General features: G+C 47.6%; 47 protein-coding genes, 1 other RNA gene, 1 pseudogene and 1 riboswitch (1 of these 50 running past the window's edge). Of the genes and pseudogenes, 10 read left to right on the top strand and 39 right to left on the bottom strand.

Annotation, left to right across the window (positions count from 1 at the left end; all coding sequences use genetic code 11):
* The 4 genes from rsmH to rnpB all read right to left on the bottom strand — a co-directional run.
* On the bottom strand, positions 1 to 713 hold the 5' portion of the coding sequence (gene rsmH / locus ACO0KV_RS12825) for a 16S rRNA (cytosine(1402)-N(4))-methyltransferase RsmH (RefSeq protein ID WP_423042922.1). 247 nt of this gene lie to the left of the window's left edge; 713 of the gene's 960 nt are visible here — the first part of the coding sequence; its start codon is at positions 711 to 713; the stop codon falls past the left edge of the window.
* A 9-nt stretch (positions 714 to 722) separates the two neighbouring features.
* Positions 723 to 1,151 (bottom strand): division/cell wall cluster transcriptional repressor MraZ, encoded by a 429-nt coding sequence (mraZ, locus tag ACO0KV_RS12820; protein WP_423042935.1) that lies wholly within the window; start codon positions 1,149 to 1,151, stop codon positions 723 to 725.
* A gap of 464 nt (positions 1,152 to 1,615) precedes the next feature.
* Positions 1,616 to 4,810, bottom strand: a complete 3,195-nt coding sequence (locus ACO0KV_RS12815; RefSeq protein ID WP_423042921.1) for an EAL domain-containing protein — start codon at positions 4,808 to 4,810, stop codon at positions 1,616 to 1,618.
* A 526-nt stretch (positions 4,811 to 5,336) separates the two neighbouring features.
* Positions 5,337 to 5,718: RNase P RNA component class A (rnpB, locus tag ACO0KV_RS12810), an RNA gene on the bottom strand.
* 168 nt (positions 5,719 to 5,886) lie between these two features.
* Here rnpB and ACO0KV_RS12805 point away from each other — a divergent pair.
* Positions 5,887 to 7,584, top strand: coding sequence for a thiamine pyrophosphate-binding protein (locus ACO0KV_RS12805; protein ID WP_423042920.1), 1,698 nt, complete (start codon positions 5,887 to 5,889; stop codon positions 7,582 to 7,584).
* A gap of 921 nt (positions 7,585 to 8,505) precedes the next feature.
* Here the strand turns inward: ACO0KV_RS12805 and ACO0KV_RS12800 are convergent.
* From ACO0KV_RS12800 to ACO0KV_RS12775, 6 genes are all read right to left on the bottom strand, one after another.
* On the bottom strand, positions 8,506 to 9,285 hold the full coding sequence (locus ACO0KV_RS12800) for an enoyl-CoA hydratase (protein ID WP_423042919.1): 780 nt from the start codon (positions 9,283 to 9,285) through the stop codon (positions 8,506 to 8,508).
* Positions 9,286 to 9,440: 155 nt separating this feature from the next.
* The gene (locus ACO0KV_RS12795) at positions 9,441 to 10,637 is read right to left on the bottom strand and encodes an acetyl-CoA C-acyltransferase (RefSeq protein ID WP_423042918.1); all 1,197 of its coding nucleotides are present in this window, start codon (positions 10,635 to 10,637) and stop codon (positions 9,441 to 9,443) included.
* Between the two features lie 14 nt (positions 10,638 to 10,651).
* On the bottom strand, positions 10,652 to 13,066 hold the full coding sequence (locus ACO0KV_RS12790; protein WP_423042917.1) for a 3-hydroxyacyl-CoA dehydrogenase/enoyl-CoA hydratase family protein: 2,415 nt from the start codon (positions 13,064 to 13,066) through the stop codon (positions 10,652 to 10,654).
* Positions 13,067 to 13,165: 99 nt separating this feature from the next.
* Positions 13,166 to 14,956: an acyl-CoA dehydrogenase C-terminal domain-containing protein gene (locus tag ACO0KV_RS12785; protein ID WP_423042916.1), complete on the bottom strand. Its 1,791-nt coding sequence runs from the start codon at positions 14,954 to 14,956 to the stop codon at positions 13,166 to 13,168.
* 79 nt (positions 14,957 to 15,035) lie between these two features.
* On the bottom strand, positions 15,036 to 15,635 hold the full coding sequence (locus ACO0KV_RS12780) for a TetR/AcrR family transcriptional regulator (protein ID WP_423042934.1): 600 nt from the start codon (positions 15,633 to 15,635) through the stop codon (positions 15,036 to 15,038).
* 431 nt (positions 15,636 to 16,066) lie between these two features.
* Positions 16,067 to 16,453, bottom strand: a complete 387-nt coding sequence (locus tag ACO0KV_RS12775; RefSeq protein WP_423042915.1) for an RNA-binding S4 domain-containing protein — start codon at positions 16,451 to 16,453, stop codon at positions 16,067 to 16,069.
* Between the two features lie 553 nt (positions 16,454 to 17,006).
* On the opposite strand from ACO0KV_RS12775, the gene ACO0KV_RS12770 reads away from it, so the two are divergent.
* The gene (locus ACO0KV_RS12770; RefSeq protein WP_423042914.1) at positions 17,007 to 18,746 is read left to right on the top strand and encodes a PAS domain S-box protein; all 1,740 of its coding nucleotides are present in this window, start codon (positions 17,007 to 17,009) and stop codon (positions 18,744 to 18,746) included.
* 54 nt (positions 18,747 to 18,800) lie between these two features.
* Here ACO0KV_RS12770 and ACO0KV_RS12765 read toward each other — a convergent pair whose 3' ends face one another.
* From ACO0KV_RS12765 to ACO0KV_RS12700, 14 genes are all read right to left on the bottom strand, one after another.
* Complete coding sequence (locus ACO0KV_RS12765) at positions 18,801 to 19,964, bottom strand: phospholipase D-like domain-containing protein (protein WP_423042913.1); 1,164 nt, start codon at positions 19,962 to 19,964, stop codon at positions 18,801 to 18,803.
* A 3-nt stretch (positions 19,965 to 19,967) separates the two neighbouring features.
* Positions 19,968 to 20,777 carry an endonuclease/exonuclease/phosphatase family protein gene (locus ACO0KV_RS12760; RefSeq protein WP_423042912.1) on the bottom strand — a complete coding sequence of 270 codons (810 nt, stop codon included), beginning with the start codon at positions 20,775 to 20,777 and terminating at the stop codon, positions 19,968 to 19,970.
* Between the two features lie 26 nt (positions 20,778 to 20,803).
* Positions 20,804 to 21,247 (bottom strand): dihydroneopterin triphosphate diphosphatase, encoded by a 444-nt coding sequence (nudB, locus tag ACO0KV_RS12755; protein ID WP_423042911.1) that lies wholly within the window; start codon positions 21,245 to 21,247, stop codon positions 20,804 to 20,806.
* A gap of 201 nt (positions 21,248 to 21,448) precedes the next feature.
* A complete protein-coding gene (locus ACO0KV_RS12750) occupies positions 21,449 to 21,931 on the bottom strand; it encodes a cache domain-containing protein (protein WP_423042910.1) in 483 nt (160 codons plus the stop codon).
* A gap of 285 nt (positions 21,932 to 22,216) precedes the next feature.
* Positions 22,217 to 24,022 (bottom strand): aspartate--tRNA ligase, encoded by a 1,806-nt coding sequence (gene aspS, locus ACO0KV_RS12745; RefSeq protein ID WP_423042909.1) that lies wholly within the window; start codon positions 24,020 to 24,022, stop codon positions 22,217 to 22,219.
* A gap of 70 nt (positions 24,023 to 24,092) precedes the next feature.
* On the bottom strand, positions 24,093 to 24,695 hold the full coding sequence (locus ACO0KV_RS12740; protein ID WP_423042908.1) for a DUF502 domain-containing protein: 603 nt from the start codon (positions 24,693 to 24,695) through the stop codon (positions 24,093 to 24,095).
* 47 nt (positions 24,696 to 24,742) lie between these two features.
* Positions 24,743 to 25,063: an FmdB family zinc ribbon protein gene (locus ACO0KV_RS12735; RefSeq protein WP_423042907.1), complete on the bottom strand. Its 321-nt coding sequence runs from the start codon at positions 25,061 to 25,063 to the stop codon at positions 24,743 to 24,745.
* 81 nt (positions 25,064 to 25,144) lie between these two features.
* Positions 25,145 to 26,569, bottom strand: coding sequence for a sodium:solute symporter family protein (locus ACO0KV_RS12730; protein WP_423042906.1), 1,425 nt, complete (start codon positions 26,567 to 26,569; stop codon positions 25,145 to 25,147).
* Positions 26,570 to 26,942: 373 nt separating this feature from the next.
* Entirely contained in the window at positions 26,943 to 27,248 is a 306-nt protein-coding gene (locus ACO0KV_RS12725; RefSeq protein WP_423042905.1) for a hypothetical protein, read from the bottom strand.
* A gap of 646 nt (positions 27,249 to 27,894) precedes the next feature.
* Entirely contained in the window at positions 27,895 to 28,413 is a 519-nt protein-coding gene (locus ACO0KV_RS12720) for a hypothetical protein (RefSeq protein ID WP_423042904.1), read from the bottom strand.
* 228 nt (positions 28,414 to 28,641) lie between these two features.
* Positions 28,642 to 29,427 (bottom strand): slipin family protein, encoded by a 786-nt coding sequence (locus ACO0KV_RS12715; protein ID WP_423042903.1) that lies wholly within the window; start codon positions 29,425 to 29,427, stop codon positions 28,642 to 28,644.
* Between the two features lie 164 nt (positions 29,428 to 29,591).
* On the bottom strand, positions 29,592 to 30,239 hold the full coding sequence (gene pcp / locus ACO0KV_RS12710) for a pyroglutamyl-peptidase I (RefSeq protein ID WP_423042902.1): 648 nt from the start codon (positions 30,237 to 30,239) through the stop codon (positions 29,592 to 29,594).
* 15 nt (positions 30,240 to 30,254) lie between these two features.
* Positions 30,255 to 31,244, bottom strand: coding sequence for a DUF979 domain-containing protein (locus ACO0KV_RS12705; RefSeq protein ID WP_423042901.1), 990 nt, complete (start codon positions 31,242 to 31,244; stop codon positions 30,255 to 30,257).
* Positions 31,244 to 31,969 (bottom strand): DUF969 domain-containing protein, encoded by a 726-nt coding sequence (locus ACO0KV_RS12700; RefSeq protein WP_423042900.1) that lies wholly within the window; start codon positions 31,967 to 31,969, stop codon positions 31,244 to 31,246. The genes ACO0KV_RS12705 and ACO0KV_RS12700 overlap by 1 nt, the downstream gene beginning before the upstream one ends.
* A 327-nt stretch (positions 31,970 to 32,296) precedes the next feature.
* Here ACO0KV_RS12700 and apbC point away from each other — a divergent pair, with 327 nt between their 5' ends.
* The gene (gene apbC / locus ACO0KV_RS12695) at positions 32,297 to 33,385 is read left to right on the top strand and encodes an iron-sulfur cluster carrier protein ApbC (protein ID WP_423042899.1); all 1,089 of its coding nucleotides are present in this window, start codon (positions 32,297 to 32,299) and stop codon (positions 33,383 to 33,385) included.
* Positions 33,385 to 34,518, top strand: a complete 1,134-nt coding sequence (ribD, locus tag ACO0KV_RS12690; RefSeq protein WP_423042898.1) for a bifunctional diaminohydroxyphosphoribosylaminopyrimidine deaminase/5-amino-6-(5-phosphoribosylamino)uracil reductase RibD — start codon at positions 33,385 to 33,387, stop codon at positions 34,516 to 34,518. Before apbC ends, ribD begins: the two co-directional genes overlap by 1 nt.
* 48 nt (positions 34,519 to 34,566) lie before the next feature.
* Here ribD and ACO0KV_RS12685 read toward each other — a convergent pair whose 3' ends face one another.
* From ACO0KV_RS12685 to pxpB, 3 genes are read right to left on the bottom strand one after another with little or no spacing between them, the layout of a single operon-like run.
* Positions 34,567 to 35,310 (bottom strand): 5-oxoprolinase subunit PxpA, encoded by a 744-nt coding sequence (locus ACO0KV_RS12685; protein WP_423042933.1) that lies wholly within the window; start codon positions 35,308 to 35,310, stop codon positions 34,567 to 34,569.
* 19 nt (positions 35,311 to 35,329) lie between these two features.
* Positions 35,330 to 36,256, bottom strand: a complete 927-nt coding sequence (locus ACO0KV_RS12680; RefSeq protein ID WP_423042897.1) for a biotin-dependent carboxyltransferase family protein — start codon at positions 36,254 to 36,256, stop codon at positions 35,330 to 35,332.
* Positions 36,249 to 36,941 carry a 5-oxoprolinase subunit PxpB gene (pxpB, locus tag ACO0KV_RS12675; protein ID WP_423042896.1) on the bottom strand — a complete coding sequence of 231 codons (693 nt, stop codon included), beginning with the start codon at positions 36,939 to 36,941 and terminating at the stop codon, positions 36,249 to 36,251. Before pxpB ends, ACO0KV_RS12680 begins: the two co-directional genes overlap by 8 nt.
* Positions 36,942 to 37,332: 391 nt before the next feature.
* Here pxpB and ACO0KV_RS12670 point away from each other — a divergent pair, with 391 nt between their 5' ends.
* The 3 genes from ACO0KV_RS12670 to ACO0KV_RS12660 all read left to right on the top strand — a co-directional run bounded on the left by ACO0KV_RS12670 (position 37,333) and on the right by ACO0KV_RS12660 (position 42,871).
* Entirely contained in the window at positions 37,333 to 38,583 is a 1,251-nt protein-coding gene (locus ACO0KV_RS12670) for an exonuclease SbcCD subunit D C-terminal domain-containing protein (protein WP_423042895.1), read from the top strand.
* On the top strand, positions 38,580 to 42,485 hold the full coding sequence (locus tag ACO0KV_RS12665) for an AAA family ATPase (RefSeq protein WP_423042894.1): 3,906 nt from the start codon (positions 38,580 to 38,582) through the stop codon (positions 42,483 to 42,485). Before ACO0KV_RS12670 ends, ACO0KV_RS12665 begins: the two co-directional genes overlap by 4 nt.
* 74 nt (positions 42,486 to 42,559) lie before the next feature.
* Positions 42,560 to 42,871: a DUF2322 family protein gene (locus ACO0KV_RS12660; RefSeq protein WP_423042893.1), complete on the top strand. Its 312-nt coding sequence runs from the start codon at positions 42,560 to 42,562 to the stop codon at positions 42,869 to 42,871.
* An 81-nt stretch (positions 42,872 to 42,952) separates the two neighbouring features.
* On the opposite strand, the gene ACO0KV_RS12655 is transcribed toward ACO0KV_RS12660, so the two are convergent.
* Positions 42,953 to 44,167: a hypothetical protein gene (locus ACO0KV_RS12655; protein ID WP_423042892.1), complete on the bottom strand. Its 1,215-nt coding sequence runs from the start codon at positions 44,165 to 44,167 to the stop codon at positions 42,953 to 42,955.
* Positions 44,168 to 44,351: 184 nt separating this feature from the next.
* Between ACO0KV_RS12655 and ACO0KV_RS12650 the strand changes: the two genes are divergently transcribed.
* On the top strand, positions 44,352 to 44,672 hold the full coding sequence (locus ACO0KV_RS12650; RefSeq protein WP_423042891.1) for a single-stranded DNA-binding protein: 321 nt from the start codon (positions 44,352 to 44,354) through the stop codon (positions 44,670 to 44,672).
* A gap of 46 nt (positions 44,673 to 44,718) precedes the next feature.
* On the opposite strand, the gene ACO0KV_RS12645 is transcribed toward ACO0KV_RS12650, so the two are convergent.
* The 4 genes and pseudogenes from ACO0KV_RS12645 to ACO0KV_RS12630 all read right to left on the bottom strand — a co-directional run bounded on the left by ACO0KV_RS12645 (position 44,719) and on the right by ACO0KV_RS12630 (position 48,113).
* Complete coding sequence (locus ACO0KV_RS12645; RefSeq protein ID WP_423042890.1) at positions 44,719 to 45,366, bottom strand: LysE family translocator; 648 nt, start codon at positions 45,364 to 45,366, stop codon at positions 44,719 to 44,721.
* A gap of 115 nt (positions 45,367 to 45,481) precedes the next feature.
* Positions 45,482 to 46,106 (bottom strand): annotated as a pseudogene (locus tag ACO0KV_RS12640) (glutathione S-transferase family protein).
* A 68-nt stretch (positions 46,107 to 46,174) separates the two neighbouring features.
* The gene (bluB, locus tag ACO0KV_RS12635) at positions 46,175 to 47,032 is read right to left on the bottom strand and encodes a 5,6-dimethylbenzimidazole synthase (RefSeq protein WP_423042889.1); all 858 of its coding nucleotides are present in this window, start codon (positions 47,030 to 47,032) and stop codon (positions 46,175 to 46,177) included.
* Positions 46,991 to 47,182: riboswitch (cobalamin riboswitch) on the bottom strand. It overlaps the preceding gene by 42 nt.
* Positions 47,183 to 47,294: 112 nt before the next feature.
* Complete coding sequence (locus tag ACO0KV_RS12630) at positions 47,295 to 48,113, bottom strand: methionyl-tRNA formyltransferase (protein ID WP_423042888.1); 819 nt, start codon at positions 48,111 to 48,113, stop codon at positions 47,295 to 47,297.
* Positions 48,114 to 48,607: 494 nt separating this feature from the next.
* Between ACO0KV_RS12630 and ACO0KV_RS12625 the strand changes: the two genes are divergently transcribed.
* A complete protein-coding gene (locus tag ACO0KV_RS12625) occupies positions 48,608 to 49,441 on the top strand; it encodes a substrate-binding periplasmic protein (protein ID WP_423042887.1) in 834 nt (277 codons plus the stop codon).
* A gap of 7 nt (positions 49,442 to 49,448) precedes the next feature.
* On the opposite strand, the gene pssA is transcribed toward ACO0KV_RS12625, so the two are convergent.
* The 7 genes from pssA to ACO0KV_RS12590 form a co-directional block, all read right to left on the bottom strand.
* A complete protein-coding gene (pssA, locus tag ACO0KV_RS12620) occupies positions 49,449 to 50,807 on the bottom strand; it encodes a CDP-diacylglycerol--serine O-phosphatidyltransferase (protein WP_423042886.1) in 1,359 nt (452 codons plus the stop codon).
* Between the two features lie 112 nt (positions 50,808 to 50,919).
* Positions 50,920 to 51,528: a methyltransferase domain-containing protein gene (locus ACO0KV_RS12615; protein WP_423042885.1), complete on the bottom strand. Its 609-nt coding sequence runs from the start codon at positions 51,526 to 51,528 to the stop codon at positions 50,920 to 50,922.
* 9 nt (positions 51,529 to 51,537) lie between these two features.
* A complete protein-coding gene (gene ubiB, locus ACO0KV_RS12610; RefSeq protein WP_423042884.1) occupies positions 51,538 to 53,103 on the bottom strand; it encodes a ubiquinone biosynthesis regulatory protein kinase UbiB in 1,566 nt (521 codons plus the stop codon).
* Positions 53,100 to 53,672 carry a ubiquinone biosynthesis accessory factor UbiJ gene (locus ACO0KV_RS12605; protein WP_423042883.1) on the bottom strand — a complete coding sequence of 191 codons (573 nt, stop codon included), beginning with the start codon at positions 53,670 to 53,672 and terminating at the stop codon, positions 53,100 to 53,102. The genes ubiB and ACO0KV_RS12605 overlap by 4 nt, the downstream gene beginning before the upstream one ends.
* 313 nt (positions 53,673 to 53,985) lie before the next feature.
* Positions 53,986 to 54,918 carry a Tim44 domain-containing protein gene (locus ACO0KV_RS12600; protein WP_423042882.1) on the bottom strand — a complete coding sequence of 311 codons (933 nt, stop codon included), beginning with the start codon at positions 54,916 to 54,918 and terminating at the stop codon, positions 53,986 to 53,988.
* Between the two features lie 73 nt (positions 54,919 to 54,991).
* A complete protein-coding gene (gene ubiE, locus ACO0KV_RS12595; protein ID WP_423042881.1) occupies positions 54,992 to 55,726 on the bottom strand; it encodes a bifunctional demethylmenaquinone methyltransferase/2-methoxy-6-polyprenyl-1,4-benzoquinol methylase UbiE in 735 nt (244 codons plus the stop codon).
* 182 nt (positions 55,727 to 55,908) lie between these two features.
* Positions 55,909 to 56,409, bottom strand: a complete 501-nt coding sequence (locus tag ACO0KV_RS12590; protein ID WP_423042880.1) for a hypothetical protein — start codon at positions 56,407 to 56,409, stop codon at positions 55,909 to 55,911.
* Positions 56,410 to 56,959: 550 nt separating this feature from the next.
* On the opposite strand from ACO0KV_RS12590, the gene ACO0KV_RS12585 reads away from it, so the two are divergent.
* Positions 56,960 to 57,671: type VI secretion system Vgr family protein (locus tag ACO0KV_RS12585; protein ID WP_423042879.1), on the top strand; the 712-nt coding region annotated here is incomplete at its 3' end.

Below are 57,671 nucleotides of genomic sequence, written 5' to 3'. Positions count from 1 at the left end.
GGTGCTAATGCCGAGAAAGCTGATTCCAGACCTATCTCGAGATCTTCAAGCTCTTTATTGACGAAAATCCGTATAGCCTGAAAGGTGCGAGTTGCCGGGTCCTTGCCCTTCTCGCGAGTTTTGACGGCGTGTGCGACGAGTTCTGCAAGCTGTCGGGTTCCAGTAATGGCATCCGTCTGCCGGCGAGCAACAATCGCCTTTGCAATCTGAAAAGCAAACCGTTCTTCCCCATAATTTTTAATAACCTCCCTAATTTTTTCTTCATCTTCTTTCGCCAACCATTCGGCTGCCGAGATGCCGCGTGTCGTATCCATGCGCATGTCCAAGGGACCGTCAGCACGAAAACTAAAACCGCGACTCGCATCGTCGACTTGTGGCGATGAAATACCCAGATCCATCAAAATGCCGTCCACATGCGTGACACCGAGTTCTTGCAGCGCATCCGACATCGTGGCAAAGCTATCGTGAACAATATGAAAGCGTGGATCGTTAATCTGTGATGCACTGGCAATTGCCTGTGTATCTTTATCAAACGCAATCAGGCGTCCTTGCGGCCCCAATTGCTGCAAAATCAGGCGACTGTGGCCGCCGCGCCCAAAGGTACCGTCAATGTAGATGCCGTTGGCACGTTCACCTTGAACATCCAGGGCGTCCACAGCCTCGTGCAAAAGCACTGTCTTGTGCGTGAATTCTGTCGCTGCTTGGTTCGTCATTTCTCGCGATCAGAAAGAAAAGTTATTTAATACGTCAGGCGCGCCCGCAGCTTTGGCATTCGCTTCGTTCTCGGCGAGACGCGCGGCATCCCATATTTCAAAGTGACTTCCCATCCCCAGCATCATGATGTCGCGTTCGATACCGACGGCGTTACGCAGTTCAGGTGCCAATAAAATGCGACCTGCGCTATCGAGGTCCACATCAAATGCATTGCCAAGAAAGATACGTTTCCAGTCACGTGCCTGAATCGGCCAGGCAGCGATTTGTTCACGATGTGCTTCCCAGGTCGGACGAGGAAATAGCAAAAGACACCCATCAGGGTGACGAGTCAACGTAACGCGCCCCTGATATTGTTCGCTCAGGGCATCACGATAACGGGCAGGAATAGACATTCTGCCTTTCGCATCGAGATTGAGTGCGGATGGACCCTGAAACACGCTTGTACCTTTGACCTGGACTTTGATTGATATGAGAAGTCTGGTGAAGAGAATCATTTTTTGGGGAATTTCTCCCACAAAAATACACTTTTTCACACTGTTTCCCACTTTAGAGGATGACTTGAGCGTGGTCAAGTAAAATTACATGGCAGTTTTTGAATTTCTTTAATGAAGTCAATGACTTAGCGTAATTACTTCGAAACCAGTTTTTTGAAATAGTCCAATAAATGAATAACTTACGAAATATTTTGAAAGTAGCTTGTCACATACAAGTCTGTACGTGAACAAAAATATCTGCAAAGAAAAATGAGAAATAAAAGAAATTAGACGATCATAGAAACATGATGCCGACACTTGCGTCCTACAGAAAGTCACTCATCGAAGAATATCAGCGCGATCGCTAAATGAGTAAGGCAACGGCAAGTGAGTACCAACTAGATAGCGGCCAAGTTTTCAGCCCTCATTTAGTTACCGTTCTCTGTGTTGACCTGTTTTTGCAGCAAATACTGGAAGTCCTTCGCTGAAATCGCTTTGCTGTAATAAAAGCCTTGGTACTCGTCGCACTTAAAGTCACGCAAGGTATTCAATTGGGTTTCAGCGTCCACGCCTTCAGCGATCACTTTCAGCCCAAGCGTATGAGCCATGGCGACAATCGCCAGAACGATTGCAGTATCGTTGGGGTCAGTTGGAATGTCTTTAATGAATGAACGATCAACTTTCACACTATCGACCGGAAAACGTTTCAGGTACGCAAGAGAAGAATATCCCGTGCCGAAATCGTCAATAGATAAGCTGAAACCGGCCTCCTTGAAGCCATCCATCAAAATAATAGCCTGCTCTCGATTATGCATCACCATGCTTTCGGTAATTTCAAACTCGATGGCGTTAGCAGGCACACGCCAGAACTCAACCACGCTCTTCACTTCATCAAGCAACTGGCGATCATTAAACTGCGATCCTGACAAATTAATCGCAATCCGCCCAAAGCGATGATCCAGTTGGCGGAAACTCAGCACATCGCGACAGGCGACATCTAAGACGAGCATACCGAGGCGCGGAATCAAACCAGCTTCCTCTGCCAGCATAATAAAGTCGTTCGGGTACAAGATACCGCGCTCCGGATGATTCCAGCGCACCAACGCCTCAGCACCGACAATCAGCCCAGTCGAGACAGATACTTTGGGTTGATAATAGACGACGAACTCGCGTCGCTCCAATGCCTTTCGCAGACGCGCCTCAAAAGCTAGGCGCTCGACGGTATGGGTATTCATTTCAGAAGCATAAAACTGGAAATTATCCTTCCCTTTGTTTTTTGCTCGGTACATCGCAATATCCGCATTCTTCAACAACGTCTGCGCATCCCTACCATCAGTCGGGAAAGTGGCAATACCTATACTAGCGCTCAGTTGGCATTCCTGACCATATATTTCAAAAGGCTGCGAGGCTTCAAAGAGTAATTTATCAGCAATATCGCCGAGGTCACGAGGCTCATTAAACTGATCAATCAGCAAGATAAATTCATCCCCACCAACCCGCGCCACAATATCGGATTCCCGCAAGGTCTGGCGGAATCGCTGCGAAACGCTACGCAATACCTTATCACCCTCATCGTGCCCAAAGGTATCGTTGATATTTTTAAAGCGGTCGAGATCCAGGAACAAAACCGCGAGTCGGGTACGGTTACGCTCTGCGAGAGACAAGGCTTTAGCGAGATGCTGGTTATACAAAAAGCGATTCGGCAGTCCAGTCAATTCATCGTAATGCGCGAGTTGTAGAATTTTCTTCTCTGAACGACGTCCTTCAATCGCAATCGTTGCTATCTCGATCATAATGCCAATGAGTCCCATGTCCTCTTCAGTCATACAAGGGACATCAGGGAATAATAACGTGAAGCTACCAAGGACTTGGCCGTGTTTGTCCATTAATGGCCAAGCCATGCTTGATACAAACTCGGAGAGTTCTTCCAGTCCATTAACGAATTGCATGCAAGGTGACTGCTGCAAGCGATCAATCTGTACCGGACACGCAATTAAAACAGCATCACTCCAGATCCCGTTGCCATGAGTAACGGGCATGTTTTCCAGTTGCGTGAGTAAAATCCGAGGAAACTGCCGACCCACACCTTGCGTAAATGTACGTTGGTCGTCAGCCAGAAGCTGTAAGCCAACACACCAGGAAGGGCGCATATCGTGAACAAAGTCACAGACCGCATTGAGAATGTACACCGGCTCTTCATTGGCGCCAATGAGTTGCAATAAACGGTTTTGCCCCTCGAGCAGGCGTTCGGTATATTTGCGGGCATTGATATCGCGTTCGACACACAACAGCAATACCTCGCCATCTATCTCAACAGGGCTTAATGATACTTCGATATAAAACGACAACCCTTTTTTTTCTAATTGCCATTCAAAACATTGCGGTTTTCCGCCAAATGCCAGATCGATCAAAGAAAAAATCAGCGTTTCTTTGTTCGTTTCTTGGAAGCCTTCTACTGACTGATTCAGCGAAGAGAACACGCCCACTTTCTTCCCGATAATCTCCGCTTCCGAACTGACCTCTAACAGCGCTATAGCCGCATGATTACAATCGACATACAGATATGCCCGGTTGATAATCATCATCGCGTCATGCGCACCAGTAAAGAGAATTCGATATCGGTCTTCACTGGCAATAAACTTAGCTCTGGAAATCTGAAGACGTTTCAATTGCCACATCAGGATAGCAGCCAGCATCAAAATGAATGCAACCGTCAATGAGGTGAGCATCATCCGCTGTTGTAGACGCTTATTCCAGTCGAGTAGGATATTTTCCATATTCCGCTCGTAGACGAGCGTGAGCGGCGCACCCGAAATTTTCCGATAAGTGTAGAGATACTCACCGCCGGCATTCATTAACGATCCACCAACCAATGAGCCCTCGCTCGACGCATTGGCAAAAGCAGAAAGCAGTTCAGCCTGGATCACAGGTCGCTCGAGAAAAATAGGATCAAATGGTGCTCTGGCGAGAATATTGCCGTACTGATCATGGACAGAAATTCCAGCGGCACTGCCGCGCGCAACGATTTCGTAAAAATCCTGAAAATAACTCAACCGAATATCAACTTCTAAAATACCTATTGTCTGTCCTTGTTGATCGAAAATATGCCGCGCAATTGGTAAAATCCATTGATCTGATTCGGTTATTTTGCGAGAAGTCCCAATCACCAAATCAGCATAGGCGGGACGTTTTAGCATTCCCTCGATGTGGCTTAACGGTTTAAGTCCATTCGCTATATTCTGAAAAGGTCGGCTTGAGAAGCGCTGGACTCCACTATTGTCGAAAAATGACAGTGAATAAATAAACTGAGATTCTTGATATCGGCTGGCAAAAATCTTCTGCACATCAGCGTCATAGGTTGGGGTTTCGGTAGGGAGTGCACGGATATCATTGCCAGTCACATCCAGTGACCTTATCGCTTCGCTAAACGCACGGCTGGCATGCTCTTCCAGAATGCGGACCGTGAAATAGCTATGTTGTTGCGCACCAGCAAGGGTGAGACTTTTATCTTCTCGGATCGACCACCAGCTCTGCGCCACAATTGCTGTGACGATCAGGCAAACGCAAATGACAAATGCCGTTAAGGTCACATCACGTTGTTTTTTTATGCCTTGAGTCTCCATGCGCCTGCAATATGATGTGTATATGGTGTAAAGGCTCCCAACGATATCCAAACATGTCAGGAAACGTACTGCAAAATAAACTACAACGATACCAATATAAGTTTAACACCAGATTTTTTTAAATATGTTCACGATCTACATACAAGAAAGAAAATGTTTTAAACAAAATGGCATCGCACTACGATCGCTTCGCGGTGAGCAGCCTTTATTGTCTTTCTTTGCGTAGATAATTTTTTATTTTTCACGCGGCTTACTTCTATTTATCTACAGTAACATGAAGACGACAAGCTGGCGAGAAACAAGAGATGAAATTAGTTATTTTGCAATTATGCAAAACAACTGCAAAGACAAACCATCAATGTAAAAAGAGTGAAGAGATGAAGATGTGACGAGGCAACGAAGGCAATTGGGATGCCTGACACCGTCAGATTGTTGCAGACTTGTTGCATCCATGTTTATTGCAATAGGGGAATAGCAAAAAAGATGCAAATAAAAAAGATACGCACGAGCCAGCGAAGGAATAATAAATTGAAGCAGGCCGATAGGCCGGATTTTGTTACGGCATCAGGTATTGCTACCCTCTGCTATGACAATCATTCCTCTAGGCGACGGATTACTCCGCCGCTCAAGCTTTCTACCCGCACGCTCCGCGAGCCGCCTCAACGCGTGCCTATTTGAAATTGCTCCGGGTGGAGGTTACCGCGTTTCACCCTTTGTGGTTTAGCATGAGCTTGCGCCCTACTACGTCCCCAAAGACTCGTCTCTGTGGCCCTATTCCTCGCCTTATACCTCAGCTTTCGCCTTGGCTTTCAACGTACGGCCGTTAGCCGTCACCCTGCTCTATGGAGTCCGGACCTTCCTCCCGTCACCATGTAAACATGGCAACCAGCGATTGTCTGGCCTGCTTCAGGTACTATTCTACCTCAGAATGAGCAGCTCCAGTGACAGTCAGCACCCACTGACATTGACGTAAAACGTTGTGACATAGTCAGAATTGCTTGTTTTCCATCAGAACCACTGCAAATTTTGTAAGCTTTCTGGTAGCTTACTGCTTTTCCTTGCTCCTTATTACTATCATGTCGAATTCTCGTTCAGGTGGTCAGCTTATTGTCGATGCATTACAAATCCATGGTGTCGATACTATTTTTGGTGTTCCCGGAGAAAGCTATCTCCCTGTACTAGATGCGCTGCATGACAGTCCGATTCGTTTCATCATCAATCGTCAGGAGGGTGGTGCTGCGTTTATGGCGGATGCCTACGGAAAGATGACGGGTAAGCCAGGCATTTGCTTTGTCACACGAGGTCCTGGGGCAACCAATGCTTCCATCGGCGTTCACACCGCCTATCAGGATTCAACCCCAATGATTTTATTCATTGGTCAGGTGGGGAATGATTTTGTCGAACGTGAAGCGTTTCAGGAAATAGACTATCGCCGTATGTTCGGACAGATGGCAAAATGGGTTGCACAAATTGATCGAGCTGATCGTGTTCCGGAGTATATTGCGCGCGCGTTCCAGGTTGCTACCAGTGGGCGCCCTGGGCCAGTGGTCCTGGCGTTGCCAGAAGACATGCTGGCACAAGTGGTTGATGTAGTAGACACCCGCCATTACACACCAGTACAAGCGTCGGCATCACCGCAGCAATTGGCACAGTTCAGCGCAATGCTAGCAGCAGCGCAGCGTCCGCTATTGCTGATCGGAGGCAGTGGCTGGGACCAAACTGCGACAGACAATATCCGCGACTTTGCGACCCGCAATCACTTGCCATTAGCTTGCGCGTTCCGCTTCCAGGATTTGATCGATAATGCGCATCCCAACTACATTGGCGACGTTGGGATTGGCATTAATCCAAAACTCGCACAAAGAATCAAAGACGCCGATGTAGTTATCGCCATGGGCCCACGCTTAGGTGAGATGACAACGGGCGGTTACACGGTCCTTGAAGCACCCGTACCAAAACAAAAGCTGATTCACATTCACAGCGATGCCTTGGAATTAGGACGTGTATATCAAGCAGATCTGATGATCAATAGTGGCATGAAAGAATTTGCTGAAGCACTCGTCGGTATGAAAGCGATAGATACGACTCATCCTTGGCAGCATACCGTCGCTGAAGCGAAAGCAGATTTATTAGCATGGCAAACCGAGCCCGCTATATTTGCAAAAGAAAAGGCACCACTCAATTTATGGCAAGTCGTGCAGGACATCATGCACCTGACACCGGCTGACACCATCATTACGAACGGTGCAGGTAACTATGCCACGTGGGCACATCGCTATTTCCGTTACGGCGGTTTTCGCACGCAATTAGCGCCTACCTCCGGCGCCATGGGTTATAGCGTCCCTTCCGGTGTAGCCGCAAAAATTATTGATCCACAACGTACCGTTATTACCTTTGCCGGCGATGGTGAGTACATGATGAACGGACAGGAGTTAGCCACAGCTGTCCAATACCACGCCGGCGTTGTCATTATCGTTTTTAACAATGGCATGTACGGTACCATTCGCATGCATCAGGAACGCGAATTTCCGGCACGTGTATCAGGTACAGAATTACACAATCCTGATTTCGCTGCCTTAGCGCGTGCGTATGGTGCGAATGGTGAAACTGTTCTGACGACGGCTGAATTTGCTCCGGCGCTTGAACGCGCGTTGCAGTTCAGCCGCGAACAGCAACTTCCGGCATTGATTGAATTGCGTTACGACGGCAACCTGATCACACCGGGGGCGAGCCTGGAAACGATCCGTGAACAAGCCAAAACTGCTGGGAAATAAATCACGTTCCAATAATGAACAAAAAAAGCGCCACTCAGGCGCTTTTTTTATGATCAAATTATTCACACAAAGGCAATCAATAAACCACCTGACTTAGCGGTACGTGCGCAGAAAATACAGGATGCAACTGCGTATCTTCAGGGAACTCCACAATACCATTCCCGAGCAAAAAGGACGCGTCAGTAGCAAATGACATACCATGACATTCAATCGATCAGCGGAGCTGATCTTGATTTGAATACTACTTATGTGAATAAAGCCTTATATATCATCATCGCGATAGCTCAATGGATCCCGAAATCCATTTTTGCGCAGACTCTGGCGCGCTTTTCTGCGTTCTGCACGTTGCGGATGCAAAGCTTCATGCGCACCTGCATTCCGCATCCTCGCAGCCAACGCGAGCGGGTTGCGAGGTTTTGTCGTTGGAAGCACTATTTTAATTTTTCTTTTCATCTCGTATTGGCTCTGGCAGCGGTGATTAGCTTAAGGTTGACCTCTATTTTTTGCAGGAACTTTTCAACACGGGTCCAGAAGTCGACTTTATTTTTATACGCGCCAACCGTGACCTTCGTCAGAATACGTCACCCATTTCACGTCTGACTGCGTAGCAGATGATACGATAAGCGATAAAAAATACTTACCCCGAAGAGTGAATCGATACCGAGAACGACAAAATCAGATGTGATCCTCGTTATCTGACGTTTTTTTAAATGGGATTAGTTTATAGTGGAGCAACTAAGAAGCCAAGAATCAGTACCTATAAACCATTGACGCTCTTAATTCTATCAATACATGAATAAAAAATAGGTATTTTTAAGGCTTCAAAACAAAAAAGGCCGACGCATCGTCGACCTTTTTGTTGGTAATTTCCCTGTCCAGAAATAAAAAAACGTTAGTTTTCTCCTTTTCCTGAGCTCGTTATCAATTAAATTGACTGAAATCCGGCTTCCGCTTCTGGAAGAATGCCATAAATGCTTCTTTCGCTTCTGGCGCATTGAGCATCGCTGCAAAATACTGATTTTCTTCGGCCATTTTAGTCACGATCGCTTGTGGTTGCGCGCCTTTCATGAGACGTTTTGTCGTGCGGATGGATGCCGCAGGCAATGCGACGATTTTAGCGGCAACTTGCTGCGCGTACGGTAACAATTCTTCTAATGGCAACACTTTATTCACAAAGCCCATGTCAAATGCTTCTTGTGCACTGAACGCTTCACCCAGCATCAGTTTTTCTGCTGCACGTTGATAACCGACGATTTGTTGAAATACCAAGCTGGAGGCAAACTCAGGGCATAAGCCTAACTGAGTAAATGGCATCGACAATTTCGCATTATCAGCCAAATAAATCAGATCACAATGCATCAACAAGGTTGTACCGATACCGACTGCAGCACCGGATACCGCAGCGATGACTGGCTTACCGGAATCATTCAGCGCTTGCATGAATTGGTAGACGGGAGGAACGCTGTCAATTTTGGCTAAGCTGCCTGCGTTTTTCATGAAATCGTCGAGATCATTTCCTGCAGTGAAGATTTCTGGTTTGCCAGTAATCAAAATCGCTCGTACAGACGCATCGTTCTCGGCATCGCGCAATGCATCGGCCATGGTCTGATACATCGCGGCAGTAATGGCGTTTTTCTTTTCAGGACGATTAAAGCTGATCGTCAGAACACCGTTTTCTTTGTGGGTCAGGATATCTGTCATGGTTGTCTCTTTTCTTATAGTAAACACTAGTTCTTAAAACACGCCCTATTGTAGCGCGTCACAGAGCAACGTACGCTGGGGCTGATTTGTAAAAAAACCGCACAAAGATCTTGTGCGGTTTTTAATGGATAGAACGCTTTACATTCCCAAACGAATTACATACGTTCGAAAATACCTGCTGCACCCATACCAGTACCAACGCACATCGTCACCATACCGTATTTCAGGTTGTTGCGATGTAACGCGTGGATTGTCGTTGCGGAACGAATTGCACCTGTTGCGCCGAGTGGGTGACCCAGCGCAATCGCGCCACCCATTGGGTTGACTTTGGCTGGATCCAGACCCAGATCTTGTACCACTGCCAGTGACTGAGCAGCAAACGCTTCGTTCAGCTCAAACCAGTCGATCTGGTCTTGCGTGATACCTGCTGCACGGCATGCCGCTGGGATCGCTTCTTTAGGACCGATGCCCATGATTTCTGGTGGAACGCCACGAACAGCAAAAGAAGCAAAACGTGCCAACGGTGTCAGATTGAATTGCTTCAGAATTTTTTCACTAACCAGTATCAATGCACCAGCGCCGTCAGAGGTTTGTGAACTGTTACCCGCTGTCACGCTACCTTTGGCAGCAAACACGGCTTTGAGCTTCGCTAGGCCCTCTAAAGACGTATCTGGACGTGCGCCTTCATCGCGGCTCACTGTGCGTGTTTTGAGTTCGATTTCACCAGTGAGCAAATTCGGAACGCGATCAATGATATCGACAGACGTTGTCTCCGCATCGAAATAGCCAGCATTTTGTGCTGCGATAGCACGTTGGTGCGACTGCAGAGCAAACGCATCTTGTGCTTCACGGGATACTTTCCATTGTTGCGCGACTTTTTCAGCAGTCAAACCCATGCCGTAAGCCATACCAACATTTTCATCTTGGAGGATGGCCATGTTCATCGATGGGTTACTACCCATCATTGGTACCATGGACATGGACTCAACGCCACCGGCGATCATCACGTCAGCCTGACCAACACGGATACGATCAGCAGCCATCGCCACAGCAGTGATACCGGATGCGCAATAACGATTGATTGTCACGCCGCCGATAGTATTTGGCAGACCAGCGAGCAGTATGCCCATGCGTGCCAGATTCAGACCTTGTGCACCTTCTGGGAAAGAACAACCAATGATCGCGTCTTCAACCAGCTTAGGATCGAGATTAGGCACTTGTGCCAGCGCTGATTGCATGACACGTACCAGCAAATCATCTGGGCGTGTGTTGCGGAACATACCGCGACCAGATTTACCGATCGGTGTACGAGTAGCAGAGACGATATACGCGTCTTGAAGTTGTTTAGTCATGTTATGTACTCCGATTAGTTACGTACTGGCTTGCCAGTTTGCATCATGCCCATAATGCGCTCTTGTGTTTTTGGATGATTCAGCAATTCCATAAACGCTTTACGCTCCATGTCGAGCAACCATTGTTCGCTGACCAGACTACCGTTGTCGATGTCGCCACCGCAAACAACTTCTGCAATCATCTTGCCGAGTTTATAGTCATGTGCAGAGATAAAGCCACCGTCACGCATGTTGATTAACTGCGCAGAAATCGTCGCGATACCATGACGACCAGTCACAGGCACGAGTTTCTTCATTGGTGCACGATAACCAGCGTCAAACATCGCGCGCGCTTCTACTTTCGCTACATGTAACAGTTCGTATGGATTAAATACAATCACATCGTTCTCAGACAAGTAACCCATTTTTTTCGCTTCAAGCGCAGACTTGGATACGGCTGCCGTTGCTGCGTTGGTGAAGTAGTTTTTCAGGAATTGCAACAAGTCAGTACCTTTGGCATCGGCTGCCGCACGAACTGCTGCTTCCTTCAAGCCACCACCGCCAGGAACCAGACCAACACCCACTTCGACCAGACCAATGTAGGATTCGATCGATGCGACGCGTTTTGCTGCGTGCATCAACAATTCGCAACCGCCGCCCAAGGCCAGACCAGAAACAGCTGCCACTACTGGGATATTTGCATATTTCAATCCCTGATGCGCGTTTTGCAGACGGGCGATGGCTGGTTCAATTGCTTTTACACCACCGGACATAAACAATGGCAACATCGCTTGTAAGTCAGCGCCAGCAGAGAATGCGCCACCATCCGCTGCATCTGCACTCCAGATGACCAGACCTTTGTAATTTTTCTCGGCTTCGGCAATCGCTTTTTCCATGCCTTCGATCACGCCAGGGCCAATTACGTGCATCTTCGTTTTCAGGGACAGAATCAGCACGTCATCACGTTGTGTTTCAGTACCTTGATGCCAGATACGGACGGACTCATCTTCAAAGAACGTTGTACCAGCATTGGCGCCAGTTGCTTCGCCTGTACCCAGTACTGGCGCACGGAATGCCTGACGGTCATACACTGCCAGTGTGGAGCGTGGCACAAATGTCGATTGACTTGCTGACCAAGAACCAGCTGATGTATGTACGCCAGCATGTTGCGCTACTGGGCCTTCAAATACCCAGCTTGGCAACGGTGTGCTGCACAATGCTTTACCAGCGTCGATATCTTCTTTGACCCAGTTAGCGACTTCTGCCCAGCCAGATGCCTGCCATGTTTCGAACGGGCCAACATTCCAGCCAAAGCCCCAACGCATTGCGAAGTCGATGTCACGTGCGTTATCAGCAATCGTTGCAGCGTGAACTGCGATGTAATGGAACGCATCACGGAAAATCGCCCACAAGAATTGCGCTTGTACGTGAGTCGATTCACGCAAGGTTTTCATTTTCTTGATTGGGTCTTTTTCTTTCAGCATACGTGCAACGACGTCGTCAGCTTTTGCGCCGCCAGTGACGTATTGTGCTGTCGCGAAGTCCAGACGCTGAATATCTTTACCTACTTTTTTGTAAAAGCCAGCACCAGTCTTAGAACCGAGCGCACCAGCAGCAACCAGTTTTGCCAACACTTCTGGTGTTTTGTAGACTGCGAAGAATGGATCGTCCGCCAGATTGTCTTGCATGGTTTTGATCACATGACCCATGGTATCGAGACCAACAACGTCTGCGGTACGGAAGGTACCAGAGGATGCACGGCCCAGTTTTTTACCTGTCAGATCATCAACAACGTCCACCGTGAGGCCGAATTTTTCAGCTTCGTAGATTGTTGCCAGCATACCAAAAATACCAACGCGGTTCGCGATGAAGTTTGGAGTGTCTTTGGCGCGGACAACGCCTTTACCCAACGAAGTCGTCAGGAACCCTTCGAGTTGATCGATGATTTCTGGACGTGTTGCCACAGTTGGGATCAACTCAACCAAGTGCATGTAGCGTGGTGGGTTGAAGAAGTGGACGCCACAAAAGCGTGCTTTTAATTCTGCATCAAAACCTTCAGACAAGGCAGTGATAGATAAACCGGAGGTGTTCGACGCAAAAATCGCGTTTGGAGCGATGTGCGGAGCCACTTTTTTGTACAGATCATGTTTCCAGTCCATGCGTTCTGCAATGGCTTCAATGATCAGATCGCAACCAGCGAGCACGTCGAGGTTGTCTTCGTAATTGGCAACTTCAATCAGCGCCGCGTCTTCTTTGTTACCGAGCGGTGCTGGATTGAGTTTTTTCAGATTTTCAATTGCGCGCAAAACGATACCGTTTTTTGGGCCTTCTTTTGCTGGCAGATCAAACAAGACAACAGGTACTTTGGCGTTAATGCAATGCGCTGCAATTTGCGCACCCATCACACCGGCGCCGAGCACGGCGACTTTTTTAACGATGAAATTGGTCATGGCTTTTCCTTGTTTTAGTCTCTCACTTCAGGGGGCGCCACGCGCCGCCCTGCCAGTCCGAGAGTGAAGGTGTGCAAGCACACCCTCCGGTTACTTACATCAGAACAAATCAGCTTCGAGAGACAGCAAATTGGCGGAGCCAGAACGTGCCTGACGAATCAACATCGCTGTTTCTGGGTACAAACGGGCAAAGTAGAAACGTGTTGTTGCTAATTTTGCCTTGTAGAAGGTGTCGCCAGAAGATTCTTTTTCAAGTGCCAGTTTTGCCATTTGAGCAAAGAAGTAGCTATAAACCAGATGACCAACAACGCGCAGGTAAGGAACAGCAGCCGCACCCACTTCGTCTGGATTCTGGAATGCTTTCATGCCAATTTCCATCGTCAGCTTAGTGACTTTATCGCCCAGTTCGGCCAATGGTGTCACGAATTCAGACATCGCTTCGTTGGTACCGTTCGCTTCAACGAAAGCTTGTACTTTCGCACCGAATTTACGCAGTTTTGCACCGTTGTCCATCAGGACCTTACGACCCAACAGATCTAAGGACTGGATCGTGTTAGTACCTTCGTAGATCATGTTGATACGCGCGTCACGTACGTATTGCTCCATGCCCCATTCAGCGATAAAGCCGTGGCCGCCGTAGACTTGCAGACATTCAGATGTCGCTGTCCATGCATTATCAGTGATGAAGGCTTTGATGACTGGTGTCAGCAACGCGACTTCATCGGCGCACTCTTTACGTACTTGTTCGTCAGGATGATTCAGTTCTTTATCGAGTTGCAGAGCAACGTAGGAACAGAAAGCACGAGCACCTTCAGCGTACGCTTTCGCCGTCAACAACATGCGACGCACGTCAGCGTGAACGATAATCGGATCAGCTGCTTTTTCTGGCGCTTTAGGACCAGACAGGCTGCGCATCTGGATACGGTCTTTTGCATAGACCAGCGCGTTTTGGTAAGCCACTTCAGTCAAACCCAGACCTTGCATACCAACGCCCAGACGTGCCGCGTTCATGAACACGAACATCGCGTTCAAGCCTTTATGTGGGCCACCAATCAACCAGCCGGTTGCGCCGTCCAGATTCATCTGGCAAGTAGAATTGCCATGGATACCCATTTTTTCTTCGATCGCACCGCAGAAAATCGGGTTACGTGCACCGTTCGTTCCATCTGCATTTGGCAGGAACTTAGGAACGATGAACAGAGAAATACCTTTCGAGCCCTCTGGCGCGCCTGGCAAACGAGCCAGCACCAGATGGACGATATTGTGGGACATATCATGCTCACCCGCGGAGATGAAAATCTTCGCGCCGTTGATTTTGTACGAACCGTCTTCTTGTGGTTCGGCTTTCGAACGCAGCAAGCCAAGATCAGTACCACAATGTGGCTCAGTCAGACACATTGTGCCTGTCCATTCACCGGAGATCAGTTTTGGCAAGTACAACGCTTTTTGTTCGTCAGTACCATGTTCATGGATACATTCGTAAGCACCGTGGGACAAGCCTGGGTACATGGTCCATGCCTGGTTGGCAGAGTTCATCATTTCATAGAATGAATTATTCACGACCAATGGCAAGCCTTGTCCACCAAAATCCGGATCGCAAGACAATGCAGGCCAGCCAGCTTCAACGTATTGTTTGTAGGCTTCTTTAAAGCCTTTTGGGGTCGTAACAGTATGGTTACTTTTGTCGTGGTGGCAGCCTTCGCGGTCACCAGAGTGATTCAATGGGAATAAGACTTCGGAAGTGAATTTGCCGCCTTCTTCCAGAATTTGGTTGATGATGTCAGCATCGGTGTCAGCATGCTTAGGCAATTGCTTAAGTTCCGATTCAACATTTAATAATTCATGCAACACGAACTGCATATCACGCAATGGAGCGATATATTGACCCATGATTTTCTCCTGACGGCAAAGTTAAACTAGATGTGGAAACAGATGTTTCAAAAAATTCATAACTGACGACGGAATTACCTTACCTGGCAACGACCGGCGCGTAACATTCGATCATTCGTTCAAAACCGACCTGCGCCCGGTCCACGCTACCTGGTTTGCGCAAGAAGCGCGCATCATGGTGTAGTGCCAGTATCAAGCCATACATTTCATAGACAATCTGGTCTGGGTCCACACCTTGGCGCAAATGGCCAAGCTGTATTGCCTGACTTGCTGCGCGTTGCAATGCCCCTTGCCAGGCTTTTACCATACCGACAAGTTCATCGCGGATAGGACCTGGTCTGTCGTCATATTCGGCAGCACCGCTGATATAAATACAGCCAGAGGCGATTTCTACCGTGACGCGCTTGATCCACAGCGCAAACATCGATTGCAGACGTGGTAAGCCACGTTCTTCTTTCATACTTGGATAAAACACCTCTTGCTCAAAGTGATGGTGATACAACTTCAACACTTCAATCTGCAAGTCTTCACGCGAACCAAAATGGGCAAACACGCCGGACTTGCTCATGTTCATCTTGTCCGCCAACAATCCTATAGTGAGTCCTTCGATGCCGTCACGACTGGCAGTGTCGAGTGCTACATCCAGGATGGCTGCGCGGGTCAATTCCCCTTTACGCATAAATTTCGATGTCATATTCATATTACAGTATCTATATTGAAATGCTTCACGTTCACATTAACGTCATGCAAACCAGTGAATTAATCGAACGCTCGTACTATTAGCTACGGCGCATTAAAAGTCAAACCAGATTCGCCCATTAGAGGAGAGTATCTATTTGCTTTGAAAATTTCTCATTGGGGAAAACCATGTCAATTGCTTTCCTAATGGCAAAAAAAATTGTCATCAACTGCGATCGGTTCTTTCTTTTTTCAGAGCAGACCAGTGTTCGTTTTTTTAAGTCCGGCTCATACATCTTTGTTTTACAGCTACCCATTTCGTATTCACAATACCTAGCCAGATACAGGGTCAGATTACAACAGCAGCATGGACGGACAAAACAAGTCCAGCGATCACCGTAAATCTGCAACTAAAAAGTAAAGTAGAAGCGTTTAGTCGCGTGTAGCATCCAACTGTCGCCTATCTCGCTTAGTTGGTCGCCCCTGAATATGAGCAGTTGGCTCGCGAAAATATTTTCTATCTTCAGCAGCTTTCTGACGACGCGCAGTGCTCACTGTTGTTTCTTCATACATCGTTTGGGCGACAGTGGCGGAGCCACGGACATCCAGTATGCGCATGACCTGCACTTCCCAGATCTGTTCGCCGTGATGGATTTCTAGCATATCGCCGGGTTTGACATCGTGTGCAGGTTTAACACGTTGTTCATTTTGCAAAACTCTTCCCAAATCAACTGCATGCGTTGCCATGCTCCGGGTTTTAAAAAATCTGGCGGCCCACAGCCATTTATCAATACGGGCGGTCTTAATGATGTTGCTCATTTTGCTCACATTACTCGCTAACTTATTCAGTCGATTTTCAGACCGCTAATCACTCGGTCCTGTCTCTGAAAAATCAAGGCAGAGAATTTCTGCACGTTCATTCTATTTTGAAGCAATGTATTGCAGTCAAGAGCCAATTACAAGGCAATTATGCAGTTAGCGCAGATTAGTTACAGACTATTCATTTTGCAACGCAACATTGAATTTCACATTATGAAAGAACATAGTTAAAATAATTTTTTCGATCATCTCGAAGGGATAACTCATCTAAACAACCAAAAAAACTGTAACAATGTGTAAAATTCACAACAAAATATTTCTTTACAATCAACGCTTTATCTCCTTTTATACAAGTACGCTTGGTACGATTCAGATTTACTTTGCATTTAGTCTTAAAATGACTCTTTTGATAACAAATTACATATCTTAAGCAAGATAAATGAATGGTCAGTTATAAATTCATTACCATATTGATTATCAATAGATCAAAAACGCGATTCTCCTGGTAGAACTAACACGCTACTTAGCTCCGCCATTCATGCCTGGGGTCAACATGCAAGACAACGCCGCACGGATTAGGTCGCTCAGCACCTCACTGATGTGCTTCGATGAAGTCATGCAACTGTCCCCTCTTGGCATGGCTGTGATCAATTTCGACGGTACGTATGAGGCAGTGAATAACGCGTATTGCAAGATCTATGGGTATACGCAAGAGAATATGCAGGGCAAATCCTTCACGATGATTTTTAGCCCAGAAGTACGGACTGAGATTCTGGAGCTACATCAACGTTTTTTGCGGTCAGAAACTACCCTGGGTGGCGAATGGCAGGTAGTCAGGCGTGATGGTACGATCGTACATGTTATCAGCGAGTCTGCCATGGTCACGGGCAGTGATAACAAACAACGCCGATTGGTCTACGTTACCGATATTACGATGAGAAAAAATATGGAGCGCGAACTTGAAAGCTCGCACCTATTTCTCCATTCGATTCTGGCTGGTCTGAATGCACAAATCTGCGTACTCGATGAAAACGGTATCGTCGTATTGGCGAACAACTCATGGATGAGTTTCCTCATTGCGAATGGTGGTGATCCAGAACGAGTCATCAAGCAGATGAATTATCTCGATCTATGTCGTCCCAATACAAAAGAACCGCTGGCGAAAAATCCGCAAGCGGGTCTTTTTTATGTGCAATTAATCGAGGTGCTGGCAGGTACCCGTGATTATTTTGAAGTTGAATACCCTTACCATTCCAAAGATGAGCATCGATGGTTTATTGCTCGTGTGGCGCGAATAAAGGAAATGCATCCAACCCGCATCATCGTCTCTCATGACAACGTGACGGCGCTCAAAGTCATGCAAGAAGAGTTACATGACTCGCTGACCTTTACTCGTAAGCTGATTAATTCAATGCAAGATGGTTTTACCGTCTTGGATCAGTCTGGCAAAGCCCTTGAAGTGAATCCCGCACTGTGCAATATGACTGGGTTTAGCAGCACAGAATTGCTAGCTCGGGAGGCAGGACTTCCGTATTGGTGTGAAGAAAAAAATGAGACGATCGCTGTGCTACTTGACCGTCTTAAACATGGGACAGAAGGTGAAATTGAAATCACTTTGGTACGCAAAAATGGTAGCTACTTTCCGGCAAACATGACGCTATCTTGCATCAATGACGAAAGCGGCACACCCAACTATTACATCGCAACCATCAAAGACATTACCGAACGCAAGCGAATGGAAAACGATGTTTACCGTCTCGCTTTCTATGACCCTCTGACTAATTTACCAAACCGCCGCTTATTACATGATCGCATTGAGCAAAGTATTGCGGCAGGAAAACGTAGTGGTAATCATGCGGCGCTACTCATGATTGACCTCGATAATTTCAAGCCATTAAATGATAATTTCGGTCATGATGTCGGGGATCTGCTATTAATCGAAGTAGCGAATCGTTTGAAATCCTGCGTCAGAGAAATTGATACTGTCGCCCGTTTTGGCGGAGATGAATTTGTCATTATTATCAGTGAACTTTACACTGAAAAAGCAACTTCCAAAAATCAAACGCAAGTGATCGCTGAAAAAATACGAAATGCGATTGGCTCGCCGTATTTTTTGCCTGTTCACTACGATGGAAAAGCTGAACATATTGAGCATCACTGCTCCGCAAGCATTGGTGCGGTTCTGTTTCATGCCTTACACAGCAGCGAATCGCAGATTATGAAATGGGCCGATCAGGCAATGTATAAAGCGAAGGACGACGGGCGTAATTTAATTCGTTTTTATAACGAATAAATAAACCATCAAAATCGCCGCTCCCCTCAGTCGCCACGAAAAACATCCGGACTGTCAGCCATAACTACCTAAAGTCACCAGCCGCATGAGTGCTCGATATACCAGATAAGCAATGCCGTACCAGGTACGCTTATACCAAGCCTGATTCACATAATCTTCTAGCCTTACCTCTACCCCATCAGCAATACCACGCTGAAGTTCGGCGGTTAATTTACGGGCAAACACTTTATCCTGAATAACGACGTTGGCTTCGTGATTGACGAATAAACTTAACCCGTCAAAATTGCTTGATCCAACTGTCGCCCAATCATCGTCGATCACGGCAACCTTCGCATGTAACTGTGTCTTACGGTATTCGACTAGCCTGACGCCATACTGCAGCAGCTTGGGATAGTAGGAGTGCGCAACAGCGTCTTGCAAAACAAATTGTCCAACGCCAATCAATAAAACTACATCGACCCCCCGCGATGCGGCCGCAATTAGCGCACTCCTGAATTTTCTGCCTGGCGCAAAATAAGGTGTGGCCAAAATCGCCTGGTGACGGGCATTGCCCAAGGCATGTAAGTACGCTTTCTGTATGCTGGATCGATTACGCAAGTTATCACGAACAATTAAAGCAGCGCGGCTTAATGCGGTACCGACGACCGGCGACGCTTTTTGTAAATCACGTAACAATGCGATGCGTGACAATAATCCCAGACGTCCGGTTTTTCGCCATTGCGCTTCCACTTCCAAATGAACGTGTGCTACCAGAGGTCCCTGAATATGAACAGCAAAGTCCCAACGCGGGAAAGGTAGTGTGTGCTCCCAACCGTCGTCAGAAATATAATCATCAATAATATTTAAACCGCCGACGATTGCAACCTGCTGATCAATTACAGCGATTTTTCTGTGTGTACGCGCCAGCCCCCGCCAGAACCAAGGATTGAAGCAACGGCACTGCACGCCACGTGCCTGCAATGCGCGCGTCACCTCTTGCGCTTGCCGCCGACCACTACCTAGCCAATCGATGACAACACGCACGACAACTTTACGTGCAGCAGCTGCGATTAACGCTTCTCGGACTGAAATCGCCGTATCGTCTTGAGAAAATAAATAGGTTTCGAGATAAATTTCGCGCTCTGCGCTCTCTATCGCTCGAATCAATGTAGAAAAATACTCACCGCCACAATGCAACAATTGCACATCGTTACCATCAATGTAGTAAAGTTTTCGCATACGTTAAGCCGGCAAATCGGGAATATCCAGACAAACGAGAATGGGTACGTGATCCGATAATGAATACCAAGGCTCGTCTTTTAATACAACGGCTTGTTCAACCTGAAAACCACGGAGATAAACACGATCAAGACACAACCACGGAAACTGCGCTGGAAAAGTTCGTGCATGAGAACGACGTAGTGAAACAAAATAATCACTGAATGTGCGACGCATCGCCGATTTTTTTGTCTCATTATTGATCACATCAAAAGCTTCCACAACCCCCAGATGCTCATAGAGCGTCGTGCTCAGACGCTGGTTCCAGTCGTTAAAATCTCCGGCAATAATCAAGGGCGCCTCTGATGGCGTATCCCTGACAATCGTTTGAATTAAGGCTTGTACCTGACGGCGTCGACTTGCAGCAAATAAACCCAAATGAATGACAAAACAATGTACTGCGACCGTATTCACTTGCACAACAGCGTGCAATATGCCGCGCTGTTCATAAGCATGATCTGAGACATCATGGTTAATCAATGAGGTAATGGGATAACGACTCAATAGCGCATTGCCATGGTGTCCATGTTCATAAACAGCATTCATGCCATACGCGACGTGATGCGTATCACCGGCGAGAAACTCGTGATGGCCCGCCTCAGGCCATGATGAGTGCCTCTTGGCGTTTTCGTCATGCCGTCCTTGGACTTCCTGCAGAAACACCAAATCGGCATTCAGTCCGGCAATCGCTTCTTTCATGCCATGAATTCGAGCTTGGTGCCCAAACGCACTGACACCTTTGTGCATGTTATATGTCGCGATCCTGAGTTTCACACATTGATCCAATCATTAAAAATGACTCAGAACCGGTTGGGCAATTGCAATATCGCTTCGGCATTCGAGGCAGAGAAACACTTGTCAGCAGCTTCAGTCAATGGCAACCATTGGTATTGCAAGTGTTCACGGGGTGCTAGCTTGACTGTTAATGTCGAACTGACACATAAACCAAAGACATGCTCCGTATTATGTGTCACACCGGGCGCATAACGATGGCGCCACACTGGATAAATTTCATAGATGTTTGATGTCTGCCAATCATTCAACAAAAACTGACGTGCATCAATGCCAGTTTCTTCCTGAACCTCGCGAATCGCTGTCTCGCGTAAGTCTTCGTCAGGACTATCTTTCGATCCGGTGACTGATTGCCAGAAACCTGGTTTATCCGCGCGCTCCAGTAATAAAACATCAAATTGAGGAGTATAAATAACAACAAGAACAGATTCAGGAATTTTATAAGCAGGCATTTTCAGATCACACAGAACAGTTCGTATAGATTGCTATTTTAGCGCCTTTATCTGTTTCACTTTTTTTGATCTCAAGGTGTCATGATTAGGTACAATCCTACCCGTTAATCAAGTAATCAATTCACGCTTTTTGTCGCATATAAAAAAACCTGCTGAGATGTGCCTTCAGCAGGTTTCAGAACAGCGCTTCGATACCGAAAATTATTTTTCGAAATACGTACCAACACATACCATTGTGTCTCCCGCACCGCGTTCGCAGTAAGATTTTTTCAGCTCGTAACTCTGATTAGCAGGATTGCTAAACTTATAAGGGCCATACCATCCTTTGGAAGAGGTCTTGACCATATCAATCATTCCTTTGATAAAAGCATTGCCGTCGACATCTTTCATGGTTATCAAGTTCTTACCGACCATTTTTGCCGTCGCTCCCTGAGCGACGCAAGTACCGTCAAAACTATAGGCAAACACGTACAAATCTTTTTCTTTAAACGCACCGTCTGGATGTTCAGTAAACACTTTATAGGCTTTTTCGGGACCTGCGGACTTCACCAGTGCCACCGCCTTTTTAACCATTTCTTGCGCTTCAGCTTCGGTTCCATGATCAGCTGCTAACACTGTGGAACAGCTCAGTGTAGACAAGGCAAGAGCTGCGGCAACCTGGTAGATCAGTGTCAATTGTTTCATCGTGTCTCCTCAATAACGTTATCGTTTTAGTGATTTCATTATAGGTTTCTTTGTTGCACTTAGTAACATTATTTCCTTTGATGTCACTCAATTTAACGTTATTTTCGTTGCTGCATCGCAGCTTTCGGATACGAACCGTGTAGGCAAGCTGATAGGCTTTGGGCAAACATGAACGTTGTCTGTGCGAGAGCGCACCTATGATCGCAAAAATGATCGCTGTTAGAGTCTGAGTAAAAAAAAGCGAAGCCGCAGCTTCGCTTTTTCATCGAGACGTGACGATGCTAATTAGCCTTTGATTACTGGCTCAGTGGCACGCAAGCGAATATGTAACTCACGTAACTGTTTTTCGTCAACAGCCGACGGTGCCTGTGTCAGCAAGCATTGAGCACGTTGTGTTTTCGGGAACGCGATCACGTCACGGATGGACTCAGCACCTGTCATCATCGTCACGATACGATCCAGACCAAATGCCAGACCGCCATGTGGAGGCGCGCCATATTGCAATGCATCCAGCAAGAAACCAAATTTCAATTGCGCGTCATCATCACTGATCTTCAATGCACGGAACACTTTGCTCTGCACATCAGCACGGTGAATACGGACTGAACCGCCACCGAGTTCCCAGCCGTTCAATACCATGTCGTAAGCTTTAGCAATACACTTACCTGGATCAGTTTCCATCAGATCTTCATGACCGTCTTTTGGTGCGGTGAACGGATGATGCGTTGCAGACCAACGATCATTTTCTTCGTCGTGTTCAAACATTGGGAAGTCAATCACCCACAATGGACGCCAGGCGTCTTCGAACAAACCATTCGCTTTACCAAATTCGCTGTGACCGATCTTCACGCGCAACGCACCGATCGCGTCGTTGACCACTTTTGCCTTATCTGCACCAAAGAAAATCAGATCGCCATCTTGCGCGCCTGTTTTTTCCAAGATTTGAGCCAATGCCGCATCGTGGATGTTTTTCACGATAGGTGATTGCAAGCCATCACGGCCTTTGGCCAGTTCATTGACTTTGATGTAAGCCAGACCTTTAGCGCCGTAGATCGCGACAAATTGCGTGTAGGCATCAATTTCTGAACGTGGCATGTTGGAGCCACCTGGTACACGCATACCCACCACGCGACCATTGACCATATTCGCTGCGCCAGAGAAGACTTTGAAGTCAACATCTTTCATCACGTCAGTCAACTCAGTGAATTGCAACTTCACGCGCATATCTGGTTTATCGGAGCCGTACAAGCCCATTGCCTCAGCGAAATCCATCACTGGGAACGGATTTGGTAAGTCGATATCGAGTGTATTTTTGAATACCAGACGAATCATGCCTTCAAACATATCGCGGATTTCTTGTTCAGACATGAACGAAGTTTCGCAATCGATTTGAGTAAATTCTGGCTGACGGTCAGCACGCAAATCTTCATCGCGGAAGCATTTGGTGATTTGGTAGTAACGGTCAAAGTTAGCCACCATCAACAATTGTTTGAACAACTGTGGCGATTGTGGCAACGCAAAGAATTCACCCGCATTGACGCGTGAAGGCACCAGATAGTCACGTGCGCCTTCTGGGGTGGATTTAGTCAACATCGGTGTTTCGATATCGATAAAGCCATTCGCATCGAGGAACTTACGCACCTCCATCGCTACTTTGTAACGCAAACGCAAGTTGTTCTGCATTTGTGGGCGACGCAGATCAAGTACGCGGTGTGTCAGGCGTGTTGTTTCTGACAGATTGTCGTCATCTAACTGGAACGGTGGCGTGACAGAAGCGTTGAGAATTTCAACATTGTGCGCGAGCACTTCGATTTTGCCGGACTTCAGGTTAGCATTGCCAGTACCTTCTGGACGCGCACGCACCAGACCAGTGATACGCAAGCAGAATTCATTACGGACGGACTCAGCAGCAGCAAACACGTCTGCACGATCCGGGTCACAAACAACCTGTACCAGACCTTCACGATCACGCAGATCAATAAAAATCACACCGCCGTGGTCACGACGGCGATGCACCCAGCCGCACAGGCTGACGGTTTGGCCGAGTAATTCCTCAGTAGTGAGGCCGCAGTAATGGGTACGCATGGACATATTTCTTACCTGTCTGTATTCAAAATTAAAAATGGTTTGAGAGGATCAATTGGATAAATCAACCTGTCAATTATTTTGGTGGGAGATGCTCGGGAGCCACCACGCCCATGGAAACAATATATTTCAGTGCGGCATCGACACTCATATCGAGCTCGATCGCTTCATTTTTTGGCACCATCAAAAAGAAGCCAGACGTCGGGTTCGGTGTCGTTGGCACATACACGCTAACATACTCGCCCTTCAGATGGTTCACGACGTCGCCGCCAGGAACACCCGTCAGAAACCCGATAGTCCAGGAGCCATGACGTGGATACTCAATCAGGACCGCTTTTCGGAACGCATTGCCTGACGACGAAAACAAGGTGTCAGAAACTTGCTTTACACTGGAGTAGATCGAATTCACAATAGGAATACGATTCAACAGTGCTTCCCAGATTTTTACAACATAATTGCCGATAAAGTTTTGCGCCAGCAAACCAGTCACAAAAATAATCAACAAAGTCAGTATGGTCCCAAGACCAAGGAACTGAAAACCCACTAATTGCTCGGGTCGCCATTCTGGTGGTAACAAAAGCAAGGACTGATCCATCGTGCTGATCACCGCATGCAGCACCCACAGCGTAATTGCCAAAGGGACCAGAATCAACAAGCCAGTGATAAAGTATTTACGCATGATGATGAGTTCTTTGGTAAGTGAATCGCATTGATTGGAGACCTGTTTTAATCTGCACTTGCGGCAGGTGTAGATGACACTGGAGTGGATGACACCGGTGTCGTCGACGCCGCAGCCGGTGCGCTCGTGCTATCTGCCGCACTAACGGCAGGTGCGGGGGTACCGGTCGTTGCTGCCGAGCCGGATCCGCCACGGAAGTCAGTCACATACCAACCAGAGCCTTTCAACTGAAAGCCTGCAGCAGTAATCTGCTTCTTAAATGCCGCCTTGCCACACGACGGGCATTGAGTCAAAGGCTCGTCGGAAATTTTTTGCAGTACATCTTTAGCAAAACCACAATCGTCACAACGGTAAGCGTAAATCGGCATACTCTCGCCCTAAAAAAACTGATAAAACCCTGAATTATAAAGGTTTTCAATCAGGATTTGCGCATTGCATCAAAAGCTTTATCAGGCGACATGAGTTTTTCGTGAATATTGTGGCAACAATGAGCCCACAACCATCCCTACCGCACTCATCAGCAAACCGACTAATTGTGGCGGCCAGTAACCTTCTGGTGCAACGACTTCTAACAAAATCCAAGAGGCGACCCCGACAATAATCGAAACCAGACCACCCTGGGCCGTAGAACGCTTCCAATACAATCCAAAGGCGAGCGGCACGAAAGCTGCGACCAAGGTAATTTTGTACGCGTTTTCTACCATTTTATAAATACTCGATTCAGTATTCATAGCGAACATGGTCACTATTGCAGTAAAAACAAGCACTACAGCACGCATCATGCGTAAAAATTGTTTATCAGACTGCTGCGGAAAGAACGGTTTTAAGATATTTTCAGAAAAAGTCACCGACGGTGCCAACAAAGTTGCACTGGCGCAACTCTTAATCGCAGACAACAACGCGCCAAAAAACATTACCTGCGCCAACATCGGCACCTTGGTCATAATCAGCGTTGGTAAAATTAGTTGCGAGTCTTTATCAATCAAACTATCCACCATTGCTGGATCAATCAGGGTCGCTGAATAGGCAAGGAACATCGGGATAAAGGCAAAACAGAAATACAACACACCACCCAAAATCGATGCACTTCCGGCAATTTTTTCATTTTTAGACGAAGCAACGCGCTGAAACACGTCTTGCTGTGGGATCGAGCCTAGCATCATCGTAATCCACGCGGCGAAGAACCACAGCATCTCACGCCCTTCGGGTTTGGGCCAGAATTCAAATTTTCCCGCGTTTGCCGCATGTGAGATCACTGCGCCAGCACCACCAACCATGCCGGACACTTCCCAGCCGATGTAAATCATGCCGACAACAATGATGATCATTTGCAAAAAGTCGGTGATCGCGACAGACCACATCCCCCCCATGAGGGTATAAATCAGCACGCTGGCTGCGCCAATGATCATGCCGGTATTCATTTCGATGTAGCCACCTGAGACCACATTAAACACCAGGCCCAGTGCTTTAATCTGAGCGGCAACCCATCCAAGATAGGAGACCACAATACATAGCGTCACCAGGACCTCAACAATTCGTCCAAACTTGTTTCTGTAGTAGTCGCCAATCGTCAGCAAATTCATGCGGTACAGGGGCTTGGCAAAAAACAGCCCCACCAGTACCAGACACAGCGAAGAACCAAACGGATCCGCGACCACGCCTTTAAAGCCCTCTTTAACAAACGTCGACGAAATCCCCAGCACCGCTTCAGAACCAAACCACGTTGCAAACACCGTCGCAGTAACGACGTACATTGGCAGAGAACGACCGGCAACGGCATAGTCCTTAGAGTTATTCACGTAGCGTGCGGCATACAAGCCAATACCGACCGAGATAACCCAATACAGAATAACGAACCAGATAAGAGTGTTCATGAATGTGTGAGTACAATGAATGCAATAAAGTCAATAAAAAACCCGCCATGTGTTCATGCGGGTAATCCACAGGCTTGGTCGAGATCGTTACAGCCCCCAGCTTTATACAAACAGATCACAACAGTCTCGGTTACTGATGGTAATAATGCTTGTATTTAACGATGTTTTCCCAATAATTGCAGGAGTTTGAAGGAGAAATTCAGCGCGCGCAATAGAATTTAGCCAAATTATGAACGGAGTGAATTCTCTAAAATAGATGAGGTGTTATCAGATGATGGCTCAGCGTAACTTTGTACGCCAAAGCATTGGCTATTTTATATTTAAATAAGGCCAGAATTAAGTGTCATGATCAGCGACCGTGTGATTTTGACACCTAGTCGCCACGAACATAATTGTGACACATACTCACCAGCCGCGAGAACTGCGTCGCGTCCTGCCGTTGACCTAAAATGTCGATCACATCCAGGATTTGTGTTGTAGACGGCATCACTTCCATGGCACTGTTACACATCCAGCCAATCAGGAGTGGGCTCAGCAGTTCTGCGCTGAGAGTCGCGACTTCTTTGCGTGTCGGTACATAGCAATGAAAACGGTATTTTTTTTGTTTTTTCGCGGCTTTTTGTGCAGCGCGTATTGATGAATCAGATGCCCCAAAACGATCTTCCCAACTTCTCTTCATTGCAGATGTTCCCTCCGTGTTGTGAACCGGTTTTCGTCATTTTTCAACCAACCGGATTTGCAAGAATCGTCCAACGACAACTGATCAACGAATAGATATCGGTAGCTAACAACTCGCTGCAAATTAACCGCCAGCATCTCACTTCAATGAACTCTTGCTCATTTCATCAAAACAAAATTATGACCATATGATGACGTATAGTAAGGCTTTTTATTTCATTTTCAATATGTTTGTTAAAAACTGTCATAAAAATGATTATATTTCGTTACTTAACGGGAGGGAATATGAATGTTGTCTCAGTTGGTTGCTGCGTGCACTCTTTTTTGCATCCTGAGAAAAAGGCTTCTATGGACGAAATAATGACAAGGGGAAAGTGTCAGGTTTGATGTAACCCCGACGATAGGATCGCAAGAGTGGCAGCGTTATTAGGTTAGCAGCTGATTTTGACAGCTTACACACAAGCTTACCCACCTATTTATCCACAGTTTCGATAGGCATATGCACAGGATATACACAAGATATCCACAGTTGAGCATGCACCCAAAACACGTCCCTTCATGGCGCTATCAGAAGACACAAAAAAACCAGTAGTATGGCTTCAGACGTTGCAAAATTATTGCCACTCAGAAATTCAGCATATCAAATTCTACGAATAGACATCCACATTCACGCCAAGCGTCAGATTGGCCGCAACGACCGGCTTGGCGGCATCAGAGCTGTATTGATTGTGAACTGACTGGAATCCTTGATGGACACTATTGACGCCAGTCGCATGGAACCCAGGATGAGGCAGCGTCGAGGGAGCCTTTTCTGCCAATGTGGTTTGCTCAACCTGGGGTAATGGTGATGCAGAGGCTGCTTTACTATGACTAGCCTCGATGACATGCTTGAGACCACTTATTTTTCTTGATATTTCAACAATTTCCTGCTTACCTTCAGGCGTGGAAGCCGAACTGCAATTAACGCAATCGGAAAGCTGCCGCTGATACTGCTCAAGTTGCGCTTGCAGCGCACCAGCAGTGGCAGCGGGAGCGCTCGTCGTCGATATCGATGCTAATGAGATCGCAGGTGCTCCGCTTGCTGAAGATGAAGGATCTATCGCCTGTACCATGTTGTGCTCCTGAGCAGTATGAGGATCATTGCCATTCCATAAAGGGAATTGCATGACTTCATCAACCTAAGATAACAACGTCAAAAAATAATATCTGACAGCAATATTAGGCAACCATATCAGAGGACAACATCACACAATCAACGACAATGTGTGATTTCGTCGGAAACGCCACGTAGTTCTTACAAAGAATTCCATTTTTTGAAAAACGGGCAGATCGTTACGAATCAATCTCGATTGCTACGTCATTTCATCGCGATCCCCACTCGCACTGTCCGTTAATCAGTTTTCAGTGATTTTTTGTTTAACTGCTTTTGCCTCAGCACTTGCAGTCCAGTCCGCAATACCTTTCGCCATCGAAACAAATTCGCTGGGCATCATAATAATCGTGGTTGTATTCTGTTCCGCACCGACCTCGGTAATCATTTGCATACGCCGCAATTCGAGACCGGCAGGATTTTCCATAATTAGCCCGGCAGCTTCACGCAACTTGAGAGCAGCTTCCAGTTCGGCCTCGGCTTTAATAATACGGGCACGTTTTTCACGCAATGCCTCGGCCTCCTGCGCCATCGCCCGTTGCATGGACTCAGGAATTTCAACATTTCGCATCTCGACTCGGGTCACTTTGACACCCCAAGGTTCGGTTGCGGTATCGATGACGCGACGCATGTCGGTGCCCAGACGCTCTTGCTCTTTCAAAACATCATCGAGCGTATGGCGACCGATTACGTTTCGCATGGATGTTAAGGCAACCTGTACCACGGCACCGCCCACATCTTGTACTTCGATGACTGACTTGATAGGATCAGTGACGGAATACCAAATCACAACTGTCACTTTGACCGGCACATTATCTTTGGTGATCGTTTCTTGCTGATCAACCGAGGTCGTAATGGTACGCAGATCGACCATTTTCTGCCATTCAAATGCGGGGATCAGCCAGTACAACCCTGGACCGCGTATACCTTGTAATTTACCAAGTCGGAACACAACACCACGCTGATATTGATTAGCAACCCGAAAACCAGCGAGGACAAAAATCAAAATCAAAAATAGAAGAAGGAACATGGTATTTCTCTCATCGGCAAACCAATGCCATTAGCCCTGCGAAGGTCAATAAACTGATGTTAGAAAAACAGCAGCATCGCCACATGGGTCATTGTATTCCTGTCAAATAGACAAGTCACTGATATTCAAACAACCAGATCAATTTCTCCAATGCATCATGCAATTTAGTGGGTGATACCGCCTGAGATACGTAAATCCTGTGTCGTACGTAAGGTGATCGTGATCATGACGCGAATGGCTTCAGTCATGGTAGAGATCGCCATGCTCGCCGTACCGGGATAGGCTGCCGCCTGATCAGGGGAATAAGGAACGTGCACAAAGCCTGCAGCTCTCACCTGTGGATAGCGGGAAAGCATATGCATCAGGCCGTAAAAGACGTGGTTGCACACATACGTTCCTGCTGTATGCGACACCGAGGCGGGAATGCCCTTGTCCCGTAAAGCCTGCACAAGTGCCTTGATGGGCAAGGTACTAAAATATCCGACCGGGCCCTGTTCTGCGACCGGCGTATCGATCGGTTGCCGTCCGCCATTATCGGGGATCCGAGCATCATTGATGTTAATCGCGACACGCTCCACCGTCATATCAGCACGACCACCAGCCTGCCCCAAACAAAGAACGATTTCTGGCCGGTGCTGCTCAATCGCTTTTTCTAACACCGCTAGACTTACATCAAATTCACAGGGCAATTGCACACTGATAATGTGAGTGCCCTCCAGCATACTGTCATCGAGCATCACAACGGCATCCCAGGAAGGGTTCGTCGTCTCTGCGCCAAACGGTGCGAAGCCGGTTAATAAGATTTTACGCATCAATCATTCTCAAATTCAGTGAGGAAAGGCCAGAAAATACATTAATAAAACGTTGCAAGCCAGCACGAGCAATGCCGTTGGTATCTGCGTTTTAATCACCAGATATTTATCTTTCAGTTCCAGTAACGCAGCAGGCACGATATTGTAGTTCGCCGCCATCGGTGTCATTAAGGTGCCGCAATAGCCAGAGAACATCCCAATCGCCACCACCGCAGCCGGATTAGCATGTTGACCGATAATTAAAAAGGGTAACGCGATACCCGCGGTCATTATCGGAAAAGCGGCAAAGCCATTGCCCATAATCATGGTCATGACTGCCATACCAACACAGTAGGCGATGACCAGCCCTAAACGACTTTCCGGGTTCACCAGCATACTGACCCCATGCTGAATCGCCTGTCCCGTATGTGCAGCGACAAATACACCACCCAGCATAGCCAGTAATTGCGGCAACACCAGCGCCCAACCGAGGGCATCGATCAAACGACGTGATTCACGCACCGCTTGCAACGGTGTCCCCCCGGTGACAAAGCAAGAAAAAGCTAACGCACAAAGACAGGCCAAAATCAGTGCAGCCAGCGTCAGATTACTTTGATCAAATAAATACCAGTCACCGATCTGTATCGTTTTACCGAATAAGGTCAGAATCACGGTCAGCAGCGGAATGGACAAGGCAGGTAAAAAAATCTTCATGCCGATTTTGTTGAGCTTTTCCTTAAAAGCCGGTGTAGCAACAAAACGATGCTTGCCTACGCCCAGAAAATTAAATCCGGCAATCAGTGCCAGCAATAAAACAATCACACCGTTGATACGATAGGCGAGCGGTTTTCCGAGTTGTGCGACCATCAGGTCACCCAACAAGAAACTACTACTGAACAAAAGCCAGAAAAAGCCCGTCGCCCAGCGTTTGGGATTGGATACATCGCGCCAAGTCAAACCAGCGACGAGCAATAAAATAAATCCAATGACGTAAAAAACGAGATGGATATTAAAAATGCTATTCATCACGCGCTCGCTTTCTTCATCGCTTGTTGCGCATTACGCCATGCATTGGCTTCAGCAGCGATTCGGGCGTCGAGACGCGACAGTCGTACAAGATGAATCAATAGCGCGGCAATTGCCGTCGGCAATCCCCACAAGCCGACCGTTAAGGGCTCAATCTGGCCGACACCATTTTCTTTCAAGAAGGTGGTCATTAATAACACAGCACCAAATGCAATGAACACGTCCTCACCAAAAAATAGCGCGATATTGTCACAGGCGGCAGCATGCGCTGCGATTTTGTCCCTTAATTCAGGTGGTAAGTCACCGTAGGTTTGTTGGGCCACTCCTTCTGCCATCGGCACGAGCAAGGGCCTTACGGTTTGCGCTTGTCCGGCAAGACTCAGCAATCCGAGCATGGCTGATAACTCACGAACCACAAAATACAACATCAGAATTCTGCCTGACGTCGCACTACGAATCCCACGCACCCATTCTTGCGCTCGCTCGCGTAAGCCATAATGCTCTAACAAACCGATGATAGGCAAAATAAGAATCGAACTCGACAACTGACGGCTATTTAAAAATTTCTCGCCAAACGTCTCAAGCAACGCACCAAAATCCATCCCCACCGCCAGCCCCGTAACAAGACCAGCAAGCGTAACGACCATCAAGGGATTAAAGCGCAGAGCGAAGCCTAATACGATGATGGGAATACCAATCAAGGGTAGGTATAGCTGTACATCCATTTTTTGTCTCCATCGAAGTGATTATTTTTAATTGATTTTTTTATAGGTACAGCATTATTTCTGATAGTAGCTTGATTGACAGCACTACCGGTTGTCCTAGAACGACAGTCCACTGAACGATCTAGCCGATGTTTTTCTAGTAACAGCTACCGTTACTGACAAACGCTTTTTTCATCTTCAGAGCGACCAACAATACAATCTACGGCGCAAATTGAACATAGCAAAAAGACAGCGTATGTTATACGAGGATGACAATATGATCGCGAGGGCTATTACGTTGTTTTTCTCGTTTTGCGCTAGACTTGCGGAAATTGAATGGAGAAACATATGACGCTTACTGCTGAAGTTGTAAAAAATACCTTATTACAAGTCATCGATCCGAATACTAATAAAGATCTGGTGACCAGTAAATCTGCTAAAAACATCCAGATCTCTGGAACGGAAATCAGTTTAGACGTGGAATTGGGCTATCCAGCCAAAAGCCAGCTCGAACCAGTACGTCAATTGGTCGTGACAGCGTTACAACAATTACCAGGCGTCACCAAAGTGAATGTCAATGTCACTTCAAAAATCGTGGCGCATACAGTACAGCGCGGCGTAAAACTACTCCCTAATGTCAAAAATATTATTGCCGTTGCCTCTGGCAAAGGGGGTGTCGGCAAGTCAACGACCGCTGCCAACCTGGCACTCGCTTTGGCAGCCGAAGGTGCGGCAGTTGGTATTCTCGATGCCGACATTTATGGTCCGTCACAACCGTTGTTGATGGGTATTTCTGGCCGTCCTGAAACAACGGATGGCAAAACCATGGAACCAATGGAAAACCACGGCCTTCAGGTATCGTCTATCGGTTTCATGATTAATCCAGACGAACCAATGATCTGGCGCGGCCCAATTGTCACGCAAGCCTTGCAACAATTGCTCACACAAACCAACTGGCGTGATCTCGATTATCTGATTGTCGACATGCCACCAGGTACCGGCGACGTGCAGTTAACCTTGTCACAAAAAGTACCTGTGACTGGCGCCGTCATCGTGACAACACCACAAGACATTGCCTTGCTGGATGCGCGTAAAGGCTTAAAAATGTTTGAGAAAGTCGATATCCCGATTCTCGGCATTATCGAAAACATGAGCACCCATATTTGCTCTCAGTGTGGTCATGCCGAAGCCATTTTTGGTGAGGGTGGTGGAGAGAAAATGTGCGCTGACTTTGGTATCGAATTTCTTGGACGCTTACCGTTAACGATGGCGATCCGTGAACAGGCTGATGCTGGTAAGCCAACTGTCATTGCCGATCCTGATGGTGCGATTGCCCAAATCTACAAAGACATTGCCCGCAAAGTCGCGATTAAAGTCGCTGAAAAAGCAAAAGACATGACGAGCAAATTTCCAACCATCACGATTCAAAATACCTGATGACGCAGCCAGCCATTTTGCGGACCGATGAGCGCCGTTTCATGGAACTGGCGCTGGAAATGGCAATGCGTGCCACGATCGAAACGTCACCCAACCCCAAAGTGGGTTGCGTCATCGTCAAAGACGGGAACGTGATTGGTCGTGGCTGGACCCAGCCGGTTGGACAGGCGCACGCCGAAGTACAAGCCTTGCGTGACGCCGCTGCTCAGGGCCATGATGTCAAAGGAGCGACCGCCTACGTCACCTTAGAGCCGTGCAGCCATTTTGGACGTACACCGCCTTGTGCCAACGCCTTGGTGCAAGCTGGTGTTGCGCGAGTGGTGGCAGCGATCGAAGATGCTAATCCGCAAGTCGCTGGGCGCGGTTTTGCTATTTTGCAGCAGGGGGGCATCAGCGTTGCATCTGCATCGGAACTGGGCTGGCAAGATATCGCAGATACCGCCAGAGAAATGAATGTGGGTTTTTTCAAGCGTATGGAAACAGGTAAGCCATGGGTACGTCTGAAAGTCGCTGCCAGTCTGGATGGTAAGACGGCATTGTCAAACGGTCAGAGTCAATGGATTACTGGTGCCGAGGCAAGACAAGATGGGCACCAATGGCGCGCCAGAGCGGATGCTATCCTCACCGGCATCGGCACTGTCATCGCTGACAATCCGGCGTTGACTGTCCGCGGCGTTCATACACCACGGCAACCAAAAAAGGTTGTACTGGATCCGCAGTTACGAATCGATCCGGATGCACAGTTATTTAATGATGCTGAAGTCCTGATTGTTTGTGCGCAAAAGAACGCTGAAAAACAAGCCGCACTCATCTCCCGCCGGGCAGAGGTGATTTGTTTGCCGGATAGTCAGGGACGGGTTGATCTGCCAGCCTTAATGCAAGAGCTGGGACGCCGTCAATTCAATGAAGTCCATGTCGAAGCGGGTGCGATCTTAAATGGTGCACTCATGACGGCCAACTGTGTCGATGAGTTATTAATTTATCTCGCTCCGAAATTACTCGGTAGCGGTGCTGGTCTATTCAGCCTGCCAACGTTCACGCATGTGGATCAGGCACAGCAGTTAGCGATCCACGAAATGACGACGGTAGGTGACGATATCCGGATACTGGCAAGGTGTCGCAAAAGCAAATAAACGGAGTCCACCCTAAAACAACGAGGGACGCCCACTGCGTCCCTTTTTTTATTTAGGTGCCGACGTCACCTTAATCTCACGTTGACTTAAGTGTGCGCGTAATGCACGTGCCAGTTGCAATGCGTGGGCACCATCGCCATGCAAACACAAGGTATCAATCTGCATCGACAATGCCGTCCCATCAACACTGGTCACAGCTTGCTGCTCGACCATGTGCAAGGCTTGTTGTAATGCCACTGAGACTTCATCAATCGTTGCCCCAGGTAGTTTGCGTGACACTAGCGTCCCGTCACTGTTATAGCGACGGTCGGCAAATGCTTCTTCCGAGACAGCCATGCCTGCACGTCGCGCCGCATGAATCAGTTCACTCCCTGCCAGACCAACAACCCGCAACTGTGAGCCAGCGGCAGCAATCGCCTTAACGATGGTTTCTGCCAATGTTACGTCGCGTGCCGCCTGATTATACAAAGCACCATGCGGCTTCACGTGCACAAGCTGTGCACCTTCAGTAGCGCAGATGTGTTGCAACGCCTCAATCTGTTCTAACACCTCATCGAAGACTTGCTCCATGGGTATCTGCATTTCAGTACGACCAAAATTCTCACGATCCACAAAACTAGGATGAGCACCGATGGCGACACCACAACGTAACGCAGCTCGCACGGCGTCGCGCATACTCTGCTCGTCACCCACATGACCACCACAGGCTATATTGGCAGAACTCACACAAGCCAGAATCGCTGCATCGTCTGCACCACCTTCACCTAGGTCGGCGTTTAAATCAATCGATATGTTTGTATTTTCAGTAGCGTTATTTGCCATATAAACTCCATTCAAACCGATATAACTCATTTTGCCACTGTTGCCGTGCCGCTTTCGCACCGTCGAGGTCGGTCTCAACAAAGCAAAACTGTCTTCCTGCAGGTGCCTGCGCTAACTTCCATAAATCTGCTGCAATCACCACCGCGATTCTTGGGTAACCACCTGTCGTTTGTGAATCCGCCAACAACACAATCGGTTGGCCATTCGGTGGCACTTGTACGACACCGGGCAATACACCATGTGACAGTAATTCAGATGGATCATTTCGCTGCAAGGCCGTCCCTTGCAAACGATAGCCCATGCGATTGCTTTGCGGACTGACAGTCCACGCTTGTTTAAAGAAATGCTGTTGGCTGACTTCATCAAACTGTTCAAATTCGGGTCCACGTAAGACGCGCACTTCAGGCGTCCATCGCCGCTGTGGGGTCCCTAATTTATTATTTAAGAGAAAAGTTTCACCTAAAGGCAAACGATCGCCATTGCGCAAAGCCCTGCCTTTATGTCCACCGAATCCAGCACCCACATCCGTTGAACGTGAATCCATCACCACTGGCACATTGATGCCACCATCAACAGCCAGATACGTCCGCATCCCTGATTTAGGACCACGTAGACGTAATTTTTGCCCTTCTTTAACAGGATACCGCCAGCCACAAAATAGCGGTTGCTCGTCCAAGGTCGCCTCAAAATCTGCACCACACAGTGCAAACCATCCAGCACGTAAAAAACGGATTTCAACCGGCCCAGCCACGACTTCCAAGCCAGCGGCCGTACCAGCGTTATTCACCAAACGATTCGCCAACCACATCGCGGGCGCATCCAAGGCTCCCGACTGTGCGACACCCATGTTCCTGAAACCAGAGCGACCCTGATCCTGAACGGTCGTTTGGATACCTGCGCGGATAATCTCAAGCATGACGAACTCCCTCGCCCTGTTCTACATCAACAGGAACAAAACGAACGACATCACCACTCTGCAATAAACTCGGCGTCTCTCGGCTTACGTCAAACAAACACAGATCGGTGCGCCCAATAATCTGCCAGCCACCTGGGCTTTGGAATGGATAAATACCCGTCTGCTGACCACCGATACCAACAGATCCTGCAGGTACCGCAATCCGCGGCTCGGCACGGCGCGGCGTTGCCAGAGCCGCAGGCAATCCGCCCAGATAAGCAAATCCCGGCTGAAAACCCAGAAAATAGACGATATATTCTGCCTGACTATGGGCGGCAATCACTGCCTCTTCGCTCATCCCCGCATGCGCAGCGACATGCGCTAGATCCGGCCCCGATTCGCCACCGTAATGAACAGGAATGCGAACTTCACGTGGTATGAATTGTTCTGCTTCAACAAGCTCCCAGAGCGTCTTAAGTCGCTCGATTACCTCGTCACCGCGTTGCAGCTCAGGATCAAAGATCGCGGTCAGATTATTCATTCCCGGTACCACGTCGATACACTGCGCTTCATCATTCAACACCTGCGCCACCGCCCAGATACGGCGCTGACATTGCTGATCGACGGGCAGACGTGATTGCATCACAGCAGCATTCTCTCCAAGCAGATAAAAATTCATCACAGGTTGCGGCGGCGTATTTTTCATGTTCAGAATCAGCTTTACTTTAAGAGACTTACGGTGCAGAACACATCCTAACAGAATTACATGACAGGGAAAAAACAAAAAAAATCATGTAACCTTGAGCAAAATGAGTACCAATGAGTACCAATGAGTATGTTCACGACTAACGTCGATGGTCGTTTGTTATCCCTGTTTTTCAGAGCAGATCCATGCTACTACGTCCGATAGTTTTTAGTTTGCCTTTGACCTTGTCCGCTTGAGACAAAGCAAGTTGTGCCGACACAAAGTGCAATCCAATAAATTAAGAAACAACGAACAACAATACAGCCCACTGCTTACATTTCCCCCGCATCTACGTTATATTCCCCACAACCCCACTTGTTCCGCCATCCCGCTTCAGTAAGAAGGATTTTCCTTGCGCCTCATCCACACCTCCGACTGGCATTTAGGCCAGACGCTCCACCAATTTGAACGCAGCGCAGAGCATCAGGCATTTCTTGATTGGCTGGCTGCCACCTTGGTCACGCAACAAGCTGACGTCTTGCTGATCTCTGGTGATATTTTTGATACAGCCAATCCCTCTGCCGCCGCACAAAAACAGTTCTACCGCTTTTTGCAACAAGCAAAGACAGCATGCCCACACTTGCAAATCGTGATTATTGCTGGCAATCACGATTCACCAGGCCGCCTCGAAGCGCCAGCACCATTAATGGAAAGTCTGGATGCGACGGTGATTGGTTTTGTACCTCGTCTACCAGATGGCGGCATTGATCTAAATCGTCTTGTGATTCCGCTTCGCGAAGCTACCGGCGCTATTGCAGCGTATTGTCTGGCCATTCCGTTTCTGCGTCCCGGCGATGTGCCACGGATTGAAGATGCGCATGATCCTTACATGGAAGGTATTGCCTTATTGTACCGCCAGACACTAGACCATGCGCTCAGCCTTCGGCAGCCAGATCAGGCGATCATTGCGCTAGGGCATTGCCACATGATCGGTGGTGAAGTGTCGGAATCATCAGAGCGCCCTATCGTAATTGGTGGCACTGAAGCACTATCTGCGAATATATTCGACAGTGCAGTCGCTTATGCTGCCTTGGGACATTTACATCTGGCGCAAAAAGTCGGCAAGCAAGAGCATTTACGTTATTGCGGCAGCCCGATTCCTTTGTCTTTTGCCGAAGTCGATTATCAGCATCAGGTATTACAAGTCGATCTTGCGGGCGATCAAGTGACGACTGTCACACCGCTACTGGTTCCACGTGCGGTGGAATTATTACGTGTACCACGGCAACCGCAAGCCTTAGCAAAAGTGTTGGTGGCGCTCACCGCGCTCGATATTCCACAAGACACTGCGCCAGATTACATGCCGTTTTTAGAAGTGAGGGTATTACTTGACGCGCCAGAACCTAACTTACGAGCAACGATAGAACAAGCGATTGAAGGCAAACGGGTCAGGCTCGCAAAAATCGATACACACTTTGTACGTCAGTCCACAAGCACCAATAACAGCACGGTGTTGGAGGAGCTCGAAAAACTCCAGCCGCAGCATATTTTTGAACGGCTTTATCAAAGCAAATATAGCACCGAAGAGAAAGCAGAAGTTCCGGCAGAATTGACCACCGCGTTCGCCGAACTGTTACTAGGTACACCGGAGGTGCAGTCATGAAAATTCTGGCACTCCGTGGCAAAAATCTCGCGTCACTCGCGGGCGAATTTGAAGTTAATTTTGAACAGGAGCCATTACGCTCAGCAGGCCTGTTTGCCATCAGCGGTGCGACGGGTGCCGGTAAAAGTACGCTGCTCGATGCGCTCTGCATGGCGCTCTATGAAAACACACCTAGACTTGTCAAAGCAGGTGGTAACAAAACACTACCTGATGGTAAAGAACTCATCTCTCAACAAGATACCGGCAACCTGCTGCGACGCGGGACAGGTGAAGGCTATGCCGAAGTCGATTTTGTAGGTAACGATGGTATTGAGTACCGCTCACGCTGGAGCGTCAGACGCTCACGTAACAAAGCCAGCGGCAGCTTGCAACCGACGACCATGAGCTTGCATCAGTTGCCGGAGCTATTACCTATTGGTGGAAAAAAAACGGAAGTCAAAGAAGAAATTATCAAACGTATTGGTCTGAAGTTTGAGCAATTTACCCGCGCCGTATTACTGGCACAAAATGAATTTTCTGGTTTTTTAAAAGCAGATGACGATGAACGTGGAAACTTGTTGCAAACCCTGACAGGCAGTCATATTTACGAAGAGCTCTCAAAAAATGCTTTCAGACGCGCCAAAGAAGAACGCGAAGCACTTGATCGGTTTCATCTACGCCTCGCTGATAACAAGCCCCTCAACGATGAACAACGTCAGGAACTTGAAGACAATATTAACGTCAGTACTGCTCGCTTAAGACAACTTGATGCGTTTGTCGCAGCCTTAGACCAACATTTACGCTGGCATCAGGAAGCAAACAAATTCGCGCAGCAAGAACAAGCAGCGCTGCTCAACCTACAGCAGACTGAGCAGCAAGAACGCGACTGCGCACCACGCTTTGTGCTGCTACAACAACTAGACAAGGTGCAAAATGCCCGCCCTATCGTTATCGAAATTAATCGACTAACGAATAGCATCATCCAGGAAACTACGGCGATCCAGTACGTACAGAGTCAGCTCGAAAAAATTCGTCAAGACGACCTGCAGGTGCAAGCTGCCCTGCACACGGCAGCAACACAATTACACCTCAGTGAACAAGCACAATTGGATGCCGCGAAGGGACTCGATCAGGCTCGCCTGATCGATGCCAGCATCGCCAACTTGCAGCCACAGCTGCAAGCATTACAAGAAACTTCCGCGCTGGCCACGCGACAATATGAACAAGCGAATCGTGCTCATCAAGAAAAACAAGTCGCTGCAACGCAGTGCCAAAAGCGACTCCAGAATGCCACTATCTGGCTACAACAACATGTCGCCATTCAAGGTCTTGCCGAACAATGGTCAGGCTGGGAACGGGTATTCCGACAAGCAGCTCAGTTACAGCAAGAATTGCAAACGCAGCAGCAACAAGTCAGCGATTTTGGTGCGTTGCACGTAACGTGCCAGGCTACCGTCACGCAGCAGCAACACGCGGTCAACAATGCGACAACGCAACTTGAACTTGCAGAACATCAACGTCAGTTATCGGTGCAGAACTACGCAAGTATCGATATCAGCCGCCTGCAACGTGATAAGCATTTGATGGAGCAACGACGACAAGAAATCGGTACTACGGCCCAACTTTTGCAAAGCATACAAGAACAACGACAAAGCATCATCAAGCTACAAACGCAGATGATCTCTGTAAAAGACACAACGAAAAAAGCACAAGAGCAAGCAAATCTGGCGCAAGCGCAGCTCCCTGTGGCGATGGCAGCCACGCAACAGGCCGAACAGGCCTTAAAAGCGGCTGAGCTGGCATGCGCAGCCAGTGTCGAGGACTTACGCCATCAATTGCAAACAGACGCGCCCTGCCCCGTTTGTGGTGCCACAGAACACCCATACGCGCAACATCAGCCACAACTGCGTGCGCTCCTAGAAACCTTGCAACAACAAGTTCAGACCTGCCGTCAGCAAGAACAACAATGGCGTGATCAATGGCATCAGCAACAGACCATCGCCGATCAACAGCGTCAACGGCTACAACCGTTATCGGAAGATGCACAGCAATTGCAGCATCTGTTGCAGCAGCAAGAAAGCACGTGGCAACACCATAGCCTCTATCAATTATCACCTTTACAGCAAACACCTCCAGCGTCGCATGAAGAGGTGATCACTTGGCTGGAGCAATTACGCATCGATAACGCACAAGCGCTACAACATCTGCAACAACAAGAGATCCAGCACCAACAAGCCTCACAAGCCAAAGATGTCGCGCAAGCCGCATGGGATAAGGCGCAACGCCTATTGAGCGAGTGTAAAGATGCGCTGCAAACCGGTAATCTCGCCTTGCAAAGCACACTCACCCAACGCGAACAAGCGATGACGAAGGTCGTCAATGTGCAACAAGGTTTGCACAATGCATTAGATGAATTAGACGAGGCGTTTATCGTCAGCCATCTTTCAGAGGAGACCGATAACGGCACGACATCATTACGTGATACTTGGCGTGATCTGTGGCATGCAGCACCTACGGCTTTTCAGGAAAACTGCGCACAGCAAGTACAACAATGGCAGCACTATCAGCATAGTCAGCGTCAGGCAACCGAAGAACTCAGCACAGTCAATCTGGCACTCACAACGTTGGCCAGTGCAGAACAACACGCACAACAAGAACAGCAACGCTTAACGCATGAGCTACAGCGCTGTGTTCAACAATTACAAGACTATCAGCAGCAACGGCAGCAATACTTTGGTGGTGAAGCGGTTAGTGTCGTCGTCGCCCGTTTGCATCATACAATCCAGACCGCAAAGGCGGATCTGAGCAAAAAAACTGATGACGTGCAGGCGCAGCAACGATTGCTGATACAGACCAATGAAGCCTGTGTACAAGCGCAGCAACGATTAAAAGATCACCAGCAGCAACAAGAACAACGACAGCACGAATTCAACGACTGGCTACACGCCTACAATCTCACACAGACAGAAAATACGTTCGATCGTTATCAACTGGAAGACTTACTCAACCACAGCAACGAATGGATCAATGCCGAGCGCGAAGCACTGCAAGCGATCAGCAACGTTTGTCAACGCGCCCGCACAATTTTGCAGGAACGTCAGCAGCAGCGAACAACGCATCAGGAACAGCGCCCAGTGACGTTACCCGATGATGTTATGGTGCCGCCTGCCACAGAGCAATCACCGCAAAACGAACAGAATAGCGAAAATGCAGATGACAAGGATCTTTTGGTATTACAGGATCAGCAGCCTGAGCCAGAGTCTACTATCGCTACACTGCACAAGCGCCGTGATTTTTTCAGTGAACAACAGCAACAAGTGCACGCCCATGTCATTGAGCTACAAGCACAAAAAACTCAGGACAATCAACGTCGGGAGCATGTTGCTGATTTGCTTCAAGCATTGCAAACACAAGAAAATCGCTATCGGATCTGGGCCCAGTTAAGCGACTTAATCGGCGCTGCCGATGGCAAAAAATTCCGTAATTATGCGCAGCAATATACGCTCGACGTCTTGCTGGCGTATGCCAATCAACACTTACATCAACTCGCGCGCCGTTATCGCCTGCAACGCATCCAAGACACTCTTGGCCTGATGGTTATCGATCAGGACATGGGCGATGAACACCGCTCTGTTCACTCTTTATCTGGAGGAGAGTCATTCTTGGTTTCACTCGCACTTGCACTAGGTCTGGCATCTCTGTCGAGCAACCGCGTCAAAGTCGAATCGCTCTTCATTGACGAAGGCTTCGGCAGTCTCGACGCCGATACCTTACGCGTCGCCATGGACGCCCTCGACAGCCTGCAGGCACAAGGACGCAAAGTGGGCGTGATTTCGCACGTACAAGAAATGACGGAACGTATTGCAACCAAGATTATGGTACGCAGAGCAGCGGGCGGAAGAAGTATCGTGGAAGTAGGATAAATCCATACTGCGCGCTCCGCACGAAAGCGCAAACAGATTTAGAATACATCCAGTTTTAATAACAGAAAGTATGTATGCAGTTTAGTGAAATTTTATCTACGCTACCAGAAATCCACCATGTGGCAGCGATCGAATTATCTGATGGTGAAACGTTGATCGCCAAGATAGAGAATAAACCAGGTTCTGCGGGTAGTGTCCGTGTCTACCATGCTTTGTTTCAAGAATTTGGTGTGATCAATGCAGCGGCAGCAGCGAGGGGCCTGATTTTGTATTCAGAACATACTGCTGATGCGATTGCGTTTCCTGGCAAGCATCCGAATATTGATCGCTTGTTAAGTCTGACGGAAACGCAGCAATTAGTTGTGAAGTTGATCAGTGCAAAATAAATGTAATTGCTTCGCCGCAAGGTCTTGTCGCTGGATCACCCGCCTGCGCGGATGATCACGATATCAGAGCTTGCGGTCTCATTAAATCATCATTGATGCACTCTTTGGTTTGCGCAGCAAGTCAGTCAATACCGCCCACCTCACATCCTGATCTTGCGTTCCCGTTCGTTGTTCAATGTATGCCTGAACCACATCCTGACCAAGATTGTAGTTGATCACATAAGAGCGTAATTTTTCAATAAAGCGTATTCGTTGCGCAGAACGGTCGGCATCTGAGAGGCTGTATTTCATCAACATGGCGATAGCGGTATCTCGATTAATCTCACCATCCAGATATTGTTTGGCCACCATGTTGCCGGCATAGGACAATCGCTGAAGTACCGCCTGAATCTGATAATAGCGTTCTGCTTTTTCCGGATCGATCCCTGCCAGTGGGAACAACACCTGCTTTTCGAAAGCCATTCGCTCTGCATGTGGGAAAGCGACTTCAATGCCGTAATTAGCGCTACCTTCTGCCAGAAAGGACATCGGTGAATATAAAGGATACACGGCGTATTCCACCCAGCCTTTTTGCTTTACCAGCTCATTTTCAATCAGGACATTAAACACGTGATGCCCCGGATAAGCCTCATGGCTGGCGAGGTCAATAGCACGGCTGATGAACATAGGAAAATCTGTATTCACTTCGATCAAGCTATGGCTGTTACCTTTATACCAGTTATAGGCACTCCATACTTTGCCCGAGACATATTCCACCCTAAAGCTCTCGTTTTCTGGCAGGGGAATATATTTCCGGGTTCGCTCTCGGGCTTCGTTAATCGCCGCGCTAAAAACAGCATCGAGCTTCTCGCGCGGAATTTCAAACTGTTTGTTATAGCTTGAAAGGCGTTGATTCAGATCACCCTCTCCTGGTAATAACGCAGCAAGTTCAGCGAGCGTCGTATCAAGATCAGTTGGCGTTAACGCCGGAGAAACCGCATCATACAAAACCTTTGATTCGTCATCAAAAGGAAGCGTCTTGCCATCCAGATAGGCAACATGAGCGCGTACTGCCGCAATCTGTAATCTTAAAAATGTCTGCCGTTCTGCTTGCTCTTCCGGTGCAGGTGGTAAGACGCTGACATGCTCCAGTAACTCTCCAGCCTGCACCAACAACGCTTTCAGGGGAGTTGCCTGCAGCCGGACTTCATCACGCCACACGGCGGGCCCGATGTAGGCATCGACGTAACTATCGTCATGTTCACCCACCGCCAGCACGAGCTTGACATAGGTTTCAGCAATTTGATCGAGATTCATTCGGTTCTCATCCTAAAAAATGGCAAAATGATCAATTCATGTGTCAATGATTCAGTGTATTCATCATTGCTTTATTTCTCTATCCGGCGTTTAATTTGGAACCTAAGTTGGAACCTAAGTTGACACCTCAGTCGGCATCATCGCATGCTTGACTCTATTTTTTAAATCCAGACAGACCAATCCTATGATAGATGCTTTAATTTCTGGCCGCCTCTATGGCCGTGCCGATGAACGTAGTGGGCAAGGTGGCTCACTGTACGTCACTTGTAAAGTCCGTGCAATGACCGATGACGGCGATACACTGATGTGCAATGTAATCACCTTTAATGATCACGTACGTCGTGTCCTGTTAGCGCTCGAAGATGGTGAGAGCATCTCATTATCGGGCGCCCTGACACCCAAAGTCTGGATAGATAAACAAGGCAAGCCACGGCCTGCAATCGATCTGATTGCTCATACTGCAGTCAGCGCTCATTTGTCAGTCCGCACAACTGACAATGCATAATCAGAACTGACGCCGTGTTGCTGTCGTAATATGAAATCGCAAGAACCTATCTAGCGTTCGCCCGGAGCGCTAGCAGACTCATCCCAAGGCCAACAAAAGTCACGCCTGACGTTTTATTAAACATCATCGCCCGGCGTGGCTCGGCAAACCATTTCTTAGCCTTGCCTGCCAGAAAAATATAACTCAGGTGTGAAATCACAGCGCAAACAGAAAATGTGCTGGTCAACAATAAAAACCGCGCCACACTAAAATCAGTGTGACTCATAAATTGCGGGAACAAGGCTGTGAAAAACAGAATACTTTTCGGATTGGTGGTAGCGATCAACAAGCCTTGTAAAAATAATTGACGATTGGTCATAGGAGGTTTATTTACCTCATCACCCTCATTATTCTTTAACGCAAACAGATTAGTTTTATTGTTCCACTGACGTATTCCCAGATAAATCAGGTACGCTGCACCGAGCAATTTCAGTATAAGAAACGCATACGCCGACGTTTGCAAAATTAAACCTAAACCTGCTGTGGCTGTCGACGCTACAACAAAGATCCCAAGGACATTACCAGCGGAGCTAATCATCGCCCTGCCGGTTCCTAAGCTAACTGAATTAGAAATGGCCAACAGGACGCCAGGCCCCGGCGTGTAAGTCGTTGCCAGCGATACCATCAAAAAAATCAACCAAGTGGACATATCCATGATCAAAATCCTATCTATTAAAAAAAATCTATTCGTAAAAGTACATAATCTCACTATACCGTAACGCCCTACCTCCGTAGCTGGCATCACTACATCTCATCTACGATCACTGCATTTAAGGCAAGCCATTGCGCCCATATTGCATGAACCCTGTACGTAAGCTCAGTCTTTCATAGTACGCGTTGACGGCAGGTAGGACGGTGCGATCCATTGGCATCGAAAACCAGCGATGCGTAGACAACCCGAGAACAATGTCAGCAAGCGTAAAGTCAGCGCCCGCCGCGTAGGCACCTGTTTTTTGCAATTGCGCTTCGAAGATCATCATATGCTGGTTCCAATGATCGATACTGGCAGCGATAGCTTGCTGGTCAGTGTGCGCTGGACTGTTTCTCACCAGTGCCATAAACGCGTAGCGCCATGCATTGTTGAGCTCAGTTGCCTGCCAGTCCATCCATTGCTCAACCTGGGCACGTGCGCACGGATCTGTGGAAAGTAAATCGCCACGACCATGCTTGCCAGCGAGGTAACGGCAAATCACATTCGACTCCCACAATACAAAATCCTCATCTACGATCACTGGTACCAATGGCATTGGGATTAAGACGTACAAAATCAGGTGTATTGACCGGCTGCGTGCCGGCACCATATTGCTCCTGCTGAAATGGAAGACCGATTTCAGCACAAGTCCACAAGACTTTGCGAACGTTAATCGACGGTGATTTACCTAAAATAGTGAGCACGTTGAAGTTCCACGGGAAAAGTTAAACACAAGAGACATCACATCATAAGTTATTTTTCTATTTGTCATTCAAATTGGCGCCTGGTTTCCCGCACGATTAGCGATATCCTGCGCGATCAGCTGATCTCTTTTTAAATGACTAATCAGTGGCTCGTCAGTATCGGTTTGCCCCCATTGGTCAAAATAGACCAGGTCTTCAATCGGCAAGCGGGGTAACCACCCTTTAGATTCCAATTCTGGCTTAGGATAAAAATGACTGACGTAGCCGACACATAAATAGGCGATCGGCACAATATGCGCAGGAATACCAAGTGCCGCTTGCAATTCGGGTTCATGAAAAATACTGACCCAACCAACGCCAAGACCTTCTGCACGAGCAGCTAACCACAGGTTCTGCACGGCACAAACACTGCTGTACAAGTCCATCGTTTTCATATGTGTACGACCAAGAACGACGCTACCGGTACGCTCACGGTCGCAGGTGATGCAGATACCTATCGGTGCCTCACGGATACCTTCGAGTTTTAATTGCTGGTAGGTATTGCGTTTTTCACCTTCAAACATCGCCAACGCCTCAGCGTTTGCGGAGATATAGGCTTGCTGAACGCGTTGTTTTACGTCATCGGATTTAATCAGTAAAAAATTCCAAGGCTGCATAAAGCCGACAGATGGCGCGAAATGTGCGGCAGTTAATATACGACTAAGCACTTCGTCACCGACTGCCTTGGGTAGAAACTGACTACGGACATCACGTCGGGAAAAAATAGTATGGTAGATCGCGTCGCGGGCTTGCTGTGTAAAGGCGTGTCCATCCGACACATCGGAAACGGGCGTAGATTGCATGAATTCCCCTAATGCAAATAAATGGGGGAAGCCTGACCAAGCTTCCTGGACAACGTTCAGGCCGGTCTTCTGACTCAGATTCATCTGAAACTGACACCTTCCCGCAACTTCTCTTGTCGCAGTGGTATGTCGCCAGTCTCATCCTCTTTACAGCGTTGGGCACGTGACGGACTCACACCGCCTTCCCGATTCTCCCGGCAATCATAGCCTGGCACCTGAAGGGGGCGATAATGTAACGGAACAACGAGCCTTGTCAAGCGGTGTTTTTTTGATTTTCACAGGGAAAAATCTGGATCAACCAGCATTGAACCTGCATCCAGATTGCAATTTTATTGCGCAGCCACCGCTAAGACCATTCATTCATGGCAAAGTAACCATCTTGGCATGCGATGACGATCGTGGAACCATTGGCATGAACAACCTGACCGCAATGATAAGCATGCGATTCTGTCCACGCAAAACCGGCTTTAATACGAATACGTTGTTGATTAACATGGGCAATACACTCGAGATGACCTAAAGCACGTAATTGCCTTTTAATTTCTACGATAGACTGGTCAAAATGTATGGTTCTGTCTTCTTCATTAAATAGAGGCCAATACTCGCCCTCACCTTGCGGTTTCGCTGACTTCCAGAGGTGATCAAAATCGAGTGCAATGCGTAACCCAAGACGTCCTGATGCCATCTGTAATTTGATGTTCAGACTTTCATGCGTGTCGTGATCGTCAATATCAAACATCTCGCTATCAAGAATAGCGCCAGTATCAAATTCGCGCTCTATTTTGTGACAGGTCACGCCCCAACGCGAATAACCATTCAGAATAGCATTGACCATTGGGTATGGACCGCGTCCCAACGGCAAAGGTGCCGGATGAAAATTAATCGCAAAAGGTAAGCTATTACGCCAGTCAGGAATGCGCCAATTATAGCTGCCAACGACTAAGGCATCGCACCCCATCTCTTTGAGCTCCTCCAGATCGTGGGGGATGATGCGTGACAGTTGAATGGGAATTTTTTTTTGTTGGGCCAAGGCTAGCAAGGCTTTATTCACACTCAATAGATTATTCTCAGGCACTGAAAACAATTTCACTGGCTGCCAGCCTGCCTGAATCAGGATCTCAAAGAGCTTTAGATTTCTATCGCATCCAGCAAAAGCAAAGTGCATGTTTCTCTCATTTAATTTCTTTTAGATAAGTGGCCGAATACCGTTGCCGGAATGGTAGGCAATACCGTCTTTTTACAACATGAACGGTATTCTATGATCCGATATTAAATAGCCTCTTAAGTATCGTTTTGGATCATTTTGTATGCATTTTTGTAGTGCTTATCTGGGATGTTTTTACGCTCAACAGACCTCGTCCGTGCATCAACATGGAGAAATTTATAGAGCGACCATCAAAAGAGAAATGGTGAAATGATCTGATGAATAAAGATCAGCAAAACCAATGAAAACATCTATACTGATCAAATTGATACATGATGGTGCACATCAGCGGCGTCTACTTAGGCTTTACTTGCATGACGGGCGACAACAATTAACTATTTTCATCAAGTACAACGCATACTGAAGGGTGTCAGTTTAAGGGCGCAACTGCATGACTATTTGCGTCTATTCAGACAAAAACAATAAAGAATTGCTTTTCAGGACGATATGTCAATATGGCTCGACTAAGCAACTTATCCTTGGCACTGACTGAAGCCAACAAAAATATTCGTGCTTATTTCTTTATAGCAGCATTATTGTTGCTTACTCCTCAGGCCTTTGCACAAGAACTCCAGATATATACCGAAGACTGGCCGCCGATCACGTTTGGAAATACAAGCAAAGTAGATGGAATGGCGGTTGAAGTAGTACGTGCAATACAAGCGCGTATCACGCGTGCTGCTGGGGCAAATACTGCCATTCAGGTCGTTCCGTGGGCGCGGGGTTACAAAGCACTATTAGAGGAGCCCAATATCTTACTATTCACAGTAGGACGTTCTGATGAGCGCGAAAAAATGATGGTAATGCTTGGCCCGATCGCCATCTCTAACACCGTTTTATTCACTCGCAAGGGTAATGCTGCCTATCTACAAAATTTAGGTGAAGATATTCTGAAGCTGAAAGTCGGCGCATATCGCTCGAGTATTTTTGTTGATACAGCTCGTAGAAAAGGTTACACCGATATTGAACAAGCAGCGACCCCGCAAATCGTTGCGAACATGCTTCTCGCTAAACGTTTTGACCTGTGGGTTGAAGGGAGTTTTGTCGTTCCGTCCGTGTTAAAAGACATTGGTCATGCTGCTGACGATGTAGAAAAAGTCAAAGTACTCGATAGTCTAGAGCTCTATCTGGCATTCTCACTGCAAACGCCAGAGGGGACGATTAAGGCATGGGAAGAGGCCTTGCGTACAATCAAAAAAGATGGAACCTTCGCCAAAATTTATACGAAATGGTTACCAAACGAAGTCGCCCCACTGAGCGTTATCCGACTCAGTCCATTGGGCAGATAGTACGGCTTTATAACACCCGATATGCCAAGCGGTCCAGCCGCACGGTACTCAACCGAGAGAGAAGTCGGCGTACTTCGTCAGGATAGTCACGCATTCTCTCGATATGCTGGTAATGCGTGATGACTGACGTATGTTGCATAATGCTGTCCAACTCTGCCGCACGCTGCGCTGACAATTCGTGCAGTGGGTCATGGATCAACAAGGCATTTTCCAGATCAAGGCGGAATGCACGGGGATTGAGATTATTTCCGGTCATTAACGCGTAGTCATCGTCGATCCACATACCTTTCAGGTGATAGGTGTTATCACCATCTTTCCATAAATGTAAATTCAGTTGCTGTTGTCTTATTTCCGACTGGTGCGACTTAGCAAAACGTCGCAAATTGGCCTCATAGAGATAAGGTAAGACAGCAATGACTTTAAATGGCTGCTCGGGTGAAATATAAAAATCATTGGCTGTTTTGTCACCCACAATGATGTCTACTTTTACGCCGCGCTTCAGGGCGCGATTGATCTCGCGTGTCACCGCTAATGGAAAATTAAAATACGGCGTACAAATCGTAATTTGTTGTTGACTCGCTGCTAGTAGCTGACATATCACACGGTTAAGTGAATTATTTTTACCCACACCGACCAGTGGGGCAACGCTTAACCCCAGTGCGTGTTGTGTTTGCTCTGAACTGATAATGTAACGCGCTTGTTTAAGGTTAGCACGAAAATTGCGGACATCATTGCGAATCGTACGTGTCGCAGGTATCTCATGACGGTCCAATCGATGAACGGCGGCAGCACACAATACATGCCGGCGTATAAAGTCGACCATCGTATTTGCTAAGCTAGCATTCTGTATCAGAAGGTAGCGATCATGGCGATATTTATCTTGCTTATGCAAGTACACATTGTTGATGCTGGCACCGCTATAAATCACACCATCATCAATCACGAATCCCTTTAAATGCAACACACCAAATAACTCACTGGTCTGTACTGGGATACCATACACCGGAATGCTGCCGTCATGTAATGCACTCTGTTCTTGATACCAAGCAGCATTACCCATCGTCTTACCGAGTTGTTTTGCTTCGCCGATAAGGCCCCGCTGTGCACGGTGCCAATCGACCAGAAGAGCAATATCTAATGCTGGCCGCGCGGCCTTTGCGGCATAAAGCGCGCTCAGTATTTCAGCACCTGCCTCGTCGTGCTGTAAATACAGAGCACATAAATAAACCCGGTGTTTTGCGCGCGCAATCTGCTGCAGTAATTCAGTTCGGTATTCTGCTGCACTTAACAATGTTTTCACCGAGCCAGCCGCCAACTGAATCGACGGAATTTGTTCGAGTAAAGAACGTGAGCGGTGGAAGCGCATGGCAAGAAGGATCATTAAAAACAGGCAAATAGTAGCACTGAGCGCACTCCTGCAACCATCTCTGCTGGGTATTTTTTAGTCGGACTGCTTATCCTCAAAGACCACGAGAGATTCAGCAACGGCGCCAGACCTGCCATCGTTCTTTTCCAGAGAAAACGGGGATCGAATCGAGAACTGGACTATCTTCGATTTGTTCAAAATGCACTGACATCATCTCACGCCACAACTGGCTATGAATCGAAAATGGCGGTCCTTTTTTACTGGCGTTTTCCGAATCATCAAAGAAAAAATAACCTGCTAGCAACGCATTAGTGGGTAATAAATACGCCCAGCGATCAATAATTGATTGCCGCAACTCTGGTGGTAAAGCACAAAAAAATGCCCGTTCATAAATGACATCTAAAGGACATGTTGGCTCGTAGGAAAAAAAGTCCGCTTGCACAACGTGCTTTGCCCAAGGACCTAAGGTCTGCTGCGCATGTTGAACGGCAGCAGGCGAAAAATCGATCGCTGTAACGTGCCACCCAGCTTGGGCAAGTGATGCCACTTCGTAGCCATTACCGCAGCCAGGAATCAAACAATGTAAGACATGATGTTGTGCCTGTACAAAATCAGAAAACTTTTGAGGAACACCGCCTTTATCCCATGGCATGAACTTTTTTTCAAAACGCTCGTCCCAAAAATTGGCCTGAGTGGGGTCACGAAGAATAAATTCAGCCATGTTGATCACTTAATCGATAAAGTAAAAATGCATCAAAAATTGTGCTGCCAAAATACCCGCAAACAAGCCGCCGCCAAAATAAATAACGACACGTAGTAAGTTATTTGTGCGGCGCTGCTCTGTCAATAATGCAGTCAACACTGCTGACTGATTATCTTGCTCGGCAACACGGGTTAATGCCTGATGCGCAAGACGCGGTAGCTGCGGGAAAATATGGCTGTAACGCGGTGCTTCGGCGCGTAATTTATCCACCAAACCACGCCAGCCAACTTGTTCATTCATCCAGCGTTCAAGATAAGGTTTTGCCGTTTTCCATAAATCCAGATCCGGATCAAGCTGTCGTCCAAGACCCTCAATATTCAATAACGTCTTTTGCAACAAGACTAATTGCGGTTGTACCTCGACATTAAAACGGCGCGACGTCTGGAACAAACGCAGCAGCACCTGTCCAAACGAAATATCTTTTAATGGACGATCAAAAATTGGCTCGCAACAAGCACGCACGGCAGCCTCTAGTTCATCCACCCGTGTATCTTTGGGTGCCCACCCTGACTCGATATGTGCTTCAGCCACACGTTTGTAATCACGACGGAAAAACGCTAGGAAGTTCTGTGACAGATAATCTTTATCAAAGTCGTTGAGCGTTCCAACAATACCGAAATCGAGCGCAATATAACGCCCAAACGTTGCCGGATCAGTCGATACCAAGATATTGCCAGGATGCATGTCAGCATGAAAAAATCCATCCCGAAAAATCTGCGTAAAAAAGATCGTTACACCATCGCGGGATAACTTCGACATATCCACACCCGCTTCGCGCAATCGCTCGGTCTGAGAAATAGGTATGCCTTTCATGCGCTCCATCACAATGACGGAAGACGAACAAAAATCCCAATGCATTTCTGGCACGAGTAACAGGTCGGAGTCCATGAAATTCCGGCGTAACTGACTGCCATTGGCAGCTTCACGCATCAGATCGAGTTCATCATGTAAATACTTATCAAACTCGCCCACCACTTCACGCGGCTTTAAGCGCTTACCATCCGCCCAGAGCGTCTCCAGCCATCCAGCGGCAACCTGCATCAGTGCTATGTCCTGGTCGATGGTTTCTTTCATTCCTGGACGAAGAACCTTGACAGCAACTTCACGACCATCCTTGAGTGTCGCAAAATGGACCTGCGCGATGGACGCAGAGGCGACGGGTTGACGCTCAAAAGTAGCAAACAACTCATCAGGATGCGCACCTAAGGATTTTTTAATCTGGGCAATGGCCAGATCAGGATCAAACGAAGGAACACGGTCTTGCAGTTTGGATAATTCTTCAGCGATATCCGGCGGCATCAGATCACGGCGGGTCGACAGCACCTGACCGAACTTCACAAAAATCGGGCCCAAATCTTCTAAGGCTTTACGCAAGCGCTCACCGCGCGGTGCAGACAAATCGCGCCAGAACAAGACGGCTTTGACGATGCGCGCTGTTCTCGGGATTTTTAAGCCGGAAATTGCAATTTCATCAATGCCATAACGCAGGGTAACGCTAACTATTTTTGTCAGGCGTAAAAATTTTAAAATCATCCGCGCATCCTTTCCATTTTCTCGATGCGCTTCATCAAGCGTTCAACATCATCGCGAGTTTTGTTAATCTGTGCCCCCATTGCGGTGACTTCTGATGGCCGTACTAGCATGGGATTTTCTTCCAGAAAGTACTCTGCCAGATTTTCTTGTATTTTCTGGTACGTTTCCTGTGCAGTTTTAACAAGGTATTGCGCCCCAGCGACAAACCGGACCGCGGCGACGTCACCGAACAATTTACTCAAATCCGACTCGGCTTCCCAACGCAAATTCTGACTTAATGCCGATATCGTGTTGGCGAAATCTGCATCACCTTCAATTTTGACAAATGAAAATGCCTTTTCCCGTTGTTGTGCCATGAGTGGCAAATCTTCTGGCTTGACGCGGATCGTCACATTGGGTTCCACTGCCGCGTCTGCGCTTTCCAATAAACCATCTGCAGCCACTTTCAGGCGTAATTGCATCACCTGTACATCAATACAGGCTGTTTTTCCGGCATGTGGTAATAATTTGTCCCGAGCCCATTTTTCCTGCGCAAGCAGATGATTGATGAAGGGTGCAATTGAGATCATAGTGAATTGAAAAAACAAAGGCAAAGTGGTTCCAAAAAGTAAGCGCTACATCGGTGGCTGTGCCACTGGTACAGGTTTGCTTATGTTCTTACCAACGGGGATGGAGGCACACGGTCACGGCATGAATCATCAAAACAAGATAGTTTCGCTCTCATCAAGATCAAACACACCTTGCCAGTCACACGTACATCCCATAAAAAACCGCCCGGCAATGATGCGGGCGGTCTCAAGTTTAACAGCTAATCGCATTTCTGATCTTCGATCTGCGTCAGCATTGATGCAAGATCCTCCAATACTCAGGAGGAAAGTCGTATTACAGCTGTTGAATACCAGCCAGAACCCAACCACCTTGGCCATTGACTGGCTTAGACAAGTTCCAGACTTCACTAAACGGTTCAGCAGGGGCATTTTGTGCCTCTTTGATCATGCCAGTGAATTTGACACTTGCAAGATGATCATTACCCGCATTTTCAACACCAAGCAATTCTGCCTCGATGGATACCACGTCTGTCACATTCAATGTAGCACCACGCTCCTGAATTTCCAGTTTCAGTTCTGCGTACATTTCAGGTGTGGTGAATTCACGCAGATCATTGATGTCCGCCTTATCCCACGCCGCTTGCAAGCGAATAAAGTATGTTTTAGCATTACGTAAAAACACTGGCACATCAAAATCCGCCGGAATACTCCAAGTCGCTGCTGAGGCCGCTGGGGCAGGTGCAGCGTAAGTGTTTGCGACCGGTTGACTGTCGAAACGCGACCCAATATCGGATGTTGGCGTACTGTTTGCACCCGCATAGGCCGGTTGATCAAAGCGTGTAGCCGAGGCAGTTGCTGTGTTCTTTCCGCGGAATAAACGGATAATAAACATAATAGCAAATGCAATTAGTGCAAAAGTGAACAGAGAGCCCAACATTCCTGCGGCAGCCCCACCAAACCCAAAGTGCGAAAATGCTGCACCCAATAATGCACCACCGATCAAGCCGCCAACAACACCCTTCCATGGGCTTGCAGGTTTAGGAGGCACCATTGGCGCTGGCGGCGCGACCGGAGCGGCAGCGGGCGCTGCCGGACGCGGTTGATTAAAGCTGTTGTTCGCCGGTGTCGCCGGTGCGGCCTGACGCGAGACATTGTTAGACTGACGACCGACAGAGCTGCCGCCGCCCATGCGTTTTGCATCTGCATCGTGCATCGTCATTGCTAAGGTACTAGCGACCATCACCATTGCGATTAGAAACTTTTTCATTACATTTACTCCTTGATATTACTTACCTCTAGCCACAACGACATTGAACAAGGCAACGTTCAGTGTTTTGCTACTAGAGCTTTATGCCAGTGTGCAACGCCGCCACACCCGCTGTTAAATTGAAATACTGCACCTTGTCGAGGCCAGCAGTTTCCATCATTTCTTTCAGTGTCTCTTGGTCCGGATGCATACGAATTGATTCCGCCAAGTAGCGATAACTTTCGGCATCTCCCGCGATTTTTTGTCCCATCCACGGCAGGATTTTGAACGAATACAAGTCATACGGTTTTTGTAAGACATCAGGAACTTTAGAAAATTCCAAAACAAGTAATTTTCCACCTGGTTTTAATACACGCCGCATCTCCGCAAGCGCCTGGTCTTTGTGCGTCATATTGCGCAACCCAAAAGCCACTGTGACTCGATCAAAATAATTGTCCGGAAATGGTAATTTTTCTGCATCACAAAGCAAGGTGGGGGTAATCAGGCCTTTATTCAAGAGGCGGTCACGTCCAACGCGCAACATCGATTCATTGATATCGGTATGCCATACCTCACCGGTTTTACCCGCTTGCTTGACAAACTCTTTGGTCAGGTCACCAGTACCGCCAGCAATATCGAGCACCTTAAAGCCTGGACGAACGCCAGCCTGGGCGACAGTAAAAATCTTCCAGATGCGGTGCAAACCACCAGACATGACGTCATTCATGATGTCGTATTTAGCTGCAACCGAGTGAAATACCTCAGCAACCTTATGTACTTTTTGCTCTTCGTCGACGGTGGTGTAACCGAAATGGGTAGTATTGCTCATGATATCAAGACTCCTATGGGATGCCGCATTATAGGGGAAGTCATCATGAAAGGCATCTGTTGGAACACGATTAACTTATCAATAAAATAATTTCTTCCCTCATTTATCGTTTCCAGATCAAGCGAGTAAGCCCTGTTTTGACAGGCAATAACGATAGGTACAAGGTTGTACATCGGTCTGTTTTATTCTGCGGCTTGCGGCAAAGCAATACTGCGCAATTGAAAGCGTCCATCATCATCAAACAACCATGTTTCTGATGCGTCAAAGCGCCCTCCCTTCAACAATCGGGGATTGGGTGATGGAAATGGTGCACTATTGTGCAAACTGGCCAGCGCTGTGTTTTCTGCCACCTTATCCTGATTACTGCGCACGATGTCCGCTTTCAGTAAACGCCCATCGGGGGCCAACACATAATGGACGACAATGACGGCTCTTAACATTGGTTGCGGATTATCCCGATAAACCAGACTGGCATTCATTTGCGCTATCTGGGCCGCAATTTCCGACTTATAGCTATCGATAGACGCAGCCGACGACGAACCCACACGACGATTTTTTTGTACAGATTGCACTTCTGTTATCGGCGCAACGGGTGTCTGTCTGGTATAAAACTCATTCGGGTAATGGCTTACACAGCCTGTCATTGAACTTAATAGCACAAAGCTGATAGAACGCTTTTTCATGTTTGTCTCCAAAAAAAAGCTGATTTATTAATAACGCTTAGCGGTCGGGGAACAAACGATTAACGCACCACATCAGCGTTGCGCTGACGTCCATCATTATTTTTCGTTAGTTACTCGACAGAAAATTAATATTGCCTTTTAAAATTAAAACGCTGTATTGATGGTGAACTATTTGACTATCTAAAACGATCAAATTTCATTGTGCCAGACTGTATGTTAGCTGGTAGATACTCAGTCTAGCCTAAAAAATACTGCACAAAAAAGACAACAAGGCATTGAAATTAACATGCCAACATTACCTGTCTTGATACAACTACGCTACACCTTGTAATAATTGCATCTTAAAGTAAAAACACTTCCGTCACTATTCATCCCTCGCTACGATTCTTTCGCAATCCAGCGCCTTTGATTTCACAACCCGCATAAGCAATTTTTTCACTATTTTCGATAACGCTAAAAAACGCGTCGAGACAAAAGTCACTGTGCAACACCCGAGAACAAAGACACAAGCAACCAATATATCAATCAAGATAGATCAAGGAATCACATCGTGAACGGCCTATTCACCCACCCGCGTGCCTTGAGTGTCAGCGGTCCTGCCTTGTCTGATATCAGCAAGCCTTTGACACCTTTGCGCTTAGTCGGCACCGATGGTATCAACCAGCTATTCGACTATCGTCTGACGCTGCAAACATCGAATCGTGCTGGTACTGGCGTTGGCGTCGGTGCTGATCTTGACCTCGATAGCGTCATCGGCAAAGAAATCACCTGCACGATCGAGCTTGAAGGCATGGGATCGTTTTTAACAGGTACCCATGACCAAATCCAGGCGCAACTCAAGAGTGACCATGACCACAGTCAACTCAGCTTGGGCTTTATTACCCGTATTGAAAGCAAGCAAGGTCGTCAAGACCCACGCGGTCAAGGGTTTGAGCTCAGAACGGATGGACGTGGTGCGATTCGGACTAAAGAAGGATTGTTAGTATCTACCTATGGACGTCCAAAAGCGGCAAACCACCTAACAGACATGGGGGAAGCGGTTGCGCGACTCATCCAAGGTCAAAGCTTACAAAATATTCTTGCTGCTTTAGCGATCAAAAGCAAAGCGAATGACAATGAACTGGATCAATCTGAGGTTGCACTTTCGTTACAGCTCCAAAATGCGCAAATAGCAGGCATCAAAAATACTGCCACCTTTGCCGCCGCTAGCATTGGCTTAAGCGATATCAGTAGCGATGCACAGAGTGAGATGAATATGCTTT

It is taken from the genome of Undibacterium sp. RuRC25W, assembly GCF_049339825.1.
Lineage (GTDB): Bacteria > Pseudomonadota > Gammaproteobacteria > Burkholderiales > Burkholderiaceae_D > Undibacterium.
The sequence above is the reverse complement of the archived record's forward strand: the minus strand, read 5'-3'. Positions and strand labels throughout refer to the sequence as shown.

Bases quoted from the DNA above. Each gene is read 5' to 3' on its own strand.
- ACO0KV_RS12815 (WP_423042921.1), bottom strand. From the start codon at position 4,810: ATGGAGACTCAAGGCATAAAAAAACAACGTGATGTGACCTTAACGGCA.
- ACO0KV_RS12805 (WP_423042920.1), top strand. From the start codon at position 5,887: ATGTCGAATTCTCGTTCAGGTGGTCAGCTTATTGTCGATGCATTACAA.
- ACO0KV_RS12800 (WP_423042919.1), bottom strand. From the start codon at position 9,285: ATGACAGATATCCTGACCCACAAAGAAAACGGTGTTCTGACGATCAGC.
- ACO0KV_RS12795 (WP_423042918.1), bottom strand. From the start codon at position 10,637: ATGACTAAACAACTTCAAGACGCGTATATCGTCTCTGCTACTCGTACA.
- ACO0KV_RS12790 (WP_423042917.1), bottom strand. From the start codon at position 13,066: ATGACCAATTTCATCGTTAAAAAAGTCGCCGTGCTCGGCGCCGGTGTG.
- ACO0KV_RS12785 (WP_423042916.1), bottom strand. From the start codon at position 14,956: ATGGGTCAATATATCGCTCCATTGCGTGATATGCAGTTCGTGTTGCAT.
- ACO0KV_RS12780 (WP_423042934.1), bottom strand. From the start codon at position 15,635: ATGCGTAAAGGGGAATTGACCCGCGCAGCCATCCTGGATGTAGCACTC.
- ACO0KV_RS12775 (WP_423042915.1), bottom strand. From the start codon at position 16,453: ATGAGCAACATCATTAAGACCGCCCGTATTGATAAATGGCTGTGGGCC.
- ACO0KV_RS12770 (WP_423042914.1), top strand. From the start codon at position 17,007: ATGCAAGACAACGCCGCACGGATTAGGTCGCTCAGCACCTCACTGATG.
- ACO0KV_RS12765 (WP_423042913.1), bottom strand. From the start codon at position 19,964: ATGCGAAAACTTTACTACATTGATGGTAACGATGTGCAATTGTTGCAT.
- nudB (WP_423042911.1), bottom strand. From the start codon at position 21,247: ATGCCTGCTTATAAAATTCCTGAATCTGTTCTTGTTGTTATTTATACT.
- ACO0KV_RS12750 (WP_423042910.1), bottom strand. From the start codon at position 21,931: ATGAAACAATTGACACTGATCTACCAGGTTGCCGCAGCTCTTGCCTTG.
- aspS (WP_423042909.1), bottom strand. From the start codon at position 24,022: ATGTCCATGCGTACCCATTACTGCGGCCTCACTACTGAGGAATTACTC.
- ACO0KV_RS12740 (WP_423042908.1), bottom strand. From the start codon at position 24,695: ATGCGTAAATACTTTATCACTGGCTTGTTGATTCTGGTCCCTTTGGCA.
- ACO0KV_RS12735 (WP_423042907.1), bottom strand. From the start codon at position 25,063: ATGCCGATTTACGCTTACCGTTGTGACGATTGTGGTTTTGCTAAAGAT.
- ACO0KV_RS12730 (WP_423042906.1), bottom strand. From the start codon at position 26,569: ATGAACACTCTTATCTGGTTCGTTATTCTGTATTGGGTTATCTCGGTC.
- ACO0KV_RS12725 (WP_423042905.1), bottom strand. From the start codon at position 27,248: ATGAAGAGAAGTTGGGAAGATCGTTTTGGGGCATCTGATTCATCAATA.
- ACO0KV_RS12720 (WP_423042904.1), bottom strand. From the start codon at position 28,413: ATGCAATTCCCTTTATGGAATGGCAATGATCCTCATACTGCTCAGGAG.
- ACO0KV_RS12715 (WP_423042903.1), bottom strand. From the start codon at position 29,427: ATGTTCCTTCTTCTATTTTTGATTTTGATTTTTGTCCTCGCTGGTTTT.
- pcp (WP_423042902.1), bottom strand. From the start codon at position 30,239: ATGCGTAAAATCTTATTAACCGGCTTCGCACCGTTTGGCGCAGAGACG.
- ACO0KV_RS12705 (WP_423042901.1), bottom strand. From the start codon at position 31,244: ATGAATAGCATTTTTAATATCCATCTCGTTTTTTACGTCATTGGATTT.
- ACO0KV_RS12700 (WP_423042900.1), bottom strand. From the start codon at position 31,969: ATGGATGTACAGCTATACCTACCCTTGATTGGTATTCCCATCATCGTA.
- apbC (WP_423042899.1), top strand. From the start codon at position 32,297: ATGACGCTTACTGCTGAAGTTGTAAAAAATACCTTATTACAAGTCATC.
- ribD (WP_423042898.1), top strand. From the start codon at position 33,385: ATGACGCAGCCAGCCATTTTGCGGACCGATGAGCGCCGTTTCATGGAA.
- ACO0KV_RS12680 (WP_423042897.1), bottom strand. From the start codon at position 36,256: ATGCTTGAGATTATCCGCGCAGGTATCCAAACGACCGTTCAGGATCAG.
- pxpB (WP_423042896.1), bottom strand. From the start codon at position 36,941: ATGAAAAATACGCCGCCGCAACCTGTGATGAATTTTTATCTGCTTGGA.
- ACO0KV_RS12665 (WP_423042894.1), top strand. From the start codon at position 38,580: ATGAAAATTCTGGCACTCCGTGGCAAAAATCTCGCGTCACTCGCGGGC.
- ACO0KV_RS12660 (WP_423042893.1), top strand. From the start codon at position 42,560: ATGCAGTTTAGTGAAATTTTATCTACGCTACCAGAAATCCACCATGTG.
- ACO0KV_RS12655 (WP_423042892.1), bottom strand. From the start codon at position 44,167: ATGAATCTCGATCAAATTGCTGAAACCTATGTCAAGCTCGTGCTGGCG.
- ACO0KV_RS12650 (WP_423042891.1), top strand. From the start codon at position 44,352: ATGATAGATGCTTTAATTTCTGGCCGCCTCTATGGCCGTGCCGATGAA.
- ACO0KV_RS12645 (WP_423042890.1), bottom strand. From the start codon at position 45,366: ATGGATATGTCCACTTGGTTGATTTTTTTGATGGTATCGCTGGCAACG.
- bluB (WP_423042889.1), bottom strand. From the start codon at position 47,032: ATGAATCTGAGTCAGAAGACCGGCCTGAACGTTGTCCAGGAAGCTTGG.
- ACO0KV_RS12630 (WP_423042888.1), bottom strand. From the start codon at position 48,113: ATGCACTTTGCTTTTGCTGGATGCGATAGAAATCTAAAGCTCTTTGAG.
- ACO0KV_RS12625 (WP_423042887.1), top strand. From the start codon at position 48,608: ATGGCTCGACTAAGCAACTTATCCTTGGCACTGACTGAAGCCAACAAA.
- pssA (WP_423042886.1), bottom strand. From the start codon at position 50,807: ATGCGCTTCCACCGCTCACGTTCTTTACTCGAACAAATTCCGTCGATT.
- ACO0KV_RS12615 (WP_423042885.1), bottom strand. From the start codon at position 51,528: ATGGCTGAATTTATTCTTCGTGACCCCACTCAGGCCAATTTTTGGGAC.
- ubiB (WP_423042884.1), bottom strand. From the start codon at position 53,103: ATGATTTTAAAATTTTTACGCCTGACAAAAATAGTTAGCGTTACCCTG.
- ACO0KV_RS12605 (WP_423042883.1), bottom strand. From the start codon at position 53,672: ATGATCTCAATTGCACCCTTCATCAATCATCTGCTTGCGCAGGAAAAA.
- ACO0KV_RS12600 (WP_423042882.1), bottom strand. From the start codon at position 54,918: ATGAAAAAGTTTCTAATCGCAATGGTGATGGTCGCTAGTACCTTAGCA.
- ubiE (WP_423042881.1), bottom strand. From the start codon at position 55,726: ATGAGCAATACTACCCATTTCGGTTACACCACCGTCGACGAAGAGCAA.
- ACO0KV_RS12590 (WP_423042880.1), bottom strand. From the start codon at position 56,409: ATGAAAAAGCGTTCTATCAGCTTTGTGCTATTAAGTTCAATGACAGGC.